Source organism: Collinsella sp. AM42-18AC (assembly GCF_003467965.1).
In the GTDB taxonomy this organism is placed as follows: Bacteria; Actinomycetota; Coriobacteriia; order Coriobacteriales; family Coriobacteriaceae; genus Collinsella.
Map to the genome: position 1 here is coordinate 57,672 of NZ_QSFY01000007.1, position 57,671 is coordinate 115,342.

Consider the following 57,671-nt stretch of genomic DNA (forward strand, 5'->3'; position numbering starts at 1 on the left):
TGACCTTACGAAGGTCGCGCTCGAGGCGAATGACATCGACGCCGTTGCTGCGGGCTCCTTCATTCTGAGCCTTAAGTACAACGGCGTTGAGCTGGGTACGCCGCTCGATTATTCGACCCATTGGCAGCTGTTCATTAACGGCAAGTCGAGCGACTACACGGCAGACAATGTCACCATTCATGCTGGCGATACCGTTACGTGGTTCTACGGTGGCTGGGGCGACCAGTTGCCCTCTGATTCCGTCCATGCCTCCGTTCAGGTCCTCGGTAAGGACAAGGACGGCAAGCAGCAGGTTTGGGCCTCGACGGGCCAGACGAGTCTCAAGGCTGGTTCCACTGCTAAGGATTTGCTGGAGCAGACTGGTCTTACCCTCGATGCTAAAGAAGAGTCTTGGGGTTGGTACCTCAGCGGCATTACCTCGCCGCTTGACGGTAAGACCTATGAGTATGATCCTGCGACCAAAAGTTATTGGCAGTTCTATGTAAATGGCAAGTTCGCCCAAGTCGGGGCCGGCAACTACGAACTCCAAGAGGGTGACGCCGTCACCTTTATGTATGGTGCTGACGCCGATGCCCTCCCCGGTCAGGTTCTTGGGTCCGTCGATGTTATCGGTCCCGATGTCAACGGCAACAATACTCGCTGGGGCTCGGCAAGCAATGTTTCCCTGCCCGAAGGCTCTACGGCCCAGGACCTTATTGAGACGGTTCTGAAGGCGAAGGGCGTTACGTACAACGGCTCCCAGAGTGGTGAGTACTGGTTCCTGAATTCCATTACTTCGCCGTTCGATCACAAGCCGTATGGCTGGGATGGTGCGACCAAGAATTATTGGCGTCTGTTTATCAACGGAGAGCCCTCATCTCTCTGCGCCAACCAGGTCACGCTCAAGAGCGGCGACAAGGCTACGTTTGCCTACACCACCGATAAATCGCCCATGCCCGATCCCGACAAGATTGTCGTGGACCCGAGTGCAACGACTCCTGATTGGGATGCCGAGTGGGCCGGCTACGGCAACGGTGGCAACGGTTCGACCGTAACGGATGCCAAGACACCTGCGCAGGCCGCCGGTCTTAAGTGGGCCTTCGATTGGAAGGCCGAGTCTGGTCAGCAGTATGCCAACTGCAGCGAACCTGTCATCGCTAACGGCTTTGTGTACATCGCGACCGAGAACGAGCTCATTAAGATCGATTCGTCCACGGGCAAAAAGGTTGCCTCTGCGCCGCTTGCCTCCAAGGTGAGCTATACCTCTCGTCCGATCTATACCAACGGCCTTATCATCGTTCCGCTCAACGGCGGTGCGGTCCAGGCGATTACTGCAGACAAGCTGATCTGCAAGTGGCTGACGCCTGGTTTGACGGACTTGACGCAGAACTCCTGCACCGTCGTTTCGGACGGCGAGTATGTCTATGTTGGTACGGTCGATATTTCGTATGACGAGAACTACAACGCGACCTACGGCAACGGCTCCCTGAAGCGTATCAAGATTGCCACGGGCGAAGTCTCTTGGCAGAACATTGACCCTTCCGAGGGCTATTATTGGACTGGCGCTGCGCTGACGGATAAGTACACCATTGTTCCTACGAGCGCGGGCACGCTTAAGTGCATTGATAAGACGACTGGCGATGTCGTTTCGACCATGAAGCTCGGCGCTGTCGCAAATGCCGATTGCATTGCCGATCCGTCCAATGGTTCGACCTTCTATCAGATGACGCACGACGGAATGCTCCATGTGATTTCGCTTTCGGCAAAGGGCGTGCTGAGTGAACAGAAGACGGTTGATCTGGGCCTTACGAATAATCTGAGCGCCCCTGCGGTGTCTGGTGACAATCTGATTGTCGGCGGACAGACGGCTACTGGCTCTGCTCTGGTTCTCTATAACCTGAAGACGGGTAAGACCACGATGGTCGCTGCTGCCGACGGCAAGGCGCTGCCGGCTGGCCTCAACGGTATTGCTGCTACTCCGCTGGTGAGTGTTCAGGGCGGCAAGACCTATGTGTACTTCACCGTTAACAGCGCGGATAGCAAGGATTACGTCAGCTACTCTGCTGGTGGTGGCGTGTATCGCTATACGCTCGGCGACGCAGAGGCGACGCAGATTTATGATGCGGCTGGCCATTACCAATACTGTGACTCTCCGGTCATTGCCGATGCTTCTGGCAACCTCTACTACATCAATGATTCGGGCACGCTGTTCAAGCTCGGGGCTGTTGAGTCTTGGACGGTTGCCTTTAATTCCAACGGCGGGTCTGCTTGCGACACTAAGTTTGTGGCTACGGCCGACGGCAAGCTGGTCAAGCCGGCCGATCCGACGCGCGATGGCTACACTTTCGGCGGTTGGTTCACCGATGAGACTTGCACGCAGGCGTATGACTTCAGTATGCCGGTGACGGTCGATCTGACGCTGTATGCCAAGTGGACCAAGAATGCTGTTAACCCTGGCGGCAATGGTGGTTCTGGCACTAATGGTGGCAACGGTGGCGCTGGCAACGGTTCCGGTGCTGGCACGGGCACGGGTTCCGGCTCCGGCACGAAGGGCCAGCAGGCCGGCGGCGCTATCGCCCCGGGTCATAAGCCGACGACCAAGACGACGGTGTCGACCAAGACCGAGACCAAGGACAACAAGTCCGACAAGAAGGACTCCGATAAGTCCGATAAGAAGGACGAGAAGAAGTCTGACAAGAAGTCCGATTCCAAGTCCGATACGGGTGCTGCTTCCACGACCACTGCTAAGAAGTCCTCTAGTGCTTCCGAACAGGAGACTGGCACCAACCCGCTCGCCATTGTTGGCGTTGCCGCCGGCGTCATCGGTCTCGCCATCGTCGGCGTGTTCGTGTTCACCAAACGTCGGTAGGTGAGGGCTGTGTCCAATAAATCCAAGGACGCTGACCCCAAGCAACCAGATTCCTCGTTCATTCAGTTCGACGATGCAAAGCAACAGGGCGCCGCTTCGGCGGCGTCCGCCCCACGGCGTAAAGCGCTCCTTGGCGTTCTGACTGCCGCGTGCACCATTCTGATTGTCGTCTCGCTGGGCTTCGTCCATCCTTCCGAGAGCGGCGCCTGGTCCATCGACTGGATCATTCAGACCGTGACGGGGGAGAGCGTCGTCACCAAGGACACCAAGGCGTCTGGCTCGACTACGACTTCGGGCGAGGCCAGTTCCAAGGATTCCAAGTCATCGAATGACGCAAAAGACGAGTCCAAGCATTCTGATGAGTCCAAGTCCAAGGACGATTCCGAGTCTTCAAACAAGGAATCGGACAAGAACTCGGATAGCAAGAAGTCCGATGGTCAGGACGGCAAGAAGTCTGGAGATAAATCCGCTGCCCAGAATACGGGAGCCGGCGATACTTCCAATGTGTCTGGCGGTGCTTCTTCGGGCGGCGGCCAGTCGTCTGATGGAGCCTCCAGCTCTAATGGTGGAAACGCCTCCTCGGGCGGCCAGAGCGGCTCGCAGGAGTCCGGCTACGTAACAGTGACGGTTTCGGTCACATCGAGTGCTGTGGGCAATCCTGTGTCCTCCGGTGGCACCTTTACCTTTAACGAAGGCGCTACCGTCTACGATGCCCTGTGCGCGCTGGGCCTTTCTGTCAACGCACATGGCTCGTCGTACGGCACGTATGTCTCCGCGATTGGTGGTTTGGCCGAGAAACAGTACGGCGGCACGAGTGGCTGGATGTACTCCGTCAACGGCACAACGCCCATGACGGCGTGCAGCAACTACGTTCTCTCCAACGGCGACAACGTGGTCTGGTATTACGTAACGGGCTAGAGACCTCGACATATCGCACCAAGCGGGCGGTTCGGACAAACATCCGGGCCGCCCGCTTTTCATGCGTAGAGGACTTGGTCGCCGGGGACCTCTGCAAACAAAAAAACCGGCTGGAACGAGAATTCCAACCGGCTATACATTCAAGCAAATGTTGAATCGACTACGAGCGAGCGCCTTCGAGGAAGAAGCGACGGCTAAAGTAGTTGTACCAGGTGACCAAGAACGTGGCGATGGCCTTCATGGCCTGGTAGCCGATACTCAAAAACGTGACACCCACAAACATGTACAGGTCGTTGAGGCCCAGACCGATCACCGACAGGATGGTGAAGATCGTGAACTCGCGCTTGCGGCTCATGCCCTCGCGATGGTCGAACACGTACTTCATGCTGAGCCAGTAGTTGACCACGACGGACGTGATGAACGAAACCGTGGTGCTCATCAAAAAGTCGAGGTGGAACAGCTCGACGAGCGCAATGAGCATACCCCAGTCGATGCCAAAGGAGATAAGGCCCACGACAGCGAACTTGAGGAACTGCTTAGTATGAGGTTGTGCCAGTGCCTTGCGCACGTAATCACATCCAATGCGTTGATGAATCGAGCAGAGGATACTTTAGAGCTTTTGCAAGGGAAACGTAAGGTCTTTGCCAAGAACTATACGAACTCGCCAAATTATCAAGTGCTAATCCGCAAACGTTGAAAATTTGCCCGTAAACGAGCGGCACCCACGGACGATACTGCGCTGAGCGCGCGTCGTCCGTGGGCGCCGTAATGCTGCAGGGGTGTCGAGCTATTTGGTCTCGTCGCCCTCCAGGAAGATCTTTCGGGTCACAAAGTTGTAGACCATGACAAGCGCGGTGGCGCAAATCTTGGCGATATTGGCTTCGAGCCCCAGACCGGCGTTGAGCGCCAGCACGATACCGTCGTTGAGCACCAAACCGATCACGGACAGCACGACAAAGATAATGAACTCGCGGCGGCGGCTCATGCCCTCCTTGTGCGCAAACACGTACTTCATGCTGGCGAGGTAGTTAAAGATGAGTGAGATGATAAAGCCGCTGGTGTTGGCGATTAGGATGTTGAGGCCCAGACCGTAGTGGAGCAGATTCATAATGCCAAAGTCGATGACCGTGGCAATGACACCGACGACGCCAAATTTCATGATCTGCGCAAGGAGCTTTTGCATGGTACCTGCCTTATGGTGGCGCCGGGGCGCCGTGGGGATGACAAACTCAGCAAGTTTAGCCAATCCCCGCGGGTGGGGCTAGACGCGCTCTTCGATAGCACCGTTTCTATATGCATCGAGCAGCTGGCGCAGATCCTGGATCTGGCTGCGAATCTTGGCGCCAGTATCGGTGTCGCTCACCATGCGGCGACGGTCTGCTTGGTCAAAACGGTTGGTCTCGCTTTCGATGTCCACGTTGCGCGTGAGTGCCTCGGCAACCGTCGTAAAGGCCCGGTGCGACTTGAGGCGGCAGCCGCGCGAGCTCGAGATGAGCGTATAGCCGGCGATACCCGTCTTGGGATGGTAAGCGCGGCAGAAGCCGCCATCGATGACCAGCAGCTTGCCCTCGGCGCGGATGGGCTGCTCGCCCTTGGTGGTTTTAACGGGCGTGTGGCCGTTGATGATGTGGCCGGTCGGTGAACATGCCATGGGCGCGACACCAAACTCGCGCATGATGTCGTCGCAGACCGAGGGCGACTTGGTAAGCGTAAAGTACGGGTCCATCGGCTCGACCCAGGTGCTCTTATCGGCGATATAGGCGCGCTCAAAGGTGCGCACCAGGCGTCCGCTGGCGGGTGAGTTAAAGCCAATCCACAGGTACCACATCCAGTCGAGAGCGTCGCGGTCGCCCACGCGCCAGGCGCGGCGGGCGATGTGGTCGCAAAAATCGAGATAATCGCGGCCAGCGTGCCAGGTGCCCAGGCATTTCATGCTGCTAAAGGTGCCGTCTTCGTTGAGTGGCACGCAGCCATGGAACAGCAGGTTGCCGTTGGCGACCTTGTACATCGAGCCGTGGGAATAGAGGAAATCGATATGTCGATGCAGGTGATCGGCGGTGACAAACTCGGACACGAGCTTGTCGATGATGTGCTGCTCCTGAGACGTGAGCGTATAGGGGTCCGCCGGGTCGACGGTGGGGAAGTCGTTGGTCGTGAGTGGCCACACGCTGCCGTCGGCAAGCGTGACTGTGCCGGCGTCGTGATCGATCTTGTCGAGCAGCAGGCGGTCGGTCATGTCGAACTCGGGGTGGCGCTGGATAATCTGGCCCTCGAGCTTAAAGAGCAGGACGTTGATGGCTTTAATCAGCGGGCTGATGGGCTCACCGGCGGTATAGGTGGCATCGGCAAAGGCGACAAGCTCGCGCAGCGAGATGCCGTAGTCGTTCTCAAGGATCTCGTAATTGTCGTAGCGCAGGTTGTTGCGCAGCACCGTGGCGATGCAGGCGGGCTCGCCGGCGGCGGCGCCCATCCACAGCAGGTCGTGGTTGCCCCACTGAATGTCGAGCGAATGGTAGGTGAGCAGGCGGTCCATAATCTTGGCCGCGCCGCCACCGCGGTCGAAGATGTCGCCCACCAAGTGCAGGTGGTCGACGGCGAGGCGCTTGATGAGCGAGGCGAGCGACTCGATAAAGTCGTCGGCGCTGGCGGTCTCCAAGATGGATTCGATAATGCGCTCGTGATAACGCACGCGATAGTTGTTCTCGTCTGGATGCGTGTGCAGCAACTCGTCGATGATGTAGGCGTAATCGCGCGGGATGGCCTTACGCACCTTGGAGCGCGTATAGCGGCTCGAAAGCGAGCGGGCAACCACAATGAGTTGGTCGAGCATGGTCTTGTACCAGGTGGGGGAGTCCTCGTGCTGGCTGCGGACCAGCTCGATCTTCTCGCGCGGATAGTAGATGAGCGTGCACAGCTCGCCCTTTTCGTCAAAGGTGAGTGTGTCGCCAAAGATCTCGTCGACATGTTCGCGCACGACGCCCGAACAGTTGTTGAGGATGTGCATAAAGGCTTCGTACTCGCCGTGCACGTCGCTCATAAAATGCTCGGTGCCTTTGGGCAGGTTGAGAATGGCCGAGAGATTGATGATCTCGGTAAACGCGGATTGCTCGGTGGGAAATTGTCTCGACAGCAGACGCAGATACTTAAAGTCTTGCGGATTGCGATCGAATGCGACCATGAAACACCTTCCGATGGAGCTGGTAAAACTGATAAACAGCGTCAAACGTTTATCAGTATGCGCCGCTTTTGTTTCGATTGGGGATGGGCGGCCGAATTGTTAGCCGAACGGTTTGGTAAATCGATTTAGTTGAGGTGGATATGGCGGTTGAGTGGAGACGACAGAGGGTGTTTTCTCAGATATTCATGCGTGGGGTCGGTGGAGACGATGGTGGTAAAGATGTTCGCTTTTATTGCTTCGATTTGGTAAATAGTGGACATATGTACCGTATGTAGGCTCACTGTGCGATAATTTGCGTAGCAATGAGTAAGGAGCCTCATATGAGTGATTTTGTCCTGACCTGTGAATCTGCCGCCGACCGAACTCGGGGGTTCTTTGAATCGCGCAATATCCCTGTCGTGTGTTTTCATTACGAGATCGACGATGTTGTCTATACGGACGATCTGTATCAGTCGATTGCGCCGGACGAGTTTTTTGCCCAGATTGCCGCGGGCGCCATGCCCAAGACGTCTCAGGTGAGCGTGGGCGAGTACGAGGAGTTTTGGGAGCCGTTTGTTGCCGAGGGTAAAGACGTGCTGCACGTGACGTTGTCGTCGGGTATTTCGGGCACGTATGGATCGGCCTGCGTTGCGGCGCAGATGCTCGCGGATCGCTATCCCCAGGGCGGCAAGGTGCGCGTCATCGATTCGCTGGCAGCGTCTTCGGGCTTTGGCCTGCTGGCGGAATGTGCCGCCGACGTGCGCGATAGCGGGGCTTCACTCGACGAGACGGCCGCCTGGATTGAGGAGCACAAACTCAACCTGCACCACTGGTTCTTTTCGACCGATCTGTCGAGCTACCTGCGCGGCGGTCGCATTTCGGCTGCGAGCGCGATCATCGGCACGGCGCTTAAGATTTGCCCGCTTATGACGGTCGATTGCGAAGGTGGGCTGTCGCCACGTGAGAAGATTCGCACTAAGAAGCGCGCGATTTCCGAGATGGCTAAGACCATGATGGCACACGTGCAGGACGGTGCGGATTATTCGGGTAAGTGCATCATGTCGCACTCGGCGTGCCGCGAGGATGCCGAGGCGGTTGCGGCGCTGATTGAGGAACAGGTTCCGCAGCTTAAAGGCAAGATTGAGATCAATAACATCGGTACTCTGATTGGCTCGCATACCGGACCCGGTACGGTGGCGCTCTTCTTTATGGGCGACAAGCGCGTGGATTAATTTGCCCCATCACGTCGCTGCATGATTGCTCAAACGAAAACGGCCCGCCTCACGTTTGTGGGGCGGGCCAAGATGTTTTGCTAGCGTTTCTTTCCGCGGAAGAAGAAGCCGTGCAGCGAGGGCTTGAGTCCACGGTTGGCGCGACGCTCCTCGATATGATCGTGGATCGAAGCAACGCGCTCGATGACTTCGTCGGGAATCGGCACGTCGGGATTCATGTTCTCGACCTGACTGACCTCGGCGGCGGCAACCTGGTCGATAATGGGTACATCGTCGTGCGAGATGACGGGCGTGGCGTCTTCCTTCATCTTGCGGTAGCGCTGCATCATGTCGGTCTGCAGCTGCTGGGCCGAAGGCGGCGTCCAAATGATGGCGTTGGCACCGGCGGCGATGGTTTCACGGATGCTCTCGGGCGTCTTGCCGCCCGGTGCGATGAGCGGCAGGTTGGGATAGTGCTCGCGCAGCTCGCGCAGGACCTGTGGCGTGTTCTTGCCGGCCGCGATGTTAAGAATCTTGGCGCCCGCGCGCACCTTTGCGTGAGCATCGTCGTCGCAACGTACGACCGTGGCGATGACGGGGATGTCGGCGATGTTGGTGATGTGCTCGACCATCTCGGCGGTGGCGGGGGAGTTGACCACACAGCCCGCCGCGCCCTGCATCTCGGAGACGGCTGCCATCTGAACGGAGCGCTTGCCGGTGGTGGTGCCACCGCCCACGCCTACGAAGACCGGGCACTCGGCGACGGTCAGCAGCGCCTGCGTAATGGCCGGCTGCGGCGTGAAGGGGTAAACGGCAAAGACGGCATCGGCATTGGAGTTGCGGATGACCGCGACGTCGGTGGTGTAGATGAGCGATTTGATACGACGGCCGAAGAGCGTGAAGCCGCTGGCCTCCTCAATCTCGTCAGGCATGCGAAGGGCCGCCTTGCGCAGGCGCCCGTCGATGGGCAGCGGCTCCATGGGAAGCAGTCCGTTGGGGGTCACGGCTACCTGGGGTTCGGTGAACTCGTCTGCGAGCTCGACCTCGGAGAAATCGACCGAGGCGACAATGTCCTCGTGAACCTCGGCGGGCACATCGATGGGGGCTTGGTCGTTTGCCGCGGCAGGCGTGTCGAAGGAGCTGGTGCCGACGAAGGCGTCGACGCGCTCATTTAGATCGTTGAGGGTATCCATGGAGGCTCGATTCTATGTGATGACGGCCGGCAGGGTGCCGGCAGCGTTGTGCTTGCTAAATCGTTTGACGAGTTGATTTTTCCCCGCCGCGTCCTCCGTTAGACCGAAGGGCGGCGAACGTGAAGGAGCTGTGGTGGCGGGGATCGAGGTGCTATCTTGAAAGTCCCGTTTAAAAGAGAGGTGACGCGGTATGGAATTTTCGGCAATGTTGGGCTCGATTGGCCTATGCGTGGGCGCAATCGTTGCCGCCGCGGTCATCTACTTTGTGGTCACGGCCATTAAGGGCAAAAGGGCCGAACGCAAGGAGCGCGCGATGCTTAAACAGCATCGCGACCAGCAGGACAAACGCGCACGGAGATAGCTTGTTGAGTTTTGGATCCGTACGCTAGCTGCGTTTTCGGATCAGGGCAATGTAGAAGCCCTCAAATTCGCGGCTGGGCGGAATGGTGAGCGTGCCGGGCAGGCCGTTGGCGATGGCCGATACCTGACCCGCGGCAATGGCCTCGGTCAGGGCGTTGGACTCGATGCGCGGCTTCTCGCCAGCTTCCTGGGCGCGGCGTGCCTCACTTTCGCTTGGCGTGCCGTCGAGGGGGATGAGCTCGCAGTCCATATGCTTGTCGAGGGCCTCTTGCAGGGCGTCCTCGTTTTCCTGCGGCAAGATCGAACAAGTCGAATAGACGAGCGTGCCGCCCGGTTTGAGGGCTCCCATGGCGCGGTCCAGAAGTGCTCGCTGCGAGCGGGCGCACTTGCTCAGCAACTGCTCGGTGAGGCCGCGCAGGCTCTTCTCGTTGCCGCTGACGACGGTGCCCGTGCCGGTGCAGGGAGCGTCGAGCAGGATACGGTCAAAGCGGAAGAACTCGTCGAGCTCGCGTGCGTCGATGCGCATGACGGGCACGTTTTTTGCGCCTTGGCGGTGGAGGTTGGCTTCGAGCTTCTCGGCGCGGGGAATGCTCATCTCGCAGGCGGTAAGGTGCGCCTGCCCCTGCGTGAGGGCGGCGATCTGCGTCGTCTTGCCGCCAGGGGCTGCGCACATGTCCAGGATGTCCTCGCCTGCCTGAGCGCCCAGGACCAGCGGCGGCATCATGGACGACAGGCTCTGCAGGTAGATCTTGCCGTCGCGGTAGATGTCGAGATCCCACAGATCGGAAACCTGGGCCTCGGGCAGGATGAAGGCGTCTGGGTACCAGGCGACGGGGTTGTGGGCGATGCCGGCGGCATCGAGCGCCGCAGCGATGTCCTCGGCGGTTGCCTTGAGCGTGTTAGCGCGCAGCGTGACCGGGCGTGTGGCCGCGGCGCCGAAGCCCTCGATCATGAGTTCGGCATCGGCGGGCGCATAGGCGCCGGCGATCGTGTCGACCATAAAGCGCGGCAGGTCGGCGGCGCAGGGAAGGGCGGCAAGCTGGTCGGAAAGCTCGGTGGCGGCAAACTGCCTGAGCTTGAGCTCGGCCTTGACCTGCTTTTTCTGCTTACGACGACGCGGCTTGGACATCCGTCTTTCCTTCCACCGAAATGATTATTCTGGGACGGGGATAAAAAATCATTTAATGATCCCCGTTCCAAAAAGACTACTTTGCGGCGCCCGGGAATGATTTTTTAATCCCCGTCCCAGAATAATCATTTCCGGGCGCGTTGCGGTTGCCTAGTACTGGCTCTCGTGCTTGCTGAAGAAGTCGAAGCGCGGGGGCAGCGGCTTCACGCGGTGCTCGCCGGGCTTCTCGCCCAGGCTCTCCACAAACTCGTCCGTGGAGGCGAAGATGTTATCCCAGCTAAAGAAGGCGACCGGGTCGATGTCGAAGTACTCGCAGATGAGCTCGCAGCCGGCCGGGACGATGCCGTGCATCAGGACGGTCGCCACGCGCAGCTCGGTAAAGGCATCGACCAGGGCCTGCGTCATCGCGGCATTGGCTTGCTCGCCCTCGAGCTTGTTGGCGTCCTTGGAGGCGTCGCTCCAGCGCTTGTTGGCGGCGCGCAGGTAGTCGTCGCACACGGCGAGCGCGTGGTGCGTCTCGAACTTGTACATGGCCCGTTCAAAGGCAAGGGCGGCCTGCTCAGCGGCCTCCACCACGGTGGCCGAGGCGGCGCCGGCGGGAATGCAACCGTTGCGGTACGGGCTCTCGTCGCCTTCCTTGACGGCGACGCCGTAGAAGCAGCTGCGGGCCAGGCGGTTGAAGACGCCGGTCAAAAGGGCGCTCTCCTTAAGGGCGGGGTCGATGACGCGCTTGTCGTCGCAGGCGTGTACCTCGTTGCCGTCCTTGTCCTTGCCGGTCACGCGGGTGTCGTATGCCTTGGGGCTAAAGCTCACCGGCTTTTCGGACAGACCGAGCGACAACCAGTGCGCGCGCATCTGCTCGCAGGTGTAGTGGTTGAGCAGGTCGTCTGCCGGCGGGGGAGGCGTCTGCGAGGACGAGCTTGCCTTTTTGCCCATGTAGAGCAGGTGGTAGCAGGCGCTGACGGTGCTTTGCGTAAGGTTCCAACCCAGGGCCTCCCACATGGCGGTCTGCGCGATGCAGTAGAAGTAGATGTTGTCCTGTCCAATGAACTGGTAGATCTGTGCGTCGTCCGAGCACCACCAGTCGCGCCAGTCGAGCGAGCTGTGCTGGTAGGTGGGCGCGGAGACCTGCGTGGAATCGGCGGCGGGCTCGCCCATGAGGGCGGCGTCCTGGGCGGCGACACCCTCGGTTACGCCGGCGGCACGGGCGTCGCGGGCGAGTACGGTACGCGTGTAGCTGATGGGCGCCCACAGGCTCTCGGGCCAGCACCAGCAGGTGACGTCGGTTACGCCGTCGACCTCGGGCACCGGAACGCCCCAGTCGATGTTGCCGGTGATGCGGAAGGGCACGAGCGCCTTGCCGCTGCGGAAGCGCACGCCGCCGTTGGCGAGCACCGCGTGGGCGTCGTCGCGCTCCTTCCAGCTGGGGAAGGTGACGGTAAAGCTGCTCTTGTTGCCCTCGGGCTCCAGCACGGTGTGCTCGGGAAGCTGGTCCTCGACGGCATTGAAGGCCTCGCGGAACTTGTTCTGGATGTAGAGCTGAGCCGGCAGCAGCCACTCCTCCATGGTCTTGGAGACCACAGAGCGAACCTGCGGGTTCTGGGCGAGCTTGGCGGTGTAGGCCTTCATAAAGTCGAGGTAGGCCGGCAGGTCGAAGTAGAGGTTGTCGACCGGGCGCAGCTCGGGCACCTCGCCGGTGAGCTGGCTCTTGGGCGCGATGAGCTCCTCGGGCTCAAACTGGTGGCCCAGGTCGCACTCGTCGGCATAAGCCTTCTCGGACTTGCAGCCCTGGATGGGGCAGCGGCCGATCACCTGGCGGCCATTGAGGAACGTGCCGGCCTTGGCGTCGTAGAACTGCAGTGTGGAGCGCTTGGAGATGGTGCCCTGCTCGTGCAGGCGCTTGATAATCTCGGCGGTAACCTCGTTGTGAATCTGCGCAGCCGGCTCAAGGCCCGAGCCGCCGTAAATGTCGCAGCTGATGTTGTAGTTTTTGAGGGTCGCGGCCTGGCGGGAGTGATTGGACTCGACATACTCGCCGATGGACTTATCGTAGCCTTCGTTTTCCTTGAGCTTGCGGTAGCTCTCCATGATGGGCGAGCCGTAGCAGTCGGTGCCCGAGGTGAAGATGACGTTTTCGCGGCCCAGGCGGTCGCGCAGGAAGCGGGCGAAGAAGTCGGCCGGGACAAAGACGCCGCCAACGTGGCCAAAGTGAAGGCCCTTGTTGCCGTAGGGCTCGCCGGCGGTAACGATGGCGCGGCGAGGCCAGCTGGGACGGTCGTTCATGGAGTATTTGGATGCCATGGGACTCCTTCGCATATTGTAAGAGCGCAGCCGGGCGCAAGGCCTGGCGACGCGGTGGTCAATTCGTGCATATCGTTCGACATTATCGCACATGCGGACGGGTACGTGGCAGGGGCGCTATCCTAAGATGCTATGAATGAGATTTCCAACATACATGCGTTTGAGGACGAGGATTTTCTGCACGCCTGCTTTGTGTGGGGGATGGTCGTAGTCGGCGTGTTTGCCGTGTGCCTGGTGCCGGTGTTTATGCTGCTGGGCGGGCCTGCAGACTTGGATGCGGCTGACGCGGGCGGCTGGATGGCTGTCGTGGGCTGGATAGTCGGCTTGGCTGCGGTCTCAATGGCGTCGTTTGCCGTGCACGAGCTGGTGCATGCGGTGTTTTTTAAGCTGCTGGCGCCTGCGGGCGCGCATGTGACCTTTGGCGCGAATCGTGAGACGGCGATGATCTATGCCTGCGCCGAGGGCGTTGTGTATTCGCGCCGGCGGTACATGGCGGTTTGCCTGGCGCCGACGGTTGTTTTGACGGTGGCGTTTGCCCTGGGGTTTGCGTTCTCGGGCTATCCGCTGCTGTGCTACCTGGCGGCTGGTCTGCACTTGTCGGGCTGCGTGGGCGATTGGTATTACGTGCGGACCATCCTGCGCGACCGCCGCATTGTCGCCTGCGAGGATACGTCCTTTGGCGTGCGCTTTTTCGGGTGAGGAGATGTTGATGAGGCCGTTGTTGTTGCACGCTTGCTGTGCGCCGTGCTCACTTGAGCCGGTTCGCTTGCTGCGCGAAGAGGGGTTTGAACCCACGATTTGCTGGACCAACCCCAATATTCAGCCGCGCGATGAATGGCAGCGCCGCTTGGACGAGCTACGCCGGTGGTGTGCCGATGGCGACATCGAGCTCATCGAAGCGGGGGAGGACCGCGAGCGCTGGGAGGCCGGCGTGGCCCCGCTGGGCGCCGATCGACCCCGTCGCTGTCGCGCGTGCTATGCCCTGCGCCTGGCCGAGGCATGCCGTGCGGCCCAGGAACGCGGGTTTGAATATGTGGGCACGACGCTCGCCGTCTCGCCGTATCAGCTGTTCGACACGTGTAATGATGTGCTTGAGCGCTTGGCCGCCGCCCGCGGGCTCACCCCGGTGATTCGCGATTTTCGTCCGTACTACCCCGAGGCTACGCGCCGCTCACGCGAGCTGGGCATGTATCGGCAGAACTATTGCGGCTGCCGTTTCTCGGCGGTCGAGGCGGCCATGGATCGCGCCCGCATCCGCGACGAGCGCAAAGCGTCCAAAAAGTAGTTCTTTTGGGCTGGGACTTTGAGCTGTCTGCGCGGTACGGTCGTTTTTGGGAAAGTCGATTTAATTAAGCGTGTGATCGTGGCTCGCTTGATACCAAACGACGACTCCTATGATTCTAATCCTCCGTTTGTTAAACATCAGATCCGGACTTGCTGTTGCATATGAATGGGACGACAGCACAATCATGTCGTTTCCTTCTGCAAATCGCCTAATTACCGGTGTTTTACCGTCTGCGAGCGCCAATACAGCACAGCCGTTCCAGGGCTTTGCGGTGGTATCGACAAGTAGTAAGCTGCCGGGAGGGTAAATGCGGGACATTTCGTCGCCTTTGATTTTAACGAAAACGCTATGTGGGTGACGTTTGGCTACGTCTACAGGCGCGCAAGCATTTTGTTGGCCGTGCGTGATGCGGCGCTTTTGCGATTCGATATCGATGACGGGAAATGCGCCCTCCATTTCGTGGATAGCAGGGTCTTCGTCGGTGACGATTCTTTTATTTGCGAGCTTTACGGCCAAACCGTTTTCCTCGCCAACAAGTTCATCGCGGGTGCAACCGAAGAGCGCTTGTAACTTTTCAATATAGCGCTCACGGGGGGCATACCGACTTTTTTCCCAACGACAAACGGTCTCTTTAGATACCCCCAACATCTCTGCAAGTTGCGCCTGACCAAGATGCTCCATGGTGCGGAGTTTACGAATATTTGCCCCGAAGCCCATGGCTATAGATCCTCTCGCCACAGAGGGAGGCATAGACAGTTTGTGCCACCATAGCCTTTGGTGAGCTCGTCAATGGATAGCGGGAATAATTCCATTCCTGCTTTCTCAAGCGCTTCGTTGGTCCAAACGTTTTCTTCATATACGCATAGTTTTCCTGGCGAGAGCGCAAGGATAGACGTTGCGTTGTTCCGGCGTTCTCTTTCGTAGGCGGTTTGATTCCCGCCTCCGCAGTCAATTACTTTTATTGGTTCGCAACAGGCTGCAGAGAGTATTTCCGGAATCGTGCGATCGATAGGAGTGATCGTAAGGCCCCTTCCGGATCGTTTTAGTTGAATGCTGTATGCATCAACGGCATTGCATATCTCACGATCGATGAGGAACGCGTCGTGATCAATTCTACTTATGAACGTATCGAGGTGGATACGCAGCCCGTCAGAGGGGACTCGAATCGCAATTAGCTCGGTGGTCTGGAATTTATTTGAGGTCAGGAGCTCTTTGGCAAGTGACTCGACGGCGGCGGGTTCAGTTCGGTCAGAGATTCCAACTAATATTGTCTTAGCACTGATAACAATAATGTCTCCGCCTTCGATATGGTAACTACTCCTGTTCAAATCACATACTGGAGTTTCTCCCATGATCTTGTGGTGGGTGAATATCTGCCGGTATAAGGCGACCTCACGATCACGCTCAGGCCAATACATATGATTTAGGATGATGCCGTCTCCGACTACCACAGCAGGATCACGAGTGAAAAAAAGCGTGTTGAGGGGATTGACCAAGAGCGAGGCGGGATCAAATTGCTCGTGCACGAGCGCCCGTAGTGTTTCCGACTGGTTTGAACATAGCTCAGTGTCTCCAAAGCGAATGCCGTTAAGTACTATATTCACCAATTCCTGGGTGTTCTTAGCGTTCTCAAACAACTGGGTTATTGTCTCGAGGAACTCTCTACCTGTTGCCCCGCTGCAACGGAGGTAGTCATCAATAAAATATTTAAGTGATTGGGGCTCAGTTTCAAGTGAGTCTTCGAGAAGGTCCCTAATTTCAATGGTTTCTACGCCATGCTTCTCAAGCAATTGAACCATGGAATCGTGCTCATACATTGCTTTGTCGAGGTCAAAACGACCGCTCCATTTTCGCAGGGAGAAAACTTGGCTGAAGTCGGCATCAGGGTAGTTTTGTGTTTCAGCTCCTGGTCGATGGACAAGTACGGCTTTTAAATGACCGATTTCATTTGTTACGTGTATGCCTTGCATGTCTGTCTCCTGTCCTGCTGGTTTTTATATAAGGCTAAGGCAGGTTCCTTGTTGTGTTGCGGAAAAGTTAAAAGACGTATGTAATTGACAAATAACATCAATTTTAATAATCAGATTGATTAATAACGTCACTTTAGCTGCCGTTCATAGGTGAAAAGCGACACGATGGCGATGGTTGGCCGACCACCGCTGAGCAACCTCATACATTTATGGTGCCAGCTGGATAGATGGGAAAAGGAATGAAGGAGGAGATATGGCAGCGGAAAGTTCGAAAGGCATCAAGCAGTTCAAGGTCCCGCACGTATATGCGATCATCTTTGCACTTATGGTCATCTTCGCTGTTCTCACGTGGATTGTTCCCTCTGGGTCCTATCAGCGTCAGGAGGTGAACGGTCGTGAAGTCACTGTCGCAGGTACGTATGAGCAGAGTGAAAAGACATATATTGACGAGGAAACCGGGGATGAAGTAGATCTCAGACAAGGCGTCTTCGATGTTCTTCAGGCTCCAACGCGCGGTATACAAGAGGCAATTGAGGTCGTTGCATTCATCTTGATTGTGGGCGGTTCGTTTCAGGTTATTACTAAAACGGGCGCTATCACGAGCGGAATGGGTCGTGTCGTTCGCCGCTTTAAGAACAAAGACATTCTAATTATTCCTATTGCGATGGTTCTCTTTGCATTGGGCGGAACGAGCTTTGGCATGGCGGAAGAAACTCTCCCGTTCTTTGCGATCTTCATGCCAATTATGATGGCTATGGGCTTCGACTCGATGACGGCGTTCATGGTCGTGTTCGTTGGAGCGCGCACGGGTTACATCGCCTCAACGATTAATCCGTTTAATGTTCTCATTGCGCAAGGTATTCTTGGTATTCAGGGCAACCCCCAGCTGTGGCTGCGTATGATTGCCTGGGTTGTTTTGACCGCCGTTGCAATTACTTGGGTTGTCCTCTATGCACGAAGGGTAAAGAAGAACCCTGAGTCATCGATCACATTTGAGGATGATATCGCCAAGAAAGTCGAGTTCGCTGCCGATGAATCTGCCCTTGATGCGGAATTTACGGGTCGTCAAAAAGGCGTGCTTGCGGTATTTATCGCTGGAATGTGTCTTATCATCTGGGGACTTGTGACCCAGGGCTGGTATATGAACGAGATTTCTGCGGTCTTTTTGGCCATGGGCCTGTTGGCTGGTGTTATTGCGGGCTTTAGTCAGGACGTCATCGCTCAGGAATTTGTTGCGGGTATCGCTGACTTTGCTTTCTCGGCAATTGTCGTTGGACTTGCGCGTGGCATCCTTGTCATTGCCTCTGACGGCATGATCATCGATACCATCCTCAATGCGCTCGCCACTGGTCTGGGCGGCATCCCGGCGGTTCTCTTTACTACGCTTCTTTATGCGGTTGAGAACCTCCTGGCGATTCTGGTTCCCAGCTCATCTGGCCTTGCAGCACTGACCGCTCCCATTTTTGGACCTTTGACCGAACTCATGGGCCTTAATCCCGAGGCTGCCGTGTGGGCTCTCTCCATGGGTAGCGCGACGATGTCTTTGATCTGTCCTACTAGCGCCATTCTTGTAGCGGGTTTGGGCGTGTGCAAGATCAAGCTTGGCCAGTGGTGGAAGACCGTTTGGAAATTCTTCTTGGTCGTGTCGCTCATCAATATCGTATTCGTAGCAATCTCGGGACTTATTGCCCTGTAGGTTTCATAGCTGAAATGGAGTAACAGGAATGTCTAAAGGACTGAATGTACACAGCGAGATTGGTAAGCTCAAGAAAGTTGTGCTTCACCGCCCCGGTCGTGACCTTGTGAACGTAAAGGCAGAAGAGTTCGAGGATGTCTGGATTCACGACTGTTTCTATCTTGATGTGGCTCAAAAGGAGCATGATGCCTTTGCGGATCTTCTGAGGAGCGAAGGTGTTGAGGTTCTCTATATGGAGAAACTCGTTGCTGAAGCGCTGGATGCATGCCCCTCGGCTCGCGCTGAGTTTACCGATACATTTATGGCTGAGAGCGGGATTGTCAATCCTATGCTTGAGCAGGCTGTTCGTGAAAAGCTCGACGCTATTTCAGATTCGTATCAGTTTGTACTTGAGGCTATGGGGGGGTATCGTTATCGTGACCTTGAGCTGCCTCGCGTTTCGACTACGCTTAGTATGATGGATAATGAGGATGCGAAGCCCGATGATTTGGTGTTGAAGCCTCTTCCGAGTTCATATTTCTCTCGCGATCCTCTTGCTTCCGTGGGCAAAGGCGTTCTGCTTCACCATATGTATTGGAAACAGCGAGATCGTGAAGTGCCCTTCTATGAAGCGATTTTCAAATATCATCCCGATTATGCAGGGACTCCGATTTGGTACGACCATAAGAATCCCTGGCATATCGAGGGCGGTGATGTGCTTAACATTAACGCTCATACCTTGGCTATTGGAATTAGCCAGCGAACTGAGGCGGCTGCGATTGAGGAGCTTGCAAAGAATTTGTTCTGGGGATCTGGGAATTCTGAGATCGATACCGTTTACGCTATTAAAATCCCCAACGGCTATGCTTACATGCATCTTGACACCGTTTGCACCATGGTGGATTTCGATAAGTTCACAGTTTATCCCGGTATTTTTGAGACCCTTCGTGTTTATCGTCTGACTCGTGGTGACTCTGAGGGAATGGTCGCTGTTCAAGAGATTGATGACACGCTTGAACATATTCTTGAAATGGCTACTGGCGTGGAGAAGGTGCAGCTTATTGAGTGCGGTGCCGGCGATATGGTTGAGGCATCTCGCGAGCAGTGGAACGACGGGTCGAACACTCTTGCCGTTGCTCCTGGTAAAGTCTGTGTTTACGAGCGCAATGTTGTCACAAATGATGAGCTCTACAAGAACGGTTTGGAACTTTTGGTCGTTCCCTCCGAGGAACTGTCCCGCGGTCGTGGCGGCCCGCGCTGCATGAGCATGCCCTTCTGGCGCGAAGATATTTAGTTGCAAATCCACTGTGATAGGAGATGGCGAATATGGGTGTTAATATCGCTGGGCGCAGTTTTCTGAAGCTGCTTGATTACACGACGGAAGAGATTGAGTATCTGCTTGAGCTTTCTGCTAACTTCAAAAGCATGAAGCGTGCCGGTGTTCCGCATAAATACCTTGAAGGCAAGAATATTGTTTTGCTATTTGAGAAGACTTCCACGCGTACTCGCTGCGCCTTCGAAGTTGGTGCACTTGACCTTGGTATGGGCGTAACTTATTTGGATCCGGGCTCGTCCCAGATGGGCAAAAAGGAGTCGATTGAGGACACGGCTCGCGTCCTTGGCCGCATGTATGACGGAATTGAATACCGCGGCTTTGAACAGGCGAAGGTTGAGGAGCTTGCTGCAAAAGCTGGGGTTCCCGTTTGGAATGGGCTGACTACTGAATTTCACCCGACTCAAGTGCTTGCCGATATTCTGACCATGCGTGAAGAGTTTGGAGAGATTAAGGGCAGGAAACTTACATTTTTTGGTAAGGCGGCCGGAAACGTCGCCGATTCGCTCATGGTCATTTGCGCTAAGCTCGGAATTAACTACTGTTCTTGCGGCCCAATCGGGGGAAATTCGGAGGGGGCTACATCCTATGATCCTGAACTCCTTGCAGAATGTAGTCGTATTGCGGCCGAGCATGGATCGACGATTACCATTACAGAAGATATTGAGGAAGGCGCTCGTGATGCCGATGTAATTTACACGGATGTTTGGGTTGGCATGGGTCAGCCCGCAGAGCTGTGGGAAAGCCGCATTAAGCTCATGTCGCCGTATCGTGTGACCGCTGAGGTGATGTCTATGGCAAAGCCCGAGGCGATTTTCCTCCACTGCCTTCCGAGCTTCCACGATACTAATACTACTGTTGGTGCCGAAATTGCTGAGAAGTTTGGAGTTGTCGAAATGGAAGTCACGGACGAGGTTTTTGAGTCCGATAAGTCTCGTGTTTTCCAAGAAGCGGAGAATCGCATGCATACGATTAAGGCGGTGATGTACGCAACGCTTAAGTAGCGGGGCGTTGAGAAATCAGTCGCAAATCTGTTTGCCATACTATATTTCTCTCAACAAGCTGATAGGATACAGGGGAGAATGATGCGCGCGTCAGTCGATTTTTTCGACTGACGCGCTTTGTGAAAGAGGCAAAGATGCGTACCGATGATTTTGACTATAACCTGCCCGAAGAGCTCATCGCCCAGGCGCCTGCCGAGCCGCGCGACTCCTGCCGCCTGCTGGTGGTTGATCGCAAAGGCTCCGAGACAGGAACGCCGCTAGAGCATGGCGGCACCGTCGAGCACCGCATCTTCCGTGACATCATCGACTATATCGAGCCGGGCGACGTGCTCGTCATCAACCAGACGCGCGTGATGCCGGCTCGCCTGATTGGCCGCAAGACGGGCTCGGGCGGCGTGGTCGAGACGCTGCTGCTCAAGCGCCGCGAGGATGTTGACCCGCTGGGTCACGTCTGGGAGTGCCTGGTCAAGCCGGGCAAGCGCCTGAAGCCCGGTGCTCAGATTGAGTATCGTGCGGGCGGCGCCCATGCGCCCGAGGGGGCTCCCGTGGTGCTGACGGCCGAGGTCGTCGACTTTGTCACCGATAGTCGCGGTGGCCGCCTGGTGCGCTTTGAGCCGGCCGGTTGCAATGCCGCCGGCGACCCGCGCACGCTCGACGAGGCCATCCATGCTGCCGGCCACGCGCCGCTGCCGCCCTACATTACCGATTACGAGGGCGATCCCGAGAAGTACCAGACCGTCTACGCCATGAAGGAGGAGCACTCGGCTGCCGCTCCTACGGCGGGTCTGCATTTTACTCCTGAGCTCATGGCCGCTATCGAGGCCAAGGGTGCCAAGTTTGCCGCCGTCGAGCTCGAGGTGGGTATCGATACCTTCCGCTTGGTGGAGGAGGACGACCCTACGCAGCACGTCATGCACACCGAGCGCTACCACGTGTCGCAGGAGGTTGTCGACGCCGTGCATAAGGCCAAGGCCGAGGGCCATCGTGTGATCGCCGTCGGCACTACCGCGGTGCGCTCGCTCGAGAGCGCGTTTGACACGGACGCGCCGGTGTCCGATCCGGCTGTGACGGCGCGCTATTTTGAGGGCCGTGAGGACGGCGCCGACACGCTCGGCCGCGGTGACATCGTGGTGCGCGAGAACGCCACGACGCAGCTTTACCTCATGCCCGGCTCGACCTATCACGTGGTCGATGCGCTGATCACGAACTTCCATGTGCCGCGCTCCACGCTCATGATGCTCGTGAGCGCGCTTGCCACCCGCGACCAGATCATGGATGCCTACGCCGCTGCCATCGAGGAACGTTACCGCTTCTTCAGCTTTGGTGACGCCATGCTCATCCTTTAGGTTACGGCGTTTTACAAACGCCGTAACCGGCCGACGCTGCAAACGCCCCTAAGCGGCAATCTGACGTTCAATCGTCGGGCATGACCAGAAGGTCAATGCCCTCCTCTTTCACGTCACCTTGCTCGCTTAGGGGCGTTTTCGCTGACATTGCCAAGACATCGACGTTGCCTTGGTTCGGACTAGTCGTTTGGGGCACTCATTGGGGACGTACTTAAATGAGTACCTGTGGAATGAGAGTGGATAATCTCCCGTTTTTGGCCCGTCTGCGGGCTCAAAGTGGGAGATTATCCACTCTCGCCATTTGATTGGCACCTGGGGACGTTCCTTCTGGCAGTTGGGGACGTTCCTTTTGTGCCGGCACTTGGGGACACTCCTTGGACTAGTCGTTGGGGACGTTCTTGTTTGACTAGTCGTTTAAGAACGTCCCCAATGACTACTTGCTTGTGAAGAGCCAGATGAGGACGATCGCGAGGACTACGGCGACAATGCAGACGATGGCGCCGGTGAATTTGATGCGTGAGTCGCGGGTACGCTCGCGCACCGCGTCCTCGGTGGCCTCGAGCTGGGCGACTTCTCGCTCGGTCTCGGCGTGTTCGGCTTTGTCTCGGGCCAAGGATCCTGCAAGCGACTCAGTGATTTCTGGGTGGTCGTGCACCTCGGTCGCCTGTTCGATGATCGACTGCGCATGCGCGACGTCCGCCTGGGCATCGGCGATGGCCTGCTCCTGCTTTCGACGTGCCTTGTCCTCGGCGGCGATCTTCTCGCGCAGTTCGCGCTGGCGCGTCGCGGCGGCAGTTTTTGCGGACTGCAGCTCGTCGCGCGCGGCATCTGCCTCAGCCGTTACGGCCTGGTGCGCACGTTTAGCGTCGGCGATGGGGGCCTGTGCCTGCTCGACGGCCTGCTCGGCTGCGGCAAGCGAGTGCTCAAGGTCGGCGGTGATGCGCGGGACATCTTCTTCGGCTTTACGCAGGGCATCTGCCGTGTCGGAGATCTGCATCGAGAGCTCGCTGGTGCGCACCGTATAGTTGGCGGGATTTGCCGAGGGATTGCGTTGCAGCTCGGCATACTCATGACGCAGCGTCTCGAGCTGGGCGCGCGTGGCGTCGACGGTTTGTTGTGCGGCCGCAATGCCGGCGTCTCGCTCGGCCTTCACCTTGTCGCGGATGCGCTTGGAATCCTCAAGACGTCGAACGAGGCGGTTGCCGGTCTCGCGCGAGCTCGCCTCGCGGGCCTCCACGGCGTCGAGCGCGGCCTTCAAGCGGAGTTCAGTCGCGTCATCCTCTGTCTTCATTTGTTCGAGCTGGCCCTTGAGCTCTGTCGCCTTGGCGGCGTGGGCATCACGGTCAATCTCAGCGGCCGCTGCAGTCTTTTGGGCCGTGGCAATCGCCTGGCGCTGGTCGGCGACGATCTGGTCGTAGCGGCCTGCGATATCCTGGCGCGTCTCGAGTTCCTCGGCCTGATCGGCAATGCGCTGCTCAAGTTCGGCCAGGTGGGCGCGGGCATCGGCAAGTGCCTTTTTCGCGGCGTTCATCTCGCGCATGGCCGAGGCACCCTGGGCGATAAAGGTGCCCACGGCGTTGGCGGTGTTCGAGACAGCGGTCCCCAGATCGTGGCTCGCGGCGGGGGAGTGCGGGGCGGTCGGGCGAGCGGTGTCGGCAGCGTCCGCATCGGCAGCCTGCGGCGCGGCGATATTGCCGGTACCGCCCTCGACCACAGAAAAGCCTGCTGCGTGCGGATCGACCGCATCGGCGCCAATCGTGGGGTGCTCGAGCTGCAGAAACGAGGGCATGGCGCTGCCCTGGTCGGCAACCGGAGTCTCGCCGGGCACAAAGGTCGAGGCCGCCTCGGCGGCCTCCTCTTCCTCGGCATCCACGTCGGCGTCGGCCACGGCGTCTTTCATCGCTTTGACGGCATCCATCATGGAGTCCATGACGGCGTCGAGCTCTTCTTCCGAAGACACCTCGATGGGGCCCGCTGCCTGTACCGCGGGCTTCGCATCGGGCTCGGCGCCACCCGGTTCCGACTGCTTGCCTTCGCCTTGCTCGACAGTATCATCTGCGTCTGTGGCCTTATCTGCGGTGGCGTGCACATCTTCGTCGGATGCATCGGCTGATACATTCGCGGGCGCATCGGCGCAGGTAGGAGTGTCGCAGCCGTCGATGACGTCTGCGGAATCATCAATATGCTGTTGAGTCTGGGGGTCCAGCTCGTCTGTCATAGGCATGTGCTCCTCATCGTTGTTCGTCACCCTATGATAAAGTCTCGCGCCGACATCCCACGCGCTGCAGCAAAGTTTCAAAACGTGTTCGATGACTCGTTTGGCTGACAAAAATTCGGTCTCTTTATCCGGTTCGTGCTTGACATCCCCTTCGCCGAATAACGTTGTGCCGTTCGCCTGCTGCGGTCTTTATTTTTCACTTGAACACGTTAAAGTTGCATTTCAGCTTTTGGCGCGTGAATTTGGGTGCGCGCAGTCGGCGGGCGTGCCCGTCGTGATTTGAAAGGACTTTCTTATGGGACTTTTCACTGGCAAGACCGTGATTATCACCGGCGGCGGCAAGGCTACGCTTAAGGACGGCTCCGCTGGCTCCATCGGCTACGGCATCGATATCGCTTTTGCCAAGGAGGGCGCAAACCTCGTCATTACCGGCCGCAACGTCGCCAAGCTCGAGGCTGCCAAGGAGTCTCTCGAGGCCGAGTACGGCGTTAAGGTTCTGCCTGTTCAGGCCGATGTCTCGGCTGGTCAGGACAACGAAGCCGTCGTCCAGAACGTCATCGACAAGGCCATCGAGGAGTTCGGCCGTATCGACGCCGTCGTCAACAACGCTCAGGCCAGCGCTTCGGGCGTGACGATCGCCGATCACACCATGGACCAGTTCAACCTCGCCATTTACTCCGGTCTGTATGCTACTTACCTATACATGCAGAAGGCCTATCCGCACCTGAAGGAGACCAAGGGCTCCGTGGTCAACTTTGCCTCGGGCGCCGGCCTGTTTGGCAACTATGGCCAGTGCAGCTATGCTGCCGCCAAGGAGGGCATCCGCGGCCTGACCCGCGTTGCCGCCAACGAGTGGGGCAAGGACGGCATCAACGTCAATATCGTTTGCCCGCTTGCCTGGACTGCTGCGCTCGAGAACTTCCAGGATGCCTATCCCGAGGCGTTCAAGGCCAACGTCCACATGCCGCCGGCGGGTCACTACGGCGACGTCGAGAAGGAAATCGGCCGCGTGGTCGTTCAACTCTGCGGTCCCGACTTTAAGTACATGAACGGCGAGACCGTCACCCTCGAGGGCGGCATGGGCCAGCGTCCTTAGGGGTTCCGCCGTTCTACCGAACGGCGGACCGGCCGACGCTGCGCGGGCCGCATTTGGACAATCTGCCGTTCAATTTCAAGGGCGCGACCAGAAGGTCAGCGCCCTTTCATTTCACGGCACCTTGTCTCAAATGCGATCCGCTCGCTGACTTATGCTCAACCTGCGGCGCCATTTTGCTTGAAGGCACCTTGCTCACTTTGGCGGGTTTTCGCTGGATGTAGTCGTCGGGGACGTTCTTAAATGACTAGTCGAAGGGGACGCTCTTGCCGGCACTTGGGGACAGTTCCTGAGTGCCGGCAGATTGGGGCACTCCTTTGTCAGGTTAACCTGAAGACTGTCCCCGATGACTAGTCGTTTAAGAACGTCCCCGACGGCTAGTCGTTTAATGCGCCAGTTTCTGTCGAGTCGGTGCTCTTTGCGGGTTGCCCGTATAATGGTTTGCGTATGAACCGCAACCAAGGAGTTCCAGTTTATGGACCAGAACCTTTTTAAATTCGACCTGATCGCCGAGGACCCGACGACGCATGCGCGTGCCGGCGTGCTGCATACCCCGCACGGCGATATCGAGACGCCGATCTTTATGCCCGTGGGCACCAAGGCAAACGTCAAGGGCATCCCTACCGAGACCGTCAAGCAGCTCGGTGCCCAGATCGTGCTTGCCAACACCTATCACCTGTCCATGCGTCCCGGCGAGGACACCATCGCCGAGCTGGGCGGCCTGCATAAGTTTATGAACTGGCACGGCCCCATCCTCACCGATTCAGGCGGCTTCCAGGTGTTCAGCCACAACGACGCCGTCAAGCTCACCGACGAGGGCGTGCGCTTTATCGTCAACGACTACGATGGCCGCCACGTGTTCTGGACGCCCGAGGACAACATGGAAATCGCCATGAAGCTCGGCTCCGACATCTGCATGCAGCTCGACCAGTGCCCGGGCTATCCCGCCACGCGCGCCTACGTTGAGCGCGCCGTTGAACTGTCGAGCATGTGGGCAGAGCGCTGCTATAAGGCTCATACCCGCGATGACCAGGCGCTCTTTGGCATCGTCCAGGGCGGTATGCACCTGGACCTGCGCCTGCGCTCGCTGCGCCATCTGGAGGAGTGCGGCGACTTCCCGGGCTACGGCATCGGCGGCTACTCGGTGGGCGAGGACCACGAGACCATGTTCGAGACGCTGGCACCGCTCGCGAGCGAGTACATGCCCAAGCACAAGCCGCGCTACCTGATGGGTGTCGGCAACCCCACCACGCTCGTGCGCGGCGTGGGTGTGGGCATCGACATGTTCGACTGCGTGCTGCCGACGCGCACCGGCCGCATGGGCACGGCATTCTCTAGCGAGGGTCGCCTCAACTCCCGCAACGCTCGCTTTGCGCACGACGACGGCCCCATCGATCCCACCTGCACCTGCCCGGTGTGCACGGGCGGTTACAGCCGTGCGCTCATCCGTCACATGGTCACGCAGAAGGAGATGCTCGGCGGCATTCTGCTGTCGATGCACAACATCTACTACCTGCTCAACCTTATGCAGCGTGCTCGCCAGGCCATTATCGAGGGCCGCTATGGCGCATTCGTGAGCGACTGGATGAACAGCCCTGCGGCGGTGGATTACTAAGAGTCGCGACCGCTGACCGATGCCTTGCAAGCGCATGATGCATCGTGGGTACCATACCGAATAGTTGATGTTCGGGCGGGTGTTTGACGCATGGCGTCGACCTCGCCCGTTTCTTTTTTCGATAGGAGTATCCCATGATTAAGAATGAGAACGTCGAGGGCGAGCCGGCCTACGACGAGACGTACCGACGCGGTCCCGTGGTTATGCGCGGCCCCATGATTCCTAAGGACAACACCTACGCCAACCTGCTGGCGCCCGAGGACTCGACCGACTGGCTGCATGCCGATCCGTGGCGCGTGCTGCGTATTCAGGCCGAGTTTGTCGACGGCTTTGGCGCGCTTGCCGAGCTCGGACCCGCGGTGACCATCTTCGGTAGCGCCCGCACGCCCAAGACCGATCCGCTCTACAAGGCGGCGCGTACCGTCGGGCGCAAGATTGCCCAGCGCGGCGTGGCGGTCATCACCGGTGGCGGCCCCGGCATCATGGAAGCGGCCAACAGGGGAGCGGCGAGTGTCAACGGCAAGTCAGTTGGCCTGGGTATCGAGCTTCCGCACGAGCACGGGCTCAACAAATACGTGAACCTGGGCATGGATTTCCGCTACTTCTTTGTGCGTAAGACCATGTTCGTCAAATACAGCTCGGGTGCCATCGTGTTTCCCGGAGGTTTTGGTACGCTCGACGAGATGTTCGAGGTGCTCACGCTGGTGCAGACACACAAGGTCAAGCGCATGCCGCTCGTGCTGGTGGGCAGCGAGTACTGGCAGGGCCTGTTCGACTGGCTCAACGGTCCGGTGATGGACGCCGGTATGATTAGCCCGCTCGATCCGGAGCTCGTGCACATCACCGACGACCTCGACGAGGCCGTCGACATTACCCTGAGCGGGCTGATGTAGGGCGAGCGTTCCTGCCCTTATGGTAATTTGAATGGCAGTCTGATGCTAAGTAACATCAGGCTGCTATCTATATTGGGTATACTGATGCAAAAGACGAGGGCGAGGAGGTCGCATATGTCTACTGCAACGGTTAAGCCTACGACGGTTCGCATCGAAGAGGGGCTCAAGGAGCAGGCGACTGAGTTTTTGGATTCGGTTGGTCTGAGTCTCAATTCGTATCTCAATCTTGCTGTTCGGCAGCTTGTGAATCAGCGGAAGATTCCGTTTGAGATTGTGGGTCGATCCGAAGTTCCCAACGAAGTGACGAGGCGCGCCATGGTGATTGCCGAGGCTCACGAGTTGGGGATTCTGCCAGACGACAGCCCGGCGTTCGACAATGCGGAAAATCTGATGTCGTTCCTCGATGAGGACTAGCGATGTTTGAGATTAAGGTCGAGGCTCAGTTTAAGGCGGACTACAAACGAACGATGCGCATTCATCCGCAGCTAAAATCCGAGTTTAGGGCGGCGGTCGCAGAGCTGGCGGCTCACGGCTCGCTTCCTGCGGAATATGGCGCCCACGAGCTCTCAAACCCAGGCGGCAATTACAACGGCCACATCGACTTTCATCTATCCGATGGCTTGGTCGATGTGGTCGTTCTCTATCTGCCGCATAAGACTAATCCGGTGATCCGGCTGGTGAGAATGGGCTCGCATGAGGAGCTGTTCCAGGGTCCGCAGGGCTGATTGCCCACTTATGACTCGCGGTGGTATAGGGATTGATTCGCGGCCGATTGGCTAAAACAGCCCCTATTCCACCGTAACTGTTGGAGACGTCCCGTTCGTGGCTGCGACCTCCAGTTCTCCTCTTCGCTGGATTTCGCTTAAAAGCTCGGCTGCAACTTCGCTGCTTTTGAAACGGATGCTGCAGTCCTCTTTCTTAGGAAAGGCCAGTAACGGAATAGTTCCGTACCAGACGGTTTCCTCGTCAATTACTGACGCGCACAGGCGCCCTTCGGCTTTGATGGAATAGTCGACGTTCATCTCGGTAAAAATCGCTTTCACGTCATTGTGCGGAGTCGGGGCAATTGAAATCTCAAGGGCAATCCCACGGGCGGCGGCGCCTGTGAGTACGGCAGTGAGCTTTGCGAGGCATGCAGCGGATGCGTAGGGCGCGGCAATAAAAATGCTTTTCGTTGCGCGCACGATGTCATCCGCTAAGGCCTCCACGGCCCTTGCCGGCCTAACGAGGATGTTTTGATCGGCCCGTTTGTTGTCATTTGCTGCAAAGACTTCATACCCCAGCTTGGCGTAGGTCTTGAGTCTCTTCTGGTACATGTGTGCGAGCATGGGTATCGACAAATCAACATAGTCGAATATCTCAACCCGCTGCTTGCCCTCGTGACTTCTATGTAGCCTGCCTGCCTGCTGCGTCATGCTGCCGTCCCAAGATATCGGTGTGGCAATGAGCAGAGTGTCAAGGTAAGACAGGTCGAAACCCTCGCCCAGAAGGCCTTCGGTTGCGATGATAATTCGATGCTCATGCTCGAAGCCGGGAAGGCTGTTCAGTATTGCCTTTCTTTCTTTGGCGTCGATTTCTCCGGTTAAGAGTATAGGTTCGTGTCCGCGGCTTTGAAGCAGCCTACATAGCTCTTCGGCATGTTTTTTCCTTTTGGATAGCACAAGCGGATGTCGACCGTTTGACGCGGTCTCGAGGGCATCGTCGACAATTGCTTCGTTTCTCGCTGTGTGCGCACACAGGAGATCGAGAACTTGATTAAAGGACGCCCCTGGTTCGTAGGCGGGTAGTCGAACTCCGGTAAAACGCGGCCTAACAACGCGCTGAATTCCCTGTTGGATTGCTTGCGTTTTTGGATCAATGACATGGCGAAGCGGGCCGCAGAGCATTGAGAGTGCTCGCGTGAGTCCGTCCGAGCGTTCGGGCGTCGCGGAAAGGCCGTATACATATTTGGCTGGAGCGGATTTGAGGACGAGCTCAAGCTGTGGTGCGGCTGCATGGTGACATTCATCACAGATGATGAGGCCGTAATCACGAACGAACTCCTTGGCTATTGGTTCTCCGGTCTGGGGGTCCTTGCTGGACAGAGACTGGAATGAAGCAATGTCGATGAGATGGCTTATGGTGGTTTTGCCTCCTCCGATTTGGCCAATGAGCGGAGGCTGCCTTTTACTGATTCGTCCTTTTGGGGTTCGAACTGGCTTTCTGTTATCCGTAATGTCGATAAACCGTTCGAGCTGGGATTTCCATTGGGCAATGAGCGCAGTCTTGGGAACGATGACAAGCGTTGGAAGACCGATGGCAGCAATAAGATAGGCTCCAATGACGGTTTTCCCGAAACCCGTCGGCGCGGACATGATCCCGTCTTCACAGTTGAGCATCTGTTCGGCGGCAATTTGCTGTTCAGGGCGAAGAGCCCCTTTAAATGTCATCACAATTGGATTGCCCGACATGCGCTTGTCTGAATAGTGAGCAGAAGCGCCGGCTTCTTGAAGCAGCCGCTCGAGTTGTGCTTTACAGCCTCTGGGAATCGCAACGCAGCCATCTCTAAGTTCGCTGAGGTCTATGTACCGCGGTTTGCCGAATACCGATTGGTGCATTGATTGGGCACGGAAGAATTCCGGGTTGGCAAATGTTGCAAGCCTGCGAACCTCCATCTGGGCGGCCGGGCTCAGAGATTTTTCGGTTATGTAGAGCATATCGGCTTGCGTGACGGGTAGCGATGACGGGAAGTCCTGCGGCGCGAGCGGAAGCCGCTTTCGCGGCCTCTGAGAATGTGGCGCGGCGGTGTTTCCCGCCACTGCAGCTGATATTCCATGCGGTTTATTGTCGATGCTTTCGATCAGATTTTGCGCCGTTGCATGTGGAATCAGCTGAATTTGCGAAAGGTAAAGCCATTGATCGGGAAAGGGCTCAAATTGCTCGTCAACAAATACACTGTTCCCTTTTCGCTGCGCTTTTCCTTGAAAAGGCAGTGCTATGAGATTTCCGAAGCCGCCCTCAGGAATGGTGGACTGCGCGGGCAGCATCCGGTCAAAAGCTTCAAAGGTGATTGTCTTGTTGAGCGCCGCCGCTTCGGTGATAAGGCTGCTTCCAAATTCTCGTGCGATCTTTGCGCTGGTGAGCTCTAGGAAGAAAAACCAGACATGTGCGCCGTTACCTGATCTCGATCGCTCGACTGCAGCATCGATTCCATGGTTTTTTGCGACAAGCCGAATGGCGTTTGTCGCTTCTTTCCAATCGGATCCGTCAAAGTCGATGACCAGGACTTTTGTGTTGCTGTCACTATTGAGAACGTATTGACCTATGACGTCTCGGAGCCTGTCGTCGTTGCCTTTGAAATGGGCGATGATCGTGGCATCGCTCAGCTCGGGGAAGATGCGGTTGCCGCATTCCGCGCATTTGGTTTTCTGACGATTTAGTTTGGGGCAAATGCCTGCCTTCCACTCATTTGCGCAGGCTGGTGTATAGCCGATTCCCCCGTCTTTTCTGCGGTACCCATGAGCGTAAACATCTTTGCGGCCAGTAAAGAGATTGCGAAAGAGTTCCAATTTGTCGCGCGCTGTGCTCGCACTGGTGACGATTCCCTCGACCTGTGCCCGTCTATCGAAAGATTCGCCAGCTTTCTCCCATTCTTCCAGTGTTGCGTAACGGATGTCTGGACCGTTGCCGCAGATGACGATTTGGCTGTGCGGCTCCGATACATGGGCGACGGTTTTCTTGAATTGGAATAGCGTGCCCCCGATGAGGGCGTATTGATGCGTGACGGTGCTCATGTAAATGCCGTTCTTGTCGGAGTTCATTGAAATGAGGGTACGTTATTTTGATTTTTAAGGGACTCGACTCTGATTTTGGTTCGGCGATAGCGGAGTACACCTCCGTGAGTGGTGTTTGGCTGGTGTCAAAATGTGCGGTAGCTGTTGCTGAATGGGTTTTGGCGGCCATGAGGTGGGCTGGAGGCGCAGGAAACTATCCTCGAATAGACCCTGTGGGCAAAAAATGGTAAATATGAGTACTGTGGTTTGAGCAGTAACATATCATCTGGAAAGTATTTAAGACCAATCGATTCGGATTGGATAGAATCAACCCTCTAAATATGACGATTCGGGACTTTATGACGCTCGGAATTGACAGAAGATGGCAAATTCAGCCAGATTGCGCTGTTACTAAACTGGTAACAGTACTCATATTTGCCATTTTTTGCCCAGAGGGTATCGCAAGGGGGTTGGACAAAGCATCGATCGCCGCCAATTTCTCGATTGGCTGGTTGGGCGGCAATGAAGTTGCGGCGTAATGGGAAGCGTTTCGCGGCCTTTTGGCTAAAACGGCCCCTTTTCCGCCGCGACTCCTAAAAAGACGCCGGCGCGCCTTGAGTTGCGGCGCGTCGGCGTGATGGCTTTGTTGTGGCTGGGTGTACTTCGGTTGTTCGACGGCTTTGGCATGTCCGATCTTGCCAGGCAAGCCTTGTTACCGTTTAACGTTTGCCCAGATAAAACCTGCCAAAATAAACCTGTCCCTAATTGGCAGGTTGGTAGCGGGGGCAGTAGCTGATGGCGATGGCATCGACGCCTACGTGGGTGGCGATGGTGCAGCCGATGGGGCCAGTGCCGGCGTCTACGTAGTCCTGGCCCGCGAGCGCCTCGTTGACAAGTTCCTGCTCCTCGGCGGCGCCGGTCGTGAGCACGCGCACGCTTGAGCTCGGGTGCTCGTCCAAAAACGCGAGGCAATCTGCCATGGTGTTGGCGACGATGCGCTTGGCGCCGCGGCCCTTTTTGATTGCCTTGATCTCGCCCGACTGCCACTCCGGCGAAACGGCCAGGCGAATGTTGAGCATCTGCGTCAGCTGGCCGGCGAGCTTGGGGGCGCGGCCGTTTTTGACCAGGTTCTCGAGCGTTCGGGGAATCAGCAGCAGATGGGCGTCGGGCAACGTCGCGCGGATCTGCGCCTCGGTCTCGTCCAAGCTGCGGCCGTCCTTGCGCATGGCAAGCGCGTACTCCACCAGCAGACCCTCGGCGCCCGAGCCGGTGCGCGAATCGATGCAGCGCACGTCGAGCTCGTGGGTCTCGGCGACCAGGCATGCGTTGGAATAGCAGGCGGACCACTCGCTGCACAGCGAGATAAAGATGGCGCTGTCGTGGCCATCGGCGCGCACGCGGTCAAACAGCGCCTTGAACTCGCCGGCGCTCGGCTGCGAGGTGTGCGGCAGCTGCTCAGAGCCGGCCATGCGCGCGACGTATTCCTCGGCAGTAATCTGCACCTGGTCGAGCAGGTCCTCGCCCTCGATAATCACATGCAGCGGAATCACGTAAATACCGAGCTCTTGGGCGCGGGCGGGGGAGATGTCCGACGTGGAGTCGGTTATGATGGCAAAAGACATAATTGCACCTTTCGATGGGGCGCCACGGCGCCGCCGATTGAGAGCAAAGTGCGACAAGTATAGTGGAGTTGCTCTACATTGCTAGGTTCAATTGTTGAATAGTCAACAGTTTGAAGTGTCGGTGTGGAAATCGTCAACTGGGGAAGAGGAATGCCGATGGAGGCGTTGGAGATATGCAGGCGGCCGGTCGTGCTGTTCGATTTTGACGGCACGGTGGCAGATACGGGCCGGGCGGTGATGACCTCGACACGCAAAACGTTGGCCGCGCGCGGGTTTTCGGAGGCGCAGATGGGTGATCTGCGCCGCATGATCGGGCCGCCCCTGTGGAAGAGCTTCCACGACTTTTACGACTTTACGCGCGAGGAGTCGCTCGTGGTGGCCGACGAGTACCGTGCCTATTTTGACGAGCTGGGTCCGGAGGAGTATCCCGTGTTCGACGGAATCCCCGAGCTGCTCGATGGCTTGGCGGCGCAGGGTCATCGCATGGCCGTCGCGACGTCGCGTATGGAGGCAAAGTGCATTGACATGGTGCATGAGCTGGGTCTTTCTCAGTTCGAAGCCGTGGTTGGCATGAATCCTCCGCAGGGGCGCGAGACCAAGGCCGATTCGGTCCGCGATGCCCTGGCGGCGCTCGGTGCAACGGCCGACGATGCCGTGATGATCGGCGATCGCTTTAACGACGTCGAGGGCGCGCACGCGATGGGCGTGCCGTGCATCGGCATCTATTCGGGCGCGGCGGCGCCGGGTGAGCATGAAGCGACGGGTGCCGATGCGGTGGTGCACTCGGTGGCTGAGCTTGCTAAACTTTTCTCTATCTAGGAACTAAATGTGAGGGGCGGGTACGCTTGCCGCTCATTGGTAAGGAGGTCGTCCATGAATCAGGTGGAGCAGAGCGTCGCCGAGTATGTCGACGAGGTCTGGGAGGATGTCGTCGCCGATATCGAGCAGCTGGTGAGTTATCCGTCCGTGGCAGTTTCTGCCGATGCGGAGCCCGGCGCGCCGTTTGGCCGCCCGGTCCGTGATGCGCTCGATTGCGCGCTCGGCATTGCGCAGAAGCTCGGCTATCAGACGAGCGACGACGAGGGCTATGTGGGAATCGCCGATATTCCGGGCCGCGGCGACAAGCAGCTCGCGACTATCTGCCACGTGGACGTGGTTCCCGCCGGCCCTGGCTGGAACACCGACCCGTTCGCCATGGAGCGCCGCGAGGGCTGGCTGCTCGGTCGCGGCGTGATTGACGACAAGGGCCCGGCAGTGCTGTCGCTCTACGCCGGCGCTTACCTTCTCAAGCACGGCATTGTTCCGCGCTACACCTTCCGCGCACTGCTGGGCTGCGATGAGGAAGTGGGCATGTCCGACGTTCACCATTATCTGGAGAACCACGCGAACCCCGACTTTCTGTTTACGCCCGATGCCGAGTTCCCGGTCTGTAATGCCGAGAAGGGCCAGTTTGGGGCGACATTTGTGAGCTCCAAGATCGACGGCGGGCGCATTGTGTCCTTGAGCGGTGCCGAGGCGAGCAACGCTATTCCGTCGCAGTCTATCTGCGAGCTTGCGATTGCCGCCGATGAGCTGCCGGCGCCCGTTGAGAACGCCGACCGCCTGGAGATCACGGCGCTCGATAACGGGCATGCGCAGATTTTCGCCCACGGCATTGGCGGTCATGCCTCGATGCCAGAGGGAACGATCAACGCCGTCGGGCTGATCGTGGCGTATCTGCGCGAGGCCGAGGACGCGTTTGGCGCCCGTGACGAGCGCTTGCTGACGCCTGCCGAGCACGAGTTTGTCAAGTTTCTGGCCTTTGTACATGCGGACACCTATGGCCGCGGCCTGGGTATCGACGCGACGAGTCCGGCGTTTGGCCCGCTCACGTGCAACCCCGGTGTCATCCGCGTGTTGGATGGCCACATTGAGCAGGTCATTGACGTGCGTTTCCCCGACAGCACGAGTGCCGATACCATCCGCGAGCAGCTCGAGCCGCTCGTGGGCCGCTTTGGCGTGACGTGCCGTGTGGGTCGTGCCAAGGTGCCGTTCTCGGTCTCTGCCGACGATCCGGCCGTGAAGGCGCTTATCGATACCTATAACGAGTTTACGGGCAAGCATGCTGAGCCCTTTGCCATGGGCGGCGGCACGTACGCGCGCAACTTTGCCCGCGCCGTGTCGTTTGGCCCCGAGGAGACCGGCCTGGAGCTGCCCGCGTGGGGCGGCCAGATGCACGGCCCCAACGAGTGCGCCAACGAGGAACAGCTCAAGCAGGCGCTCAAGATTTATATCGTGGCGATCCTGCGCTTGAATGAGCTTGAGCTTTAAGGCTGCGGCGTTTTAACAACTTAGCACCCCTTTCGTCCGGGCTTTTTAAGTTGCGGTGGAATAGTTCCTAAAAGAGGCTGCCTGATGGCCAAACAGGAACTATTTCACCGCAACTTCGTTTTCATTGGTGTAAAAGGTGTGCCATGTTCGACGCTGGATTGTTATCCGTTTGTAAAGGCTGGGCAGAGCTTGCGGTAAGGGTCTATCAGATGCCCGTAAGAAACCGCAGTTGGCGCGGGCGCTGCCCGATCGGGGCCGTATCTTTCCAAACAGCAAAGCGGGCAGGGTGCCCGCGAGTCGCATGTATGAAAGGAAGATCATGCTCGATCAGGCTTATTCTCGTCGTCAGTTCCTCGGCCTCGCTGGTGGTCTTGCCAGCATCGTCGGTCTCGGTCTCGTTGGTTGCGGTGGCTCCAACGCCGCCAACACCGCTGCTGAGGGCAGTGCCGCTGCTGCCGAGTCCGTCTCGGGCGAGGTGACCTACGACGGCGCTTCCTCGTTCCAGGCTCTCGTCGAGGCTGCTGCCGAGAAGTTCATGGATGCCAACCCGGACGTCTCCGTCTCCGGTTCGGGTAACGGTTCGGGCAAGGGCCTGACCGCTGTCGCCGCCGGCACCGTCACCATCGGTAACTCCGACGTCTTCGCCGAGACCAAGCTCGAGGCCGATCAGGTCAAAAACCTCGTCGACCACGAGGTCGCCGTCGTGGGCATGGGCCCCGTCGTCTCCAAGAACGTCAAGGTCGACGACCTGTCCCTCGAGCAGCTCAAGGGTATCTTCTCCGGCCAGATCACCAACTGGAAGGAGGTCGGCGGCGACGACGCCAAGATCGTCGTTCTCAATCGCAAGGCCGGCTCCGGCACCCGCGCCACCTTCGAGGCCGCCGTCTTTGGCGACGAGGCCGTCGACTTTAAGGGCGACGCCGAGCTCGACAAGTCCGGCGATGTCCAGACTCAGATGGGCAGCACCGACAACGCCATCTCCTACCTCGACTTCTCGCACTTCGATGACTCCAAGTTCAACGCCATCATGGTCGAGGGCGTCGAGCCCAAGAGCACAAACGTCACCGACGACTCCTTCAAGATCTGGGCGACCGAGCACATGTACTGTGCTAAGGACGCCGACGAGGCCACCAAGGCCTTCCTGGAGTTCATGCTTTCCGACGACGTCCAGGGCAAGCTCGTCGAGGAGCAGGGCTTTATTCCCGTTTCTGCCATGAAGGTCGTCAAGGACGCCAGTGGCAAGGTCTCCGCTAAATAAGTAATCGCCCCCGGAAAGGTTTGCAATGGCAAAACAGCTGCCAAAGCGCGAGCTTGAGAACGTGGGCCTGGGCGTCACGGGTGCGTGCGTAGCGCTCGTGACGCTTGTCGTTGCCGCGCTCATCTTTATGGTCGCCCAAAAGGGCCTCTCGGCTTTTTTCAAGGACGGCGTCTCGATCGTCGAGTTTTTTACCGGTACCAAGTGGGACCTGGCCAACACGGCCGAAAACGGCCTGCCCTACACTGGCGCCCTGCCCCTGATCGTCACCTCGTTTGCGGTCATGGTGCTCTCCACGCTCATCGCACTGCCCATCGCCATCGGCTCTGCCATCTTTGCGGTCGAGATTCAGCCTAAGTTTGGCTCCAAGGTTTTTCAGCCGCTCATTGAGCTTTTGACCGGTATTCCCTCGGTCGTCTTTGGCCTGATCGGTTTTCACGTGGTCGTCGGCCTTATGAAGAGCGTTTTCCACGTGAGCACAGGCCTGGGCATCTTGCCCGGCGCCATCGTGCTGGCCGTCATGATTCTGCCGACGATGACCACGCTTTCGGTCGATGGCCTGCGCGCCGTGCCCGATAGCTACCGCCAGGGTTCGCTCGCGCTGGGCTACACCCGCTGGCAGACCATCTGGCACGTGGTGCTCAAGTCCGCCATGCCGTCGCTCATGACCGCAGTCATCCTTGGCATGACCCGCGCCTTTGGCGAGACGCTCGCCGTGCGCATGGTCATTGGCGGCATCGAGGCCATGCCGACGTCGCTGCTGTCGCCGGCGTCTACCATCACCACCACGCTCACCACGTCCATGGCGGTCTATGCCGAGGGCTCGGCCCAGGACGACGTCCTGTGGGCGCTCGGCCTGCTGCTGATGGGCATGAGCCTCATCTTTATCCTGATCATCCATCTCATTGGCCGCAAGGGGGCGAAGGCTCGTGGCTAGCACGCGCATCCATATCGACGAGGCGAGACTCGGGCGTGTCCAAAGGCAAGACCGTATCGCCACGGGCGTGCTGACGGCGATTGTCGCCATCGTCATGCTTATCGTCGTCTCCATGGTGGCCTACATCCTGTTCGAGGGCATCTCGACGCTGTTCCAGCCGGGCTTTCTCACGCAGCCCGCACGCGCCAACGGAACGCAGGGCGGCGTGCTCTACCAGCTGTTCGACTCGTTCTATCTGCTGCTGATTACCCTGATCATCTCGGTGCCCATCAGCCTGGGCGGCGCGGTCTTCCTAGTTGAATACGCGCCCGACGGTCCCATTCGCGACATCGCCTCGACCGCCATCGAGACGTTGTCTTCGCTGCCCTCCATCGTCGTCGGCATGTTCGGCTTTCTGGTGTTCTCGGTGCAGCTGGGCTGGAAGTACTCCATCATCTCCGGCGCCGTCGCGCTCACCATGTTCAACATCCCCATCCTGGTGCGCGTGATTCAGCAGGCGCTCGAGGACGTGCCGCAGGCCCAGCGCGATGCGTGCCTGGCCATGGGCCTCACTCGCTGGGAGGCCATACTGCACATCCTGATTCCCGAGGCCATGCCCGCCATCGTGACCGGCATCGTGCTTTCGGCCGGCCGCGTGTTTGGCGAGGCCGCGGCGCTGCTCTTTACCTCGGGCATGAGCTCGCCGGTCCGCCTCAACTTCTTGAGCTTTAACCTGTCGAGCCCCACCTGCGCCTGGAACGTGTTCCGTCCCGGCGAGTCGCTGGCCGTGCACATCTACAAGATCTATGGCGAGGGCAGCCCCGAGGCCCAGCAGATCGTCTGGGGCACCGCGGCACTGCTGATGATTTGCGTGCTGCTGTTTAACGTAGTCGCCCGTATCGTGGGCAAGCAACTGGCAAGGAAGATGACGGCCGAATGAGCGATATGAATGCAACGCCCGCAACCGAGGCGGCCACGTCCGACACCCAGGACTTTCTGTCGAGCGTGGGGGAGAGCGAGAGGCGCGTGCGCGTGAGCGGCAAGGCCGTGAGCGACGAGGTCGTGCTCTCCGCCAAGGACGTCAACGTGTACTATGGCGACCACCATGCGCTGCACAATACGTCGCTCGACTTCCACAAGGGTGAGATCACGGCGCTCATCGGGCCTTCGGGCTGCGGCAAGTCGACCTTCTTGCGTAGCCTCAACCTGATGAATCGCGAGATTCGCCGCTGTCGCGTGGAGGGCGAGATCAACTACCGCGGGCGCAACGTGAACACCAAGACCGAGAACACGTACGAGCTGCGTCGCTCCATCGGCATGGTGTTCCAGCAGCCCAACCCCTTCCGCAAGTCCATTCGCGACAACATCACCTTTGCGCCCAAGCGCCACGGCATCACCGACCGTGACGAGCTCGACCGCATGGTCGAGGAAAGTCTGCGCGGTGCCGCGCTGTGGGACGAGGTCAAAGACAAGCTCGACAAGAGCGCCTACGCGCTTTCGGGCGGTCAGCAGCAGCGTCTGTGCATTGCGCGCACGCTGGCGCTCAACCCCGACGTGATCCTGTTCGACGAGCCCTGCTCGGCGCTCGACCCCATCTCGACGTTGGCGATCGAGGACCTGATGTCGTCGATCGTTGCCGACCGTGCCATCGTCATCGTGACGCACAACATGGAGCAGGCGTCGCGCGTGTCCAACCGCACGGCGTTCTTCTACATGAGCGATATGGTCGAGTACGACGAGACCGACGAGATTTTCCAACGGCCCAAGGATAAGCGGCTGAATGATTACCTCACCGGTATGTTCTCCTAGTCCGGGACATGCTTGAGGCCCGCGGCGGCCACGGTTGTCGCGGGACTGATTGGAGAGGCGGGTCATCTCTTTTGCGAGATGGCCCGCCTTTTTGCTCTGCGACCGAAACGACCACCACAAAGGGGACAGGCACCTTCGTGGTGGTTTGGGGTGGGGCTCGCTGCTATCATGGACAACGTTGAATTTCTACGAAGGAGCAGGGCATATGGCGATTCTTTTGGGATGCGATTCCATCAGCCTAGAGTTTCCCACCAAGCATATTTTCGATAGCGTGACGCTCGGCGTGGGCGAGGGCGACCGCATTGGTATCATCGGTAAAAACGGCGACGGCAAGTCGACGCTGCTGAGTGTACTCGCCGGCACGCTGGAACCCGACGACGGCCGCGTGACGCACCGCCGCGGCACGACGATCGGTCTGCTCGGCCAAAAGGACAACCTGGTCGATACCGACACCGTGCATCATGCCGTCGTGGGCGACGCGCCCGAGTATGAGTGGGCGTCGAGTCCGCGTACGCGCCAGATTCTGGCCGGCCTCATCAGCGATGTGCCCTGGGAAGGCACAGTGGGCGAGCTTTCGGGCGGCCAGCGCCGTCGCGTGGACCTCGCGCGCCTGCTGATCGGCGACTACGACGTGCTCATGCTCGACGAGCCCACCAACCACCTGGACATGCGTACCATCAACTGGCTTGCGCGTCACTTAAAGGCCCGCTGGCAGCGCGGTCAGGGCGCCATGCTCGTGGTCACGCACGATCGCTGGTTCTTGGACGAGGTCTGCACCAGCATGTGGGAGGTCCACGACGGCCAGGTCGATCCCTTCGAGGGCGGCTACTCGGCATACATCCTGCAGCGCGTGGAGCGCGACCGCATGGCCGCCGTCACCGAGGAGCGCCGCCGCAACATGGCGCGCAAGGAGCTCGCGTGGCTGAGCCGCGGCGCCCAGGCCCGTTCCACCAAGCCCAAGTTTCGCGTGGATGCCGCTCGCGAGCTGATCGCCGACGTGCCGCCCGTGCGTGACGAGCTGGAGCTCAAGCGCCTGGCCGTGAGCCGCCTGGGCAAGCAGGTTATCGATGTGGTCGACGTGGACGCCGGCTATGCGGATGCCGATGGCACGTCCAAACAGGTGCTCACCGATGTGACCTGGCTCATCGGCGCGGGCGACCGCTATGGTCTTTTGGGCGAGAACGGCGCCGGCAAGTCGACGCTGCTCGACGTGATCCAGGGCAAGATCGCGCCCCTGCGCGGCCGCGTGAAGATCGGCCAGACGGTGCGCTTTGGCGTGCTGTCGCAGCAGCTCGAGGAGCTCGAACCCTACATGGGCGACACGATCCGCGAGGTGCTCAGCCACTATAAGAAGTACTACGTCATTGACGGCAAGGAGACTTCGCCCGAGAAACTTTGCGAGCGCCTGGGCTTTACGACACAGCAGCTCTGGAGTCGCATCGGCGATCTTTCGGGCGGCCAGCGCCGTCGCCTGTCGCTGCTGCTGACGATCCTGGACGAGCCCAACGTGCTTATCCTGGACGAGCCCGGCAACGACCTGGATACCGATATGCTGGCGATTGTCGAGGACCTGCTCGACGGCTGGCCGGGCACGCTGATCCTGGTGACGCACGACCGTTTCCTCATGGAGCGCGTGACCGACCAGCAGTGGGCGCTGCTCGACGGCCACCTGACGCATATGCCCGGCGGCGTGGACCAGTACCTGCGCCTGTGCAACGCTACCGCCGAGGGCGAGCCCGTGGGCGCGCCGAGTGCCAAGACCGGCACGTTCGACACCGGTGCCGCGGCTGCGACGGCCGATAAGCCCAAGGCGAGCGGTCAGCCCAATGGCCTGTCCAACGCCGAGCGTCAGAAGCTTCGCCGCGAGGTGAGCTCGCTCGAGCGCAAGATGGAGACGCAGCGCGTCCGCGTTGAGGAGGCCGGGGCAGCAATGGCCCAGGTCGATCCCACCAACTACACGGCGCTCGGCGAGCAACAGGCAAAGATCGACGAGGCTCACGCTGCCATGGACGAGCTGGAGATGGCGTGGTTCGAGGCGAGCGAAAAGCTCGAGGGCGAGGAGTAGGCGAGAATGATCAAAGCCGCGTTTTTCGATATCGACGGTACGCTGCTGAGCTTTAAGACCCACCGGATTCCAGCGTCGGCGCAGCAGGTGCTCGACAGCTTTCGCGAGCAGGGAATTGCGTGCGTGATCGCCACGGGCCGTCCGACCTACCAGATGCCGGACTGGCTGTTCGACCTGGGCTGGGATGCGTACATTACGCTTTCGGGCCAGCACTGTTTTGATGCCGAGGGCGTTTACCGTAGCTGCCCGATCGATCCGGACGACGTTGCGGTGATTGTGGACCAGGTGGCCGAGGGGCGCTACGACTCGCTGTGCATGCAGGGCGAGAACTCGTTTGTGAACCGCCTGTCCGAGCGCGTGGTGACGGCCGGCAACAACGCGGGGATCGTCTACCACGAGGAGCCGTTTGAGCACGCCTTTGAAGCGCCGGTCTACCAGTTTTGCGCCTTTGTGGATCCTGCCGACGAGCATATCGTGACCGATGCGGTGTCGCATTCGCTCACTACGCGCTGGTGCGACCTGTTCTGCGACATTATTCCCGCTAACGGCGGCAAGGACCTGGGCGTGGCAGCGACGCTGGAGCGCCTGGGTGTCGACGCGAGCGAGGCGATCGCCTTTGGCGACGGCGAGAACGACCTGTCGATGTTCTCGGCCGTGGGCACAAGTGTGGCCATGGGCAACGCGCAGGATACCGTGAAGGCCGCAGCGACCTACGTGACGACCGCCGTAGACGACGACGGCATCTACAACGCCGCGAAGCACTTTGGCCTCGTGTAGCTGCGACCCGGCACTTGGGGACGCTCCTTATCTGCCGGCAGCTGGGGACACTCCTTGCGGGGCGTTCCCATTTTGTTTTCATCTCGCACGTTTTGTGAAACGCGGCTAACTTTTTGGTCAATGCAGTAAGACATGGTCAACTTTTGCGGTAAAGTAAGCCAAGGAAAGTATCCAAAGGCTAACTAGCAATCATCGCGAAAGGCGGCCCATGGCCCTACGTGAATCCGGAGAAGACTATCTCGAATCGATCTACGTTCTGTCGGAACGTCAGGGCACCGTGCGCTCGATCGACGTTGCGGAGTACCTCGGCGTAACCAAGGCGAGCGTTTCCAAGGCCATGGCGACGTTGGAAAGCAACGGCTATGTCGAAATGGGCAAGCGCGACGTTCATCTGACGGAGCGTGGTCTGGAGGTCGCTCGCCAAATGTGGGAGCGTCACTGCTTTTTCGTGGGGCTGCTGGAGGATGCGGGTGTTTCGGCTGAGGTCGCGTCGCAAGAGGGCTGCCACATGGAGCACTGCCTGAGCGAGGAAAGCTTCGAGAAGCTGAGGGCGATGCTGGGACGGGACAGCGACCGGGACCAGTAGCCCCGCCAACCAAGTCCAACTCAGACAAGGAACCCCGCCAGCAAGCGATGCCCAAGAACCGCCAGCAACGTTACCGCAGGCCGGGACCACAGGCGCTACAGGTTCTTGACACCCATCGCGCGCATGGCGTTCAGGATAGCGATGATCGCCACGCCCACGTCGCCAAAGACGGCAAGCCACATATTGGCGATGCCCAGCGCTGCCAGCACAAGGATCAGCAGCTTAATGCCCAGCGCAAAGATAATGTTCTGCCAAACAATCGTCATGGTCTTGCGCGCCACGCGGATCGCGCGGGAAATGTTGGACGGCTTGTCGTCCATCAGCACCACGTCGGCGGCCTCGATCGCGGCGTCCGAGCCCATGGCGCCCATGGCAATGCCCACATCGGCGCGCGTAAGCACAGGCGCGTCGTTGATGCCGTCACCGACAAAGGCGAGCTTGCCCTTGCCACTTTCGGCCGCGAGCAACGCCTCAACGCGCTCGACCTTGTCGCCCGGCAGGAGCTGCGCGTGGAACTCGTCGAGACCGAGTTGCTTGGCCACAGACGCTGCAACCTCCTCGCGGTCGCCCGTGAGCATGACGGTTCGGTTGATACCGGCGGCATGCAGGTCGCGAATCGTTTGCTCCGCATCGGCCTTAACGGTGTCTGCAATCACGATGTGGCCGGCGTACACGCCGTCAACGAGCACGTGGAGGATCGTGCCGACAACCTCGCAGTCCGGTGCTTCAACGCCGGCCGTGGCGAGCATCTTGGCGTTGCCAACGACGACGCGCTTGCCGTCGATGGTTGCCGTCACGCCGTGGCCCGCGTCGTTGGCGGAGTCTCTCACGCGCTTGGGGTCGACCTCGCCCTGGTAGGCGTCGCGCACGGACTGCGCGATGGGGTGATCGGAGAACGATTCAGCAAGGGCTGCGACTTCAAGCAACGATTGTTCGGTATGGCCAGCCTCGGGGTGCACCGCGACGACTGAGAACGTGCCGTTGGTGAGGGTGCCCGTTTTGTCGAAGACGACGGTGTCCACGTCGGCGAGCGTCTCGAGGTAGTTGGAGCCCTTGATGAGAACGCCCAGCTTGGACGCGCCGCCGATGCCGCCAAAGAAACTCAACGGTACGCTGATCACGAGGGCGCACGGGCAGCTGACGACCAGGAAGGTCAGGCCGCGCAGGATCCAATCGGACCAAGCGCCAGTCACCAGGCCGCCGCCAAGCGCGAGCACCGCGGCAGCGCCAGTGACGGCGGGCGTGTAGACGCGGGCGAAGCGCGTGATGAAGTTCTCGGTGCGCGCCTTCTTTTCGCTGGCATTCTCTACGAGTTCCAGGACGCGCGCGACGGTGGATTCGCCAAACGGCTTGGTGGTGCGCACGTGGATGAGGCCCGTCATGTTGATGCAGCCGCTGATGATGTCGTCGCCGGTCTTGGCGGGACGGGGGACTGATTCGCCCGTGAGCGCGGCGGTGTCGAGCTGGGTTTCGCCTTCGACGATGACGCCGTCGAGAGGCACGCGCTCGCCGGGCTTGACCACGATCACGGTGCCGACGGCGATGTCATCGGGAAAGACTTGTTCGAGTGTGCCGTCGGCTTGCTCGACGTTAGCGTAGTCGGGCGCGATGTCCATCATGGCACTGATCGACTTGCGGCTTTTGCCCACGGCGTATGCCTGGAACAGCTCGCCGACCTGGTAGAACAGCATGACGGCGGCGCCTTCGGCCATGTGCGGGTCGGTGTCGGGGAAGAGCACCATGGCAAACGCGCCGATGGTCGCGACGGCCATGAGGAAGCTCTCGTCGAAGGCCTTGCCGCGGCAGATGTTATTGAATGCCTTTTGCAGTACGTCGTAGCCGGCAATCAAAAACGGCACGAGGAACAGCACAAAGCTGGCGTAGATGTCGCCCGGGGTGCCGAATGCGGCGGTGAGGGTGCCGAGCTCATCGAGGGCGTACACCACGGCAAAAATGCCTAGCGCTACCAGGATGCGGTTGCGCTTATGCTCGAGTGACTCTTTTTTCTTGCGCTTCTTCTTTTCCTTTTTGGGGTCGGCGGTGGCCATGACTCGTATCCTCCCATTTGAATGTATGAACACTCGCTCATATAATTTCGCGAGCAAAGGCCGCGGCAAGCGCGGCCTTGCAGGTTGGCGTAAACCTGGGCTAGAGAATGATCTCGCAGTCCGGCTCGGCATCGGCGGTGAACTCAACGACGCGGTCCAGGACCTCGTCGAACTCGGCGTCGTCGGCCTCGAGCGTCAGCTTCTGGGTCATAAAGTTGACCGAAACGGACTTGACGCCATCGAGCTTAGCCAGCTCGTCCTGAAGTTCACGCGCGCAGTTGGCGCAATCGATCTCGTCGAGCTTAAACTGCTTTTTCATGGTGGGTTCCTTTCCCTGTGTTAGCGGTCTGGGTGCCGGCCGCGCTGATACCGTGGTTGATTGCTATTCGCAGATATGGCTCATGCCCTGGTTGAGCATGGTGTAGACATGATCGTCGGCGAGCGAGTAGAGAATGTTGCGGCCGTCGCGGCGGAACTTGACCAGGTGCGACTGCTTAAGCGTGCGCAGCTGGTGCGACACCGCAGACTGCGAGGTCGCGGTCGCTTCGGCGATGTCAGCCACGCAGAGCTCGCGACCCATGAGGGCATAGAGAATCTTGATGCGTGTGGTGTCGCTGAAGACCTTGAACAGGTCGGCCAGGTCGTACAACAGCTCCTCGTCGGGAAGGTCCTCGGGCGAGCAGCTGGTGGGAATCACGGGCTCGGTGGCCTCGATGTCGGGTTTCGTTTCATCAACGCGGATGCTCATTGCAATATCCTTTCATATGAACATGCGCTCATATAACTTACTTCCGATTATATGAGCGCATGTTCATATGTCAATACAATTTACGTTAATTTCGATGACTGCTTGCCGCCTCTGTGATTTTCTGCGGGTTGGGAGACATCGACGCAATGCTCGCCAACATATTTCGAGATGTTCGGCCAGCATGCTAAGAAAGCCACCTTGAGAAGCATTAGAACTGTTCATATTTGTACTTTATCGTGTTGAATACCGCGAGAATCAGTTCTTCCTCTACGGGAGTTCCTGCAGAATCAGTTTTATCTAAAGTTATATTGAGCATTGCTGCAGCCAATCTGGCACATCGGTGGCCGAATAAGTCGAAAAATGTAGGTGGACATCCGCAGAGATCGCCTTTAGAAGAGCGAATTCTCAATTAGATCAATAATCGTGTCGTCTTCCGTGCGGTTTTCATCGATTTTTGCGAACATGTCGCATTCCCAAGGCCCATTGATTTCCTCAGCAAGGGCCCCGACGTGTTGCATGTCGTCGGGTTCTGGTACATCGTTGATGCTCGGGTCATCAGCTTGCGGATATTGGCTTGCAATTTCGCGCTTGGCGGCCTCTTCTTCTTTGAGTGTCTCCAGGACGCGGCGACCGTATTCGAAGTAGCGCCGCAAGACAAATTGACGAAGAGTTTCTTGCAGGATGGCGAAGTTATCCGGGAGTCGACCGGGCCATATCTTCTCGCGAATGCGAATCGCTTCCATGACCCGCCTAAAAGCGGACTGCTTGAAAAACGAATGACGACTAACTGTGATAACGGCATATCCCATGTTTCGCAGCGTGTTTCGGCGTTCCTCGTCAATTGATTGCTGTTCGGGCTCGTCGTGGTAAAAGCCGTTGTATTCGATATCGGTCATCGAATTTTCGAGCAGCGCGTCGAGGTAGAAAACCGTCCGTCGCGTTAGGGCGGCGTATCTTTTGGGGACTGGGATCGGATAGTCCGTTTTGATAGCGCGTATGGCTAAGCCACCCATTGACTTGGGCATTGTCAGCATCATGACAAACGCCGTTTCGAGTGGGGAGCGACAGCCTTCGCGTACATAAGAAAGTGCCTTAAGTGCTTTATTAGATCCACGATACCCCGATGCCTCTGAAAAGAAGGCTCTGAGCTCTTCAACGCTGGTTAGGGCTGGGCGCTCGCGATATTGAGTTTCGTCGGACGTTCCAAGCGCGTAGGAGCCGCAGATTTCAAAGTAATACTCAACGAGCTCCGAAAGGTTGAGGTCGGCTGCTGCTTCTAACGCGCACAGCTTGATATCGACGATGTAGACGTTCGGCTCGAGTTCTAGGTAGCTTTCTGCATCAAACGTATAGCGCGTGCAGTGGCAGATGCAGCCCTTGCGGTGCCTTTTGGCATTATTGGAAAACGTCAGCACATGGATGCTTTCAGAATCGGCATTCTTTCTGTTGAGCCATGCTCGCGCCGCTTCCAGGTTGGACGTGGTCGGCGCAGACACCTTGATCTTTTCCATAGATATGGGATCGGTCGCGTGGCTTGCGAGCGAGTTGACTGTTTGGTATACAGCGCGTGCCGTGGTATGTGACAGAACGATTCCCATACGCGCATGATGGCATAGCGGACGCCATATACGCTCGAAACTTCGGGCAACGGTATTGGGGCGCGGCTTATCTTCTGCGAACGGTGGGTTTTTGAGCTGTCGTATTGAGGGGGGGCAGCTTCGGCTGGGGAGGTTTCTGTCGGCTGCCCCATTTTGGTGAACTTTAGTTGCGGATTCGTAGCTTCTAAGCGTTTTTGCCGACCGCTCAGATGCCTCACCAACATAATTTGAGTTATTCGGCCTTATCCTATACGAATGGTGCGATCGCAACGTCCTATTCGAATTGATTCAGGTAGATTTATAGGGCTTGGTTGCGAAATTGGGGCGACTATAGCGCTCGATTGCGGTTCAAGGGGCCTTGACTAGTGGTTCAGCTGGCCGAACAACTCGAAAAATGTAGGTGGGCCAACCTGCCGACTATGTGAAGCACGCGTATTTGCTCGTTTTGATGAAAACTAGGGTGCAGCCATAAGGCTGCGCCCTAGTTTACTGCGTGCCGGTGTGCCCAGACGGATTGCGCTGTGCCTGGCAGGCGCTCCCGCAGATGGATCGGTTATTTCGCGAATAGGTTCTTGAGGTTGAACTCGGCTTGGACGGTGCGGAGCATGAGGTCGGTGTCGTCCAAGCCCAGGTGCTGCTCGTTGGCGTCGGCGGCGAGGGTTCCACGGCGGCGCGCCCAGTTCTCGAGCGCGGCTGGGGCGGACTCGCGGGGGAGCGAGCGCACGTCGGCGTCCAGGCTGCGGCAGATCTGGCGCGAGTCGATGACGATGATCTTGCCGGCGCGGCGTGCCTCGGCGTAGCCGTCCAGGTGGATCTTGAACCAGCTGTCCTCAAACGCGGCGTTGTGTGCCATGTACGGGTACTTCTTCATGAGCTTGAGCAGCTGCTTCTGCAGTTCCTTGTTCTCGCGGAACGGCTTTTTGCCGTCGATGTCGTTCCAGGTGATGTGGTGGATATTCGACAGCGGTACATCCTCGCCGCGGTAGATGTCGGGCAGGCCACAGTAGTGCGCCTCGGCGTCGTGCGGGATGGCGTCGCTGGTGAGTTCCATGATCTCCCAGCCGACGTTGATGATATAACCGCGTTCGGGTGCACGGCCGGTGGTCTCGATGTCGACACCGAGCACGGTGCCCTGGATGGGCTTGCGGGCGTAGGCCACGCCGAGCGCGTCGCGGTCACCGCGGATCTCGCGCATAACGGACGCGGCGGTGCGCTTTTGCATTTTGCCGATGGCGGCGCAGGTGTCGGCGTCGGACAGGCCGCGCGAGAGCATCGCGGGCGTCACATTGCGCAGGCGTGCCTCCCCAATCTGGTCGCAAAGGTCGCGGTTGCGGTCGGCCAGGTCGCGCACGGTGGCAAAGTCGAAGCCGGGGTCGTCCTCGGCAGTAAAATACTCGGTCTCGAGCACCTTGAGGGCCTCTTCGCCCTTCTGGCGTTCGGACTCCATGGCACCGTGGTCGCCATAGATAAACATGGGAATAAACGGCTGGCGCTCGTATTCAAGTGCTTGCGAAACGTTCATAGGCTGCTCCTTGGACGGGCCGCGTCGCGCGGCTCGGGGTTACTGAGTTGTGGCGAGATGATAGTTTACCATGGGCAACTATTGGCACCGCGCCCGGGACAACTACAATACCCTAGTTGACCGCTAGGACTTTTACAATGCTGCCGAAAGACACGAAAGGTTCCATCCGTCATGGATTTACTGATTGATATTCTGCTCGACGCCGGCAAGGACACGCTGTCGCTGGTGCCGTTTTTGTTGGTGACGTATCTTGCTCTCGAGACACTTGAGCACGTTGCGGGCGACCGCGTCAACGGCGCTATCAAGCGCGCCGGCGCTGCGGGTCCCGTGGTTGGCTCGCTGCTGGGCATTGTGCCGCAGTGCGGATTTTCGGCCATGGCAGCAACGCTGTACGCCGGCCGTGTCGTGACCTTGGGCACGTTGGTGGCGGTGTTCCTTTCGACCTCCGACGAGATGCTGCCGCTGCTACTTGCCGAGCAGGTTCCCGTGCAGACTATGGCGATGCTTTTGGCTTCGAAAGCGCTTATCGCACTGGTCACGGGCTTTATCGTAGATGCCGCCATTCGCGGTCTGCGTCGCAACGCCCGCGCGCATGCGGCGATTCGTCGTACCGTGTTGGGGACCACTGTCAATCCGGCGCACGTTAACTGCGCGCATGACGACCACAGCGGCGGTGACATCATCGACGAGGTGGCCGAGGCGGGCGTGGGCGCCGACCACATCCACGAGTTATGCGAGCGCGACCATTGCGGTTGCGATGAAGACGAGGACGAGCGCGAACACGGACACGGACATGGCCACGATCACGGTCATGAGGGCGATCATGAACACCATCATGGCCACGGTCACTCCCACTCACAAGAAGGTGCGCCCGTCGTGTCGATTATCCGCAGCGCGATCTCTCACACCGTGCAGGTTTCGGTATTCATTTTTCTAGTGACGTTGATTCTGGTTGCCGTGCTCGAGACGTTCGGCGAATCGGCGATTGAGCAGTTCCTGCGCGGTAACGAGACGCTTGCGGTCCTGGGCTCGGCACTCGTCGGCCTGATCCCCAACTGCTCGGCCAGCGTCGTCATCACGCAGCTGTACCTGGAAGGCGCGCTGCAGCTGGCACCGATGCTCGCCGGCACGCTTATCTCCGCTGGCGTGGGCTACCTGGTGCTGTTCCGCACCAACCGCAGCGCCCGCGAAAACGCTGTGTTTCTGATCATGATGTATATCATCGGCGCGGGCTGGGGCCTTATCCTTTCCGCCTTTGGGTTCTAAGTGGATGTTTGGGGCATGCCGTAAAACTAGGACATGCCATAAAATCCACCGCCATGACTTGGGCGTTTGCGCGTCAATCGCCAAAACAAAAAGGTAGATTTTTAGGCATGTCCCAAAAATCTACCTTGGTTAGTGCAGCAACTCGGTGAGGTTGCGTTTAAAGCGGGCGCGGTCTTCGCTGGTAAATGCTGCCGGACCGCGAGTGCGTCCGCCGGCGCGGCGTACCTTCTTTTCCTCGTGGCGAATAAACAGCTGCATGTCGATGGTTGCTTTGTCGTAGACGCGCCCGCGCACACCGATAGCGGCGGCATCGCGCCCGAGCACCATGCTCGCCAAGCCAATGTCCTGCGTCACGACCACGTCGCCCGCCTGCAGGCGTTCGACAATGGCAAAGTCGGCGCTGTCGGCGCCCACGCTCACGTCGAGCGTCGTGACCCAAAAGCCGCGTCGCGCGTGCTCGGCATCGCGCGGGTCGTCGCGGCGAATGTGCCGTTCCAGGTTTTGCGTGCTGTTGCCGGCGATAACAACGGCGACGCCCGCCCGCCGCGCGCAGTCAATCGACTCGCGCGTGACCGGGCAGGCGTCGGCATCAATAAAGAGCGTTCGCGGCATCTAGTGCACCAGTTTGCCAAATTGAATAGCGCGAACAATCAGCGTTACGCCAAACACCAGCAGCGCGGCGCCGCTAAAGATGACGAGCATCTTGGCCGACCACAGCGGATAGATAAACACGAACATGCCGGCGATGATGGAAAGTGCGCCGCTCAGGATGGCGAGGGCGCGGTTGGACGAAAGCTCGGACTCCAGAATGGACATGACACCTTCGACAATCCAGCCAAAGCCGGCCACGATAACCACCATCGTGGTGAGCGTCGCGGTCGAGAAGGCCTGGTTGCGCAGGATTATGACGCCGCCCAAGATAATGAGTAGGTTGGAGATGATGCTCGTCACGCGCCAGCCGGTGGGCAGCAGCGGCTCAAAAATGGCAGTGAACAGTCTGATGGCAGCAGTGATTACAAAGTAAAAACCCAGGACGGTCGTCAAAAAGACGAGGGACTTGGCGGGTGCAAAAAGCAGCGCGATACCAGCAATGAGTGCTAAGACGCCCGTGATGGCGTAGATCCAGCGTACGGCCTTGACGGCTTTGCCCGCCATGCTTTTCTCGTCAAATCCAAACTGGCTCGATTTTTGGTCATCGTTCTTAAAGATGCCCATAATGTCTCCTTTCCGTGCGGCGTAAGCCTTGATCGTCACAACCAGTATCGCCTAAAGGCGCTGGCGTATGGGTCGGGGAAGGCGAAACGTAACCCAAAGGTCCCGAATTGTTCCCGTTGTTCCCCACGTCGCGATTTTCTATTCAACAGGTGTAGAACATTGCAGCCCTGTTCGTTATTGCCTACGTTTTAGGTTAGATTTTCCTAAGGACAATTGGCTTGTATTGGGGGTTCCTATGAACGAAGCAGTTCCCGAGGCACCGTCGAGTGTCGAATCGATGGCAGGGCAGGGTTGCGAAAAGCTCGGCTTGGACGCGTTTGATGCGCTGGTCCGTCGTGCCCGTACGTGCCGCCGTTTTGACGAGTCTATGCGCGTGCCGCGCGAGTTTTTGCTTGAGCTGGCGGAGCTGGCGCACCTGACCCCGTGTGGTGCCAATGCTCAGCGTCTTCGTTTTCATGTGGTGAGCGGTGCCGAGGATTGCGTGCGTGTATTTGATGAGCTTGCATGGGCCGGCGCGTTTAAGGATTGGCCGGGTCCTGCCGAGGGCGAGCGCCCGACCGGCTATATCGCGATTCTGGCCGAGCGCGCCGTTCCGGGCAAGCCTGCCGCTCCCATTACCGAGGTCGACACGGGCATTGCCGCGCAGACGATGATGCTCGCCGCCCGCAGCGCCACGCCCGAGGTGGCAGCCTGCATGTTCAAGGCCTTTACGCCCCGCGCGATCGAAGCCATGGGGCTCAATAACGACAAGTATGAGCTCAAGCTGATCATGGCGTTTGGCGTTCCGGCCGAGACACAGGTGATCGATGCGATCGATTCCAACCCCGACGGCTCCATCAATTATTGGCGCGACGAGGCGCAGGTGCACCACGTACCCAAGCGTCCGCTTGCCGACGTGCTGCTGTAGTTGTGCGTCGTTGCGGTGCAATCCGGCGGCAAAATCACCACAAAGGCTCCTGTCCCCTTTGTGGTGGTACGAGGGGAGGGTGTGTGGCAGATCTGTATTTGGTGCGGCATGGGCAGACTGAGCTCAATGTGCAGAGCATTTTGCAGGGCTGGCACGATTCGCCGCTTACGGCGCGCGGGCGCGAGCAGGCGCTGACGGCGCGTACGGCGTTTGCGGCGCGTGGCGTGGCCTTTGATCATGTGTATTCCTCGCCGTTGGGCCGGGCGCGGCATACGGCCGAGCTTATCGTTGGCGAGGGCCGTTCCATTGAGCTGGTCGATGACCTGCGTGAGTGGCATTTTGGCTCGCTGGAGGGCACATCAAATCGCGAGATGCCGCCGCAGCCCTGGGGCGATTATCCGGTGGCCTTTGGCGGCGAGTCGGAAGTGCAGCTTCAGTCGCGCATGGTCGCGGCGCTGTCCCGTATTATGGCCCGGCCGCAGCACGACTGCGTGCTGGCGGTTTCCCACGGCTCAGCCTGCCAGGAGTTTCTTGAGTATGTGACTGGCGGGGGAGAGCTACCCGACAACGGTGCCGTGCTTCATTTTGGCTATTGCGACGGGGCGTTTTCGCTCTTGGGTTGGTAACGAACGAAAGGACCCCTATGAATAAAGATCTGTATCTGGTCCGTCATGGACAGACGATATTCAACCTTAAGCGTATCATTCAGGGGTGGAGTGACTCGCCGCTTACGCAGTTGGGTTGCGACCAGGCGGCGCGCGCCGGCATGTTTTTACGTGCGCGCGGCATTGAGCCCGATCATGCCTACACCTCTACGCTTCATCGCACCGAGCAGACTATCGCCAACTTGTGGCCGGGCTTGGCGTACGAGCGCCTGGACGGCCTGCGTGAGTGGTTCTTTGGCGACTTTGAGGCCGAGCGCGTGATGCTTATGCCCGAGCGCCCGTGGCGCGACTTCTATCGGCAGTTTGGCGGCGAGGGCCAGATCCAGGTGCGCACGCGCATGGTGGCGACGCTGACCGATCTTATGCAGCGTCCGGACCATACGTGCGTGCTCGCGGTAAGTCATGGCTCAGCTATCAAGGAGTTTTTGGACCACGTGCGGGGCGCGGCGGCCGACGAGCGCGAACGCGTGCCGGGCAACTGCTCAGTGCTGCATTTTGCGTTTGACGATGCGGCCGATACGTTTGAACTGGTCGAAGTCTTTACGCAGGAAGACTACGCGCGCGAGCTGGGGCTAGAGCCGCTCGTGGCGGCGGCAGGTCCGCAGCGTGGATAACGCTGACGTTGCGGCCCGGTTTACCGGCGTAATTGTTTGATGCGAAAAGGGCGGAGGTGCATGCGTTTGCTGCATCTCCGCCCCTTGTTTGTTTGGATGCTGGGTTTTCCAGCTTAGCGTTTGAGTTCGCTAGAACCGTGAGACCTGGTGAGTGAGCAGACCCGTCGGAACCTGCGGCGCGCTGCCGCTGACCTGCGCGGCGGGGAACAGCACGGCTACAGCAAAGTTGAACGGCTCTTTGCCAGAGTAGGCGCCGGCAGCGCGGGCCTCGTCGGCCAGAATCTGCGATGCCCCAGCCAGTGCGGCGACATAGGCGGAGTCACCGGCGAACACCGGGTCGGGCGCCTGATCGAGCATGGCACGGATGGCGGCAACGGCGTCCTCGCGCTTGACCTCCCACACGCGATGTGTGACGCCCGCGGGATCGGTGACGGCGTAGAGCGATGCGCCCTCTTTGGCAGCGCTCAAAATGATATCCATGACGGGCGACGCCTCGTAGGCGAGCGACACGGGGCGCGGCTGCACCTTGAGCTCGGCGATCGCGCGCGCGGTGGCGAGTGCGTCGATGCTCTCGGCGGCAGCCTCGTCGCCGCCCGTCAGCACGTTAACCGGGCAAATCGCCACGACACCCGTCACGCGTCCCGGCTCTCCGGAGCATTCGTACACGTAATACGCCGCGCCCGGATCTTTGAGCATAAGCCCATCGGTAATCGCGCCGCGCAGGGCTCCGCTGTCACTCAGGATGCTGTCCATCGCAGGCAGCGCCTCGAGCACGCGGTCCTGAGCCGGGCGGATGCAGGGAAACGGAAGAGCTTTCATGGACGGTCCTAACGCGCGAGTCGGTTTGTTCGCGGCTTATTATGCCCCAACTTGGCCGCTTGCGTCCCAGAGCGTGTTATCGGCAAGCGCGATGAGCACGTTTTGGCAGCGAACGATATCGGCATGGGACACATACTCGTTGGGCTTGTGCGCGAGCGCCAACGAGCCGGGGCCGTAGCTCATACAATTGCGGTTGCCTGTCTTGCCGGCAATGACGGCGGTATCGGTGTAGCCGGTAAAGAAGCCGACGGTCGTGTCCGCGTCCGTTACGTCATCGGCGGCACGCTTGAGCGCTGCTAGAAGGGGAGAGTTCGGGTTGCGCTCGATGGCGGGGCGGTCGCCCGTCACGGTGTAGCTGCCATGGCAACCGGGAACGGTGGCTTCGGCGACGGCGATGACATGCTCGACCATATTGATTGCGGCGGCCGTATCGGTCGGCGGGGTCAGGCGCATGTCGACCCAAACTTTGGCGCGGTCGGGTACGACGTAGGGGCGATATCCGCCCTCGATTTGGCCAAACGTGATGGTCGAAGGCCCCAGCTCATCGTGCGCGGGCAGCGCCGCAAACGCGCGACGAAGCGAACGCACGACCTCGGCTATGGCGGCGACGGCGTCGGCGCCCTTCCAAGGCTGGCTTGCATGAGCCGTGACGCCGGCCATCTCGATCTCGAACCACGTACGCCCCTTGTGCGCCACCTGGATCTGTCCGTCGGTGGGTTCGGTGTCCAGCACCCATTCGCGCGAGCCGACCCAGCCAGCATCGATCGCGGCCTCTGAGCCGCGCATGAAGTCTTCCTCGTCGACCGAGCAGATGAGCGAAAAGCCGCGGCGTGGCAGCGCGCCATCCGCCGCCACGCGCTCGAGCGTATGGACCAGTGCGGCAATGGCGCAGGCCAGGCCACCCTTCATATCGCAGGCACCGCGGCCATAGAGTTTATCGTCGCGCACAACCGCCCCAAGCGGTGCGATGTCTGCGTCCCAGCCATCGCCCAAGGTGACGGTATCCATGTGGCAGATATAGATCAGCCGCGGCTCGTCGCTTTGGCCCGGCACGGTGACTTTAAGGTTGCGGCGCCCGGGCAGCACCTCGAGTTCCTCAACCTGCACGGCATGAAGCACCGGATGACTCAACCGCTCCAGCTGAGCCTCAACCAGCGCTTTGATATACCGCTCAATTTCATCCTCATACGCGCCCGGGTCTGAGCTGTCGATCCGCACGAGCTCCTGCGCAAGCCGCCAGGCAAAGTCCTCATCAACCATATGCAACCTCACAATCAGTCTGCTTTCCAAACCGATTGTAAGCCTCTTGAGAGATCCGCGGCGTGCGCGCAGCGGTATTTACCGTTCGCAGGCCGAGCCAGCGCGTTTGCCGTCCAGGCGGGTTTACAAACGACGCGGTGGGTACGTACCCTTCATGGACGACATGCTGTGCGACATATCTGCCTTTCGGTATCACCGGATACCCCCACAGGTCTTGGCAATAATGCCGGACCTGCCCGATTCTGCGGACGATCCGCGCAGGGAGCACCTATGTGAGCATCCGCTCGTCAAGCATTTCCTGGGCACCCCGTTACACGTGTTGGCGCAGGGCGTCTGCGGGCGCAAGGGCGATCGCATTGTCAGGCATGTTTGGAACGGGGAGAGGCCGTTTGATTCCGTGCGGCAGACGGAGTTTGGCCTCGATGTCGCGTCCCCGCTCTTTACCCTGCTGACCCTGGCTTCCTCGGTCTCAAACGAGCGTCTAATCATGTGCATGTATGAGATGTGCGGCACCTTTGCCGTGTGCAAGATTGCGCCTCAGGTAAAGTCGGCACTTGAGCAGGCATATGGGAGCCGATGGAGTGACGCACGGTCGGGCTGGGAAAACGTAAAGGATGTCTCGGGGAATCCAACGGACTTGTGGAAACGACCTCCCTTGATCGAGCTCTCTGAGCTTATAGAGTTCGTCGATAAGGTCCGGGGGCTCCGCGGCGCTAAATCGTTCATACGAGCCGCGAAATGCATTACGGGGGTGGCAGCATCGCCGCTCGAGGTCCAGGCTTCGATGCTGTTTGGCCTTACGAGGTTGCGCGGCGGCGAAGGGCTGAGCCTTACCAATAACGTTGAGATTCGTATGACGCGCAGCGCCCGCCTGATTTCGGGGCTTGATAGGCGCTATGCCGATATCCTGCTGGCAAATAAGGACGGCAGCCGAGAGTGTCTGGTTGAATGCCAAGGTAAAGCCATTCACGGATCCATTGAATACAAGATCTCGGACTCCGATCGAACGACGGCCTTGCAAGCCATGGGATATCCCGTCGTTCTGATGACCTATGGTCAGCTGGCCGACTTCGATGCCTTCCGCGTGGTGATGGAGCTCATCATGTCCTATCTCGATGTGCCGCTGAAAGACAAGACGCCGCGACAGCAGGAGCTCGAACGGCGGCTTCGTGAGGAGATTTTTATCGATTGGGCGGGAATGTAGTCGCGCGGTGGGTAAACGGTAGCGCGAGCTAGAGTTCTGGTCGCAAAAAGGCTTCAATTTTGCCTTGGAGGGACCCTAAAAATGCTATCTAGAATAAGTTGTTTCGGAAAATAGACAGTCAACTTACATTCGGCACATAGAGACCGATTTTTACCTACTAAAGTCCCTGATAAAGCTGTTTATCAAAGCGGGTGTGCTTAGCGACTGGAGCCTCACTATCGATTATCTGAAAAAACTTGTTCCGGGTATCATTTTAAAGTCGTCCGGAGCAACAAAATCGCCCCCCGTTTCGTGAAAACGGGGGGCGAATGGGCTTCGTGGTCTGTCTGGCAGGCTTGGCACCGGCGCTATTTAATCACGCGCACGCGATACATCGACGGAATCTGCTTGAGCGCCTCGATCGTGCTGCCGTCCAGGTGCTCATCGGTGTCGAACATAGTGTAGGCGTTCTCGCCAGCGGACTCGTTGGTCATGCGCTGCACATTGGCGTTGTCCTTGGCGAGAATGGCCGTGATCTGGCCGATCATGTTGGGCACGTTGGCATGCAGGCAGGCAATGCGGCTTGCGGCGCGCGCCTTGCCCATGCTGCAGGCGGGGTAGTTGACGCTGTGCGCGATGTTGCCGTTTTCCAGGTAATCCTTGAGCTCGCTGATGGCCATGTCGGCGCAGTTGGCCTCGGCCTCGCCGGTGCCGGCGCCCGAATGCGTGGTGATAAACGTGTTGGGCATCTTGACGGTCTTGGGCGTGGCAAAGTCGCAGCTAAACCAGCTGAGCTTGCCCGCGCGCAGGGCGGCGTCGACGGCGTCCTCGTCAATGATGGTCTCGCGCGCGTAGTTGATGAGCACGGCGTCCGGGGCCAGCAGGTCGATCTGCTCGGTGCTGATCATGCCGATGGTATCGGCCTTGCTGGGCACGTGCACGGTGAGGTAGTCGCAGCCGCGGCACAGATCCTCGAGCGTGCCCACGCGCTGCACCTCGCGGCTCAGCACCCACGCGTGCTCGACGGAAATGAACGGATCGTAGCCGTAAACGTCCATGCCCAGGTCGACACAGGCGTTGGCGACCTTGGAGCCTACGTTGCCCAGGCCGATGACGCCGATGCGCTTGCCCTTGAGCTCGCGGCCCACAAAGGCCTTCTTGGCCTTCTCGGCATCGACCTGGATC

50 protein-coding genes (2 of these 50 cut by a window edge) are annotated in these 57,671 nt (G+C 58.9%); 29 read left to right on the forward strand and 21 right to left on the reverse strand.

All coding sequences use genetic code 11. The features are described 5' to 3' along the window. Together DW913_RS05430 and DW913_RS05435 are read left to right on the forward strand one after the other, a co-directional pair. Positions 1-2,848, forward strand: the 3' portion of a protein-coding gene (locus tag DW913_RS05430) for a DUF4430 domain-containing protein (RefSeq protein WP_158566197.1). The gene continues 908 nt to the left of window position 1, outside the view; 2,848 of the gene's 3,756 nt are visible here — the last part of the coding sequence; its start codon lies off the left edge, out of view; it ends in the stop codon at positions 2,846-2,848. A gap of 9 nt (positions 2,849-2,857) precedes the next feature. Beyond that, entirely contained in the window at positions 2,858-3,766 is a 909-nt protein-coding gene (locus DW913_RS05435; protein WP_233502810.1) for a DUF4430 domain-containing protein, read from the forward strand. Positions 3,767-3,926: 160 nt separating this feature from the next. Here DW913_RS05435 and DW913_RS05440 read toward each other — a convergent pair whose 3' ends face one another. The 3 genes from DW913_RS05440 to DW913_RS05450 all read right to left on the reverse strand — a co-directional run bounded on the left by DW913_RS05440 (position 3,927) and on the right by DW913_RS05450 (position 6,944). Further along, positions 3,927-4,334: a GtrA family protein gene (locus DW913_RS05440; protein ID WP_022095123.1), complete on the reverse strand. Its 408-nt coding sequence runs from the start codon at positions 4,332-4,334 to the stop codon at positions 3,927-3,929. A 219-nt stretch (positions 4,335-4,553) separates the two neighbouring features. Next, positions 4,554-4,949: a GtrA family protein gene (locus DW913_RS05445; RefSeq protein WP_022095122.1), complete on the reverse strand. Its 396-nt coding sequence runs from the start codon at positions 4,947-4,949 to the stop codon at positions 4,554-4,556. A gap of 78 nt (positions 4,950-5,027) precedes the next feature. After that, positions 5,028-6,944, reverse strand: a complete 1,917-nt coding sequence (locus DW913_RS05450) for a fructose-1,6-bisphosphatase (RefSeq protein WP_117797836.1) — start codon at positions 6,942-6,944, stop codon at positions 5,028-5,030. A gap of 320 nt (positions 6,945-7,264) precedes the next feature. Here DW913_RS05450 and DW913_RS05455 point away from each other — a divergent pair, with 320 nt between their 5' ends. After that, positions 7,265-8,155: a DegV family protein gene (locus tag DW913_RS05455; RefSeq protein ID WP_117797837.1), complete on the forward strand. Its 891-nt coding sequence runs from the start codon at positions 7,265-7,267 to the stop codon at positions 8,153-8,155. Between the two features lie 80 nt (positions 8,156-8,235). Here DW913_RS05455 and DW913_RS05460 read toward each other — a convergent pair whose 3' ends face one another. Then, entirely contained in the window at positions 8,236-9,327 is a 1,092-nt protein-coding gene (locus DW913_RS05460; protein WP_117583993.1) for a hypothetical protein, read from the reverse strand. Positions 9,328-9,517: 190 nt separating this feature from the next. On the opposite strand from DW913_RS05460, the gene DW913_RS10030 reads away from it, so the two are divergent. Then, the gene (locus DW913_RS10030; RefSeq protein ID WP_158550943.1) at positions 9,518-9,688 is read left to right on the forward strand and encodes a hypothetical protein; all 171 of its coding nucleotides are present in this window, start codon (positions 9,518-9,520) and stop codon (positions 9,686-9,688) included. Between the two features lie 24 nt (positions 9,689-9,712). On the opposite strand, the gene DW913_RS05465 is transcribed toward DW913_RS10030, so the two are convergent. Both DW913_RS05465 and DW913_RS05470 read right to left on the reverse strand, forming a co-directional pair. Next, on the reverse strand, positions 9,713-10,816 hold the full coding sequence (locus tag DW913_RS05465; RefSeq protein WP_117797838.1) for an RsmB/NOP family class I SAM-dependent RNA methyltransferase: 1,104 nt from the start codon (positions 10,814-10,816) through the stop codon (positions 9,713-9,715). Between the two features lie 150 nt (positions 10,817-10,966). Then, complete coding sequence (locus tag DW913_RS05470) at positions 10,967-13,117, reverse strand: methionine--tRNA ligase (RefSeq protein WP_117797839.1); 2,151 nt, start codon at positions 13,115-13,117, stop codon at positions 10,967-10,969. 132 nt (positions 13,118-13,249) lie between these two features. Between DW913_RS05470 and DW913_RS05475 the strand changes: the two genes are divergently transcribed. Then, complete coding sequence (locus tag DW913_RS05475) at positions 13,250-13,816, forward strand: DUF3267 domain-containing protein (RefSeq protein WP_117797840.1); 567 nt, start codon at positions 13,250-13,252, stop codon at positions 13,814-13,816. Between the two features lie 10 nt (positions 13,817-13,826). Then, a complete protein-coding gene (locus DW913_RS05480; RefSeq protein ID WP_117797841.1) occupies positions 13,827-14,402 on the forward strand; it encodes an epoxyqueuosine reductase QueH in 576 nt (191 codons plus the stop codon). Positions 14,403-14,462: 60 nt separating this feature from the next. On the opposite strand, the gene DW913_RS05485 is transcribed toward DW913_RS05480, so the two are convergent. Beyond that, positions 14,463-15,119: an XRE family transcriptional regulator gene (locus tag DW913_RS05485; RefSeq protein ID WP_158566112.1), complete on the reverse strand. Its 657-nt coding sequence runs from the start codon at positions 15,117-15,119 to the stop codon at positions 14,463-14,465. A 2-nt stretch (positions 15,120-15,121) separates the two neighbouring features. After that, positions 15,122-16,372 (reverse strand): arginine deiminase family protein, encoded by a 1,251-nt coding sequence (locus tag DW913_RS05490; RefSeq protein ID WP_117797842.1) that lies wholly within the window; start codon positions 16,370-16,372, stop codon positions 15,122-15,124. Between the two features lie 253 nt (positions 16,373-16,625). Here DW913_RS05490 and DW913_RS05495 point away from each other — a divergent pair, with 253 nt between their 5' ends. The 4 genes from DW913_RS05495 (at position 16,626) to queA (ending at position 21,730) form a co-directional block, all read left to right on the forward strand. Then, positions 16,626-18,068, forward strand: a complete 1,443-nt coding sequence (locus DW913_RS05495) for a YfcC family protein (protein ID WP_035137320.1) — start codon at positions 16,626-16,628, stop codon at positions 18,066-18,068. Positions 18,069-18,096: 28 nt separating this feature from the next. Next, positions 18,097-19,341, forward strand: coding sequence for an arginine deiminase (locus tag DW913_RS05500; protein WP_035137319.1), 1,245 nt, complete (start codon positions 18,097-18,099; stop codon positions 19,339-19,341). A 32-nt stretch (positions 19,342-19,373) separates the two neighbouring features. Then, positions 19,374-20,384 (forward strand): ornithine carbamoyltransferase, encoded by a 1,011-nt coding sequence (gene argF / locus DW913_RS05505; protein ID WP_117797843.1) that lies wholly within the window; start codon positions 19,374-19,376, stop codon positions 20,382-20,384. A gap of 134 nt (positions 20,385-20,518) precedes the next feature. Next, positions 20,519-21,730 carry a tRNA preQ1(34) S-adenosylmethionine ribosyltransferase-isomerase QueA gene (gene queA, locus DW913_RS05510; protein ID WP_117797844.1) on the forward strand — a complete coding sequence of 404 codons (1,212 nt, stop codon included), beginning with the start codon at positions 20,519-20,521 and terminating at the stop codon, positions 21,728-21,730. 433 nt (positions 21,731-22,163) lie between these two features. Here the strand turns inward: queA and DW913_RS05515 are convergent, their stop codons facing one another. Next, positions 22,164-23,948: a hypothetical protein gene (locus DW913_RS05515; protein WP_117797845.1), complete on the reverse strand. Its 1,785-nt coding sequence runs from the start codon at positions 23,946-23,948 to the stop codon at positions 22,164-22,166. A gap of 295 nt (positions 23,949-24,243) precedes the next feature. On the opposite strand from DW913_RS05515, the gene DW913_RS05520 reads away from it, so the two are divergent. From DW913_RS05520 to DW913_RS05540, 5 genes are all read left to right on the forward strand, one after another. Continuing rightward, positions 24,244-25,044: an SDR family NAD(P)-dependent oxidoreductase gene (locus DW913_RS05520; protein WP_117797846.1), complete on the forward strand. Its 801-nt coding sequence runs from the start codon at positions 24,244-24,246 to the stop codon at positions 25,042-25,044. 472 nt (positions 25,045-25,516) lie between these two features. Further along, positions 25,517-26,656 (forward strand): tRNA guanosine(34) transglycosylase Tgt, encoded by a 1,140-nt coding sequence (gene tgt / locus DW913_RS05525; protein ID WP_117797847.1) that lies wholly within the window; start codon positions 25,517-25,519, stop codon positions 26,654-26,656. Positions 26,657-26,790: 134 nt separating this feature from the next. Next, positions 26,791-27,549, forward strand: coding sequence for a TIGR00730 family Rossman fold protein (locus DW913_RS05530; RefSeq protein ID WP_117797848.1), 759 nt, complete (start codon positions 26,791-26,793; stop codon positions 27,547-27,549). A 114-nt stretch (positions 27,550-27,663) separates the two neighbouring features. Next, positions 27,664-27,963, forward strand: coding sequence for a type II toxin-antitoxin system RelB/DinJ family antitoxin (locus DW913_RS05535; protein ID WP_233542006.1), 300 nt, complete (start codon positions 27,664-27,666; stop codon positions 27,961-27,963). A 2-nt stretch (positions 27,964-27,965) separates the two neighbouring features. Continuing rightward, positions 27,966-28,274: a type II toxin-antitoxin system YafQ family toxin gene (locus tag DW913_RS05540; RefSeq protein WP_117797849.1), complete on the forward strand. Its 309-nt coding sequence runs from the start codon at positions 27,966-27,968 to the stop codon at positions 28,272-28,274. A gap of 63 nt (positions 28,275-28,337) precedes the next feature. Here DW913_RS05540 and DW913_RS05545 read toward each other — a convergent pair whose 3' ends face one another. Together DW913_RS05545 and DW913_RS05550 are read right to left on the reverse strand one after the other, a co-directional pair. Beyond that, a complete protein-coding gene (locus tag DW913_RS05545; protein ID WP_158566198.1) occupies positions 28,338-31,322 on the reverse strand; it encodes a DEAD/DEAH box helicase family protein in 2,985 nt (994 codons plus the stop codon). Positions 31,323-32,062: 740 nt separating this feature from the next. After that, positions 32,063-32,923, reverse strand: coding sequence for a DegV family protein (locus DW913_RS05550; RefSeq protein WP_117797851.1), 861 nt, complete (start codon positions 32,921-32,923; stop codon positions 32,063-32,065). A gap of 156 nt (positions 32,924-33,079) precedes the next feature. Between DW913_RS05550 and DW913_RS05555 the strand changes: the two genes are divergently transcribed. The 9 genes from DW913_RS05555 to DW913_RS05595 all read left to right on the forward strand — a co-directional run bounded on the left by DW913_RS05555 (position 33,080) and on the right by DW913_RS05595 (position 42,641). After that, on the forward strand, positions 33,080-33,742 hold the full coding sequence (locus DW913_RS05555) for an HAD hydrolase-like protein (RefSeq protein ID WP_233542007.1): 663 nt from the start codon (positions 33,080-33,082) through the stop codon (positions 33,740-33,742). Positions 33,743-33,796: 54 nt separating this feature from the next. After that, positions 33,797-35,233, forward strand: a complete 1,437-nt coding sequence (locus DW913_RS05560; protein WP_117797853.1) for a M20 family metallopeptidase — start codon at positions 33,797-33,799, stop codon at positions 35,231-35,233. A gap of 319 nt (positions 35,234-35,552) precedes the next feature. After that, on the forward strand, positions 35,553-36,491 hold the full coding sequence (locus tag DW913_RS05565; RefSeq protein ID WP_055252648.1) for a phosphate ABC transporter substrate-binding protein: 939 nt from the start codon (positions 35,553-35,555) through the stop codon (positions 36,489-36,491). Between the two features lie 25 nt (positions 36,492-36,516). Continuing rightward, a complete protein-coding gene (pstC, locus tag DW913_RS05570) occupies positions 36,517-37,425 on the forward strand; it encodes a phosphate ABC transporter permease subunit PstC (RefSeq protein WP_055252651.1) in 909 nt (302 codons plus the stop codon). Continuing rightward, entirely contained in the window at positions 37,418-38,344 is a 927-nt protein-coding gene (gene pstA / locus DW913_RS05575; RefSeq protein WP_199580779.1) for a phosphate ABC transporter permease PstA, read from the forward strand. The genes pstC and pstA overlap by 8 nt, the downstream gene beginning before the upstream one ends. Further along, positions 38,341-39,213 carry a phosphate ABC transporter ATP-binding protein PstB gene (gene pstB / locus DW913_RS05580; RefSeq protein WP_117797855.1) on the forward strand — a complete coding sequence of 291 codons (873 nt, stop codon included), beginning with the start codon at positions 38,341-38,343 and terminating at the stop codon, positions 39,211-39,213. The genes pstA and pstB overlap by 4 nt, the downstream gene beginning before the upstream one ends. 205 nt (positions 39,214-39,418) lie before the next feature. Then, entirely contained in the window at positions 39,419-41,278 is a 1,860-nt protein-coding gene (locus DW913_RS05585; protein ID WP_117797856.1) for an ABC-F family ATP-binding cassette domain-containing protein, read from the forward strand. Positions 41,279-41,284: 6 nt separating this feature from the next. Beyond that, positions 41,285-42,055 carry a Cof-type HAD-IIB family hydrolase gene (locus DW913_RS05590; RefSeq protein ID WP_117797857.1) on the forward strand — a complete coding sequence of 257 codons (771 nt, stop codon included), beginning with the start codon at positions 41,285-41,287 and terminating at the stop codon, positions 42,053-42,055. 208 nt (positions 42,056-42,263) lie between these two features. Then, positions 42,264-42,641, forward strand: coding sequence for a metal-dependent transcriptional regulator (locus tag DW913_RS05595; RefSeq protein ID WP_117776889.1), 378 nt, complete (start codon positions 42,264-42,266; stop codon positions 42,639-42,641). Between the two features lie 95 nt (positions 42,642-42,736). On the opposite strand, the gene DW913_RS05600 is transcribed toward DW913_RS05595, so the two are convergent. From DW913_RS05600 to DW913_RS05620, 5 genes are all read right to left on the reverse strand, one after another. Continuing rightward, the gene (locus tag DW913_RS05600) at positions 42,737-44,689 is read right to left on the reverse strand and encodes a heavy metal translocating P-type ATPase (RefSeq protein ID WP_117797858.1); all 1,953 of its coding nucleotides are present in this window, start codon (positions 44,687-44,689) and stop codon (positions 42,737-42,739) included. Between the two features lie 100 nt (positions 44,690-44,789). Further along, on the reverse strand, positions 44,790-45,008 hold the full coding sequence (locus tag DW913_RS05605; protein ID WP_006235433.1) for a cation transporter: 219 nt from the start codon (positions 45,006-45,008) through the stop codon (positions 44,790-44,792). 63 nt (positions 45,009-45,071) lie between these two features. Beyond that, the gene (locus DW913_RS05610; RefSeq protein WP_117634970.1) at positions 45,072-45,437 is read right to left on the reverse strand and encodes a helix-turn-helix transcriptional regulator; all 366 of its coding nucleotides are present in this window, start codon (positions 45,435-45,437) and stop codon (positions 45,072-45,074) included. A 389-nt stretch (positions 45,438-45,826) separates the two neighbouring features. Then, positions 45,827-46,948 (reverse strand): hypothetical protein, encoded by a 1,122-nt coding sequence (locus tag DW913_RS05615; protein ID WP_147349632.1) that lies wholly within the window; start codon positions 46,946-46,948, stop codon positions 45,827-45,829. Between the two features lie 640 nt (positions 46,949-47,588). Then, positions 47,589-48,557, reverse strand: a complete 969-nt coding sequence (locus DW913_RS05620; RefSeq protein ID WP_117797860.1) for a 3'-5' exonuclease — start codon at positions 48,555-48,557, stop codon at positions 47,589-47,591. 171 nt (positions 48,558-48,728) lie between these two features. Between DW913_RS05620 and DW913_RS05625 the strand changes: the two genes are divergently transcribed. After that, positions 48,729-49,823 (forward strand): putative manganese transporter, encoded by a 1,095-nt coding sequence (locus DW913_RS05625; protein ID WP_117797861.1) that lies wholly within the window; start codon positions 48,729-48,731, stop codon positions 49,821-49,823. Positions 49,824-49,952: 129 nt separating this feature from the next. On the opposite strand, the gene DW913_RS05630 is transcribed toward DW913_RS05625, so the two are convergent. Then, positions 49,953-50,435, reverse strand: a complete 483-nt coding sequence (locus DW913_RS05630; RefSeq protein ID WP_055252057.1) for a DUF188 domain-containing protein — start codon at positions 50,433-50,435, stop codon at positions 49,953-49,955. Next, positions 50,436-51,038, reverse strand: a complete 603-nt coding sequence (locus tag DW913_RS05635) for an HdeD family acid-resistance protein (RefSeq protein ID WP_117797862.1) — start codon at positions 51,036-51,038, stop codon at positions 50,436-50,438. It lies immediately after the preceding gene. Between the two features lie 235 nt (positions 51,039-51,273). On the opposite strand from DW913_RS05635, the gene DW913_RS05640 reads away from it, so the two are divergent. The 3 genes from DW913_RS05640 to DW913_RS05650 all read left to right on the forward strand — a co-directional run bounded on the left by DW913_RS05640 (position 51,274) and on the right by DW913_RS05650 (position 53,224). Then, complete coding sequence (locus DW913_RS05640) at positions 51,274-51,945, forward strand: nitroreductase family protein (RefSeq protein WP_158566199.1); 672 nt, start codon at positions 51,274-51,276, stop codon at positions 51,943-51,945. An 83-nt stretch (positions 51,946-52,028) separates the two neighbouring features. After that, complete coding sequence (locus DW913_RS05645) at positions 52,029-52,571, forward strand: histidine phosphatase family protein (protein WP_055252053.1); 543 nt, start codon at positions 52,029-52,031, stop codon at positions 52,569-52,571. A gap of 17 nt (positions 52,572-52,588) precedes the next feature. Further along, on the forward strand, positions 52,589-53,224 hold the full coding sequence (locus DW913_RS05650; protein ID WP_117563979.1) for a histidine phosphatase family protein: 636 nt from the start codon (positions 52,589-52,591) through the stop codon (positions 53,222-53,224). A gap of 129 nt (positions 53,225-53,353) precedes the next feature. Here DW913_RS05650 and DW913_RS05655 read toward each other — a convergent pair whose 3' ends face one another. After that, on the reverse strand, positions 53,354-54,043 hold the full coding sequence (locus DW913_RS05655; protein ID WP_117797864.1) for a DUF1015 family protein: 690 nt from the start codon (positions 54,041-54,043) through the stop codon (positions 53,354-53,356). Between the two features lie 39 nt (positions 54,044-54,082). Further along, the gene (locus DW913_RS05660; protein WP_233542008.1) at positions 54,083-55,315 is read right to left on the reverse strand and encodes a M20 family metallopeptidase; all 1,233 of its coding nucleotides are present in this window, start codon (positions 55,313-55,315) and stop codon (positions 54,083-54,085) included. Between the two features lie 142 nt (positions 55,316-55,457). Here DW913_RS05660 and DW913_RS05665 point away from each other — a divergent pair, with 142 nt between their 5' ends. Then, positions 55,458-56,507 (forward strand): hypothetical protein, encoded by a 1,050-nt coding sequence (locus DW913_RS05665; RefSeq protein WP_117797866.1) that lies wholly within the window; start codon positions 55,458-55,460, stop codon positions 56,505-56,507. A gap of 347 nt (positions 56,508-56,854) precedes the next feature. On the opposite strand, the gene DW913_RS05670 is transcribed toward DW913_RS05665, so the two are convergent. Next, a protein-coding gene (locus DW913_RS05670; protein WP_117634994.1) for a phosphoglycerate dehydrogenase crosses the window boundary here: on the reverse strand, positions 56,855-57,671 show its 3' portion. The gene runs 347 nt beyond the window's last position; 817 of the gene's 1,164 nt are visible here — the last part of the coding sequence; its start codon lies beyond the right edge, outside the window; the stop codon is at positions 56,855-56,857.

Coding starts and splice junctions, on each gene's coding strand:
- DW913_RS05445 (WP_022095122.1), bottom strand. CDS start 4,949: ATGCAAAAGCTCCTTGCGCAGATCATGAAATTTGGCGTCGTCGGTGTC.
- DW913_RS05450 (WP_117797836.1), bottom strand. CDS start 6,944: ATGGTCGCATTCGATCGCAATCCGCAAGACTTTAAGTATCTGCGTCTG.
- DW913_RS05455 (WP_117797837.1), top strand. CDS start 7,265: ATGAGTGATTTTGTCCTGACCTGTGAATCTGCCGCCGACCGAACTCGG.
- DW913_RS05460 (WP_117583993.1), bottom strand. CDS start 9,327: ATGGATACCCTCAACGATCTAAATGAGCGCGTCGACGCCTTCGTCGGC.
- DW913_RS10030 (WP_158550943.1), top strand. CDS start 9,518: ATGGAATTTTCGGCAATGTTGGGCTCGATTGGCCTATGCGTGGGCGCA.
- DW913_RS05465 (WP_117797838.1), bottom strand. CDS start 10,816: ATGTCCAAGCCGCGTCGTCGTAAGCAGAAAAAGCAGGTCAAGGCCGAG.
- DW913_RS05470 (WP_117797839.1), bottom strand. CDS start 13,117: ATGGCATCCAAATACTCCATGAACGACCGTCCCAGCTGGCCTCGCCGC.
- DW913_RS05475 (WP_117797840.1), top strand. CDS start 13,250: ATGAATGAGATTTCCAACATACATGCGTTTGAGGACGAGGATTTTCTG.
- DW913_RS05480 (WP_117797841.1), top strand. CDS start 13,827: ATGAGGCCGTTGTTGTTGCACGCTTGCTGTGCGCCGTGCTCACTTGAG.
- DW913_RS05485 (WP_158566112.1), bottom strand. CDS start 15,119: ATGGGCTTCGGGGCAAATATTCGTAAACTCCGCACCATGGAGCATCTT.
- DW913_RS05490 (WP_117797842.1), bottom strand. CDS start 16,372: ATGCAAGGCATACACGTAACAAATGAAATCGGTCATTTAAAAGCCGTA.
- DW913_RS05495 (WP_035137320.1), top strand. CDS start 16,626: ATGGCAGCGGAAAGTTCGAAAGGCATCAAGCAGTTCAAGGTCCCGCAC.
- DW913_RS05500 (WP_035137319.1), top strand. CDS start 18,097: ATGTCTAAAGGACTGAATGTACACAGCGAGATTGGTAAGCTCAAGAAA.
- argF (WP_117797843.1), top strand. CDS start 19,374: ATGGGTGTTAATATCGCTGGGCGCAGTTTTCTGAAGCTGCTTGATTAC.
- queA (WP_117797844.1), top strand. CDS start 20,519: ATGCGTACCGATGATTTTGACTATAACCTGCCCGAAGAGCTCATCGCC.
- DW913_RS05515 (WP_117797845.1), bottom strand. CDS start 23,948: ATGACAGACGAGCTGGACCCCCAGACTCAACAGCATATTGATGATTCC.
- DW913_RS05520 (WP_117797846.1), top strand. CDS start 24,244: ATGGGACTTTTCACTGGCAAGACCGTGATTATCACCGGCGGCGGCAAG.
- tgt (WP_117797847.1), top strand. CDS start 25,517: ATGGACCAGAACCTTTTTAAATTCGACCTGATCGCCGAGGACCCGACG.
- DW913_RS05530 (WP_117797848.1), top strand. CDS start 26,791: ATGATTAAGAATGAGAACGTCGAGGGCGAGCCGGCCTACGACGAGACG.
- DW913_RS05535 (WP_233542006.1), top strand. CDS start 27,664: ATGTCTACTGCAACGGTTAAGCCTACGACGGTTCGCATCGAAGAGGGG.
- DW913_RS05540 (WP_117797849.1), top strand. CDS start 27,966: ATGTTTGAGATTAAGGTCGAGGCTCAGTTTAAGGCGGACTACAAACGA.
- DW913_RS05545 (WP_158566198.1), bottom strand. CDS start 31,322: ATGAGCACCGTCACGCATCAATACGCCCTCATCGGGGGCACGCTATTC.
- DW913_RS05550 (WP_117797851.1), bottom strand. CDS start 32,923: ATGTCTTTTGCCATCATAACCGACTCCACGTCGGACATCTCCCCCGCC.
- DW913_RS05555 (WP_233542007.1), top strand. CDS start 33,080: ATGGAGGCGTTGGAGATATGCAGGCGGCCGGTCGTGCTGTTCGATTTT.
- DW913_RS05560 (WP_117797853.1), top strand. CDS start 33,797: ATGAATCAGGTGGAGCAGAGCGTCGCCGAGTATGTCGACGAGGTCTGG.
- DW913_RS05565 (WP_055252648.1), top strand. CDS start 35,553: ATGCTCGATCAGGCTTATTCTCGTCGTCAGTTCCTCGGCCTCGCTGGT.
- pstC (WP_055252651.1), top strand. CDS start 36,517: ATGGCAAAACAGCTGCCAAAGCGCGAGCTTGAGAACGTGGGCCTGGGC.
- pstB (WP_117797855.1), top strand. CDS start 38,341: ATGAGCGATATGAATGCAACGCCCGCAACCGAGGCGGCCACGTCCGAC.
- DW913_RS05585 (WP_117797856.1), top strand. CDS start 39,419: ATGGCGATTCTTTTGGGATGCGATTCCATCAGCCTAGAGTTTCCCACC.
- DW913_RS05590 (WP_117797857.1), top strand. CDS start 41,285: ATGATCAAAGCCGCGTTTTTCGATATCGACGGTACGCTGCTGAGCTTT.
- DW913_RS05595 (WP_117776889.1), top strand. CDS start 42,264: ATGGCCCTACGTGAATCCGGAGAAGACTATCTCGAATCGATCTACGTT.
- DW913_RS05600 (WP_117797858.1), bottom strand. CDS start 44,689: ATGGCCACCGCCGACCCCAAAAAGGAAAAGAAGAAGCGCAAGAAAAAA.
- DW913_RS05605 (WP_006235433.1), bottom strand. CDS start 45,008: ATGAAAAAGCAGTTTAAGCTCGACGAGATCGATTGCGCCAACTGCGCG.
- DW913_RS05610 (WP_117634970.1), bottom strand. CDS start 45,437: ATGAGCATCCGCGTTGATGAAACGAAACCCGACATCGAGGCCACCGAG.
- DW913_RS05615 (WP_147349632.1), bottom strand. CDS start 46,948: ATGGAAAAGATCAAGGTGTCTGCGCCGACCACGTCCAACCTGGAAGCG.
- DW913_RS05620 (WP_117797860.1), bottom strand. CDS start 48,557: ATGAACGTTTCGCAAGCACTTGAATACGAGCGCCAGCCGTTTATTCCC.
- DW913_RS05625 (WP_117797861.1), top strand. CDS start 48,729: ATGGATTTACTGATTGATATTCTGCTCGACGCCGGCAAGGACACGCTG.
- DW913_RS05630 (WP_055252057.1), bottom strand. CDS start 50,435: ATGCCGCGAACGCTCTTTATTGATGCCGACGCCTGCCCGGTCACGCGC.
- DW913_RS05635 (WP_117797862.1), bottom strand. CDS start 51,038: ATGGGCATCTTTAAGAACGATGACCAAAAATCGAGCCAGTTTGGATTT.
- DW913_RS05640 (WP_158566199.1), top strand. CDS start 51,274: ATGAACGAAGCAGTTCCCGAGGCACCGTCGAGTGTCGAATCGATGGCA.
- DW913_RS05650 (WP_117563979.1), top strand. CDS start 52,589: ATGAATAAAGATCTGTATCTGGTCCGTCATGGACAGACGATATTCAAC.
- DW913_RS05655 (WP_117797864.1), bottom strand. CDS start 54,043: ATGAAAGCTCTTCCGTTTCCCTGCATCCGCCCGGCTCAGGACCGCGTG.
- DW913_RS05665 (WP_117797866.1), top strand. CDS start 55,458: ATGGACGACATGCTGTGCGACATATCTGCCTTTCGGTATCACCGGATA.